The organism is Chlamydia psittaci 6BC, assembly GCF_000204255.1.
GTDB classification, from domain to species: domain Bacteria; phylum Chlamydiota; class Chlamydiia; order Chlamydiales; family Chlamydiaceae; genus Chlamydia; species Chlamydia psittaci.
In genome coordinates, this window is the sequence record NC_017287.1 from 115,344 (window position 1) to 172,281 (window position 56,938).

Consider the following 56,938-nt stretch of genomic DNA (forward strand, 5'->3'; position numbering starts at 1 on the left):
CAAACAGCTAGTTGGGGAATTCGCTGCTAATATCCGTGCTAAACGTAAACCTGAACCCTATAAAGGTAAGGGTATCCGCTATGAAAACGAGTATGTCCGTCGTAAGGCTGGAAAAGCGGCAAAAACAGGTAAAAAATAGTATAGCAAGGCAGAGTTAAGTTATGGAAAATTCGTTATTCAAGAAGTCTGAAAAAAAGATTCGTAGGGCTTTAAGAGTGCGTAAAGTCTTGAGAGGCTCTTCTTCGAAGCCTCGCTTGTCTGTTGTGAAAACTAACAAGCATATCTATGTACAATTAATTGATGACTCTATTGGCAAAACTTTGGCTTCTGTCTCAACTATAGCCAAATCAAGTAAGGCTTCCGGATTAGTTAAAAAGAATCAAGGCGTTGCTAAAGCGTTAGGAGTTCAAATTGCCGAGATGGGAAAAAGTCTTCAAGTAGATCGAGTTGTTTTCGATCGCGGCCCTTTCAAGTATCATGGAATTATTGCCATGGTTGCTGACGGTGCTAGGGAAGGCGGGTTACAGTTTTAATGAAGGTTTAAAGAGATGACGTTATCAAAGAATTCTCACAAAGAAGATCAGCTAGAGGAGAAAGTTCTTGTTGTCAATCGTTGTTCAAAAGTAGTCAAGGGCGGTCGTAAGTTTAGTTTTTCCGCGCTTATTTTGGTGGGTGACGGTAAAGGACGCTTGGGCTACGGTTTTGCCAAAGCTAATGAGTTAACAGATGCTATCCGTAAAGGCGGAGAAGCTGCTAGAAAAAATCTAATCACCATTGAATCTTTGGAAGGTGACTCTATTCCTCATGAAGTTCTAGTTGATCAGGACGGAGCTCAATTGCTTTTGAAGCCTGCTAAGCCAGGAACTGGAATTGTTGCAGGTTCTAGAATTCGTTTGATTTTGGAAATGGCTGGGGTTAAAAATATTGTTGCTAAAAGTTTGGGCTCAAATAACCCTATGAACCAAGTAAAGGCTGCTTTTAAAGCTCTCTTGAGTCTTTCTAGCAGGAAAGACGTTTTAACAAGGAGAAAAGTGACACATGATTAAATTAGAATCGTTACAAGATCCTTCACCGCGTAAGAGAAGAACAAAACTATTAGGTCGTGGGCCTAGTTCTGGTCATGGTAAGACAAGTTGCCGAGGCCATAAAGGTGACGGAAGCCGTTCTGGTTATAAACGTCGCTTTGGTTATGAAGGGGGCGGAGTTCCTCTTTATAGAAGAGTCCCTACGAGAGGATTTTCTCATGCACGTTTTGATAAATGTGTAGAAGAAATCACGACTCAACGTTTGAACGTTTTGTTCAACGAGGGAGAAGAAATTACCTTGGAAGCTTTGAAACAGAAAAAAGCCATAGATAAGCATGCGATTAGAGTAAAAGTGATCGTTAAAGGCGAATTAGAAAAAACGTTTATCTGGAAGGACGCTAACGTAGTATTGTCTCAAGGAGTACGAAACCTTATTGGTGTTGCTTAAAGATAAGAATTTTCAGGCCCGACTATGACAACTTTACGACAGATATTTTCCATTGCTGAGTTAAGGCAAAAGTTATTTTTTACATTTGCTTTGCTTGCGGCCTGCCGGATTGGCGTGTTCATTCCTGTTCCAGGAATTAACGGAGAACGCGCTGTAGCCTATTTCAAACAATTACTAGGCTCTAGCCAGAATTTATTTCAGTTAGCTGATATTTTTTCTGGAGGAGCCTTTGCTCAAATGACGGTTATTGCATTAGGTGTAGTCCCCTACATTTCAGCGTCTATTATAGTGCAACTTCTCTTAGTATTTATGCCATCTATACAGAGGGAAATGAGGGAAAGCCCTGATCAAGGCAAAAGAAAGATAGGTAGATTAACTCGTTTATTTACAGTTGGCTTAGCATTTATACAATCACTACTTTTCGCTAAGTTTGCTTTAAAAATGAACATGGCGATTCCTGGTATTGTTCTTCCAACTTTGTTGTCATCTAAGTTATTCGGAGCTCCTTGGATATTCTATTTGACAACAGTTATTGTTATGACAACAGGAACGTTGTTGCTCATGTGGATAGGCGAACAGATTTCTGATAAGGGTATTGGGAATGGTGTTAGCTTAATTATTAGCCTTGGAATTTTAGCTTCGTTTCCATCTGTTTTGGGATCGATAGTCAATAAGCTAAACCTTGGTTCGCAAGATCCTTCTCAATTAGGTTTATTCTCACTCTTGTTGCTGTGCTTGATTTTTGTATTTGTTCTTGTCACAACGATATTGATTATAGAAGGTGTGAGAAAAATTCCCGTGCAATACGCACGTAGAGTAATTGGTAGGAGAGAAATCCCTGGAGGAGGGTCCTATTTGCCGTTAAAGGTCAACTATGCAGGCGTTATACCTGTTATCTTTGCTTCGTCTTTGCTAATGTTTCCTGCGACTATAGGACAATTCATGTCTTCGGATTCTTCGTGGCTTAAGCGAGTCGCTATGATGTTATCCCCAGGTAGCTGGGTGTATTCTTCATGTTACGTTCTGCTTATAATATTCTTTACGTATTTTTGGACGGCAACACAGTTCCATCCAGAACAAATTGCTTCCGAAATGAAAAAGAATAATGCCTTTATTCCTGGAATTCGACAAGGGAAGCCTACACAAACGTATTTGGAATATACCATGAACCGCGTTACTTTATTAGGAGCGGTGTTCTTAGCTGTTATTGCCATTTTGCCATCTATTTTGGGACGCGTTCTTAATGTAGATGCTAATGTGAGTTATTTTTTGGGCGGTACAGCAATGTTGATCGTGGTTGGTGTGGTTTTGGATACGATGAAACAAGTGGATGCCTTTTTACTTATGCGTCGGTACGATAGTTTTTTGAAAAAAGATCGTTCCAAAGGAAGGCATTGAAAAATAACAATTTTTGACCTAAGATGCTTATACTACTTTAAGGGAGGCCCTGCGTATGCCACGCATCATTGGAATTGATATTCCTGCGAAGAAAAAACTAAAAATAAGTCTTACATATATTTATGGGATAGGGCCAGCTCTTTCTGAAGAGATTATTGCAAAGTTGCAATTAAATCCTGAAGCTAGGGCTGCTGAATTGACGGAGGAGGAAATAGGCCGCCTCAATTCTCTCCTGCAATCAGATTATGTAGTTGAAGGGGACTTGCGACGTCGTGTGCAGTCAGACATTAAAAGATTGATCTCTATTCACGCTTATCGTGGGCAAAGACATCGTCTTTCATTGCCTGTAAGAGGACAGAGAACGAAAACAAATTCTCGCACGCGTAAAGGTAAGCGTAAAACGGTCGCAGGTAAGAAGAAATAATTTTTTTAGGAGAACGTGTTTTGGTTAAACATCAAGCGCAGAAAAAAGGCGTAAAAAGAAAACAGTTAAAGAATATTCCTTCAGGCGTTGTTCATGTTAAGGCTACCTTCAACAATACGATTGTGTCTATAACAGATCCTGCAGGGAATACTATCTCTTGGGCTTCAGCTGGAAAAGTTGGATATTCCGGATCTCGTAAGTCGTCTGCTTTTGCTGCAACGGTGGCCGCACAAGACGCTGCAAAAATTGCTATGAATTCTGGCCTCAAGGAAGTCGAAGTGTGTTTAAAAGGCACCGGAGCTGGTAGAGAATCTGCAGTCCGCGCTCTCATAGCCGCTGGTTTAGTTGTTTCTGTCATCCGTGACGAAACTCCTGTTCCTCACAATGGTTGTCGGCCAAGAAAAAGGCGCAGAGTGTAGTTTTAGGGGAGGAGAAAGGGATGTCGGATTGTTCACAAAATTTACTTTACGATAAATTTGAATTGCCAGAGTCAGTCAAAATGATGGCTGTAGAAGGTAGCGGGGGATCGGTTGATAAGCAGGCGAGTTTTATAGCAGAGCCTTTAGAGAGAGGTATGGGTCATACTTTAGGTAATGCTTTGAGAAGAGCTTTGCTCATAGGCTTGGAAGCTCCTGCAATTATTTCTTTCTCTATGACTGGTGTGCTTCATGAGTACATGGCAATTAACGGAATTATAGAAGATGTAACAAATATCATCTTGAATTTGAAAGGAGCTTTATTAAAGAAATATCCTTTCCAAGACAGTGAAAATGGTCGTTGTACTCAATTATTAAAGTCTAAAGTTTCTATAGACGCCTCTGATTTGGCTGCCTGTGGTGGTCAAAAGGCTGTTACATTGGCTGATTTGTTGCAAGAAGGTGGGTTTGAATCCGTTAACCCCGATCACGTGATTTTCACTGTGACACAGCCTATGCAACTAGATATTACTTTAAGAGTTGCTTTTGGCAGAGGTTATACTACATCTGAAAGAATTGTTCTTGAAGATAAGGGTGTAAATGAAATTGTTTTAGATGCAGCTTTCTCACCCGTCGTCTTGGTTAATTACTTTGTAGAAGATACTCGTGTAGGTCAAGATACAGATTTCGATCGTTTGATTTTGCATGTAGAAACAGATGGTAGAGTATCTCCTAAAGAAGCTTTAGCCTTTTCTACACAAATTTTAACAAAACATTTCTCCATTTTTGAAAAAATGGATGAGAAGAAGATAGTCTTTGAAGAAGCCATTTCTATCGAAAAAGAAAACAAAGACGATATTCTTCATAAGTTAGTTTTAGGTATTAATGAGATCGAACTATCTGTAAGATCCACAAACTGTTTGTCTAATGCAAACATTGAAACCATAGGTGAGTTGGTTATTATGCCAGAACCTCGCTTGCTACAGTTCAGAAACTTTGGTAAAAAGTCTCTTTGTGAGATTAAGAACAAGTTAAAAGAAATGAAGTTAGAATTGGGAATGGATCTTAGCCAGTTCGGCGTTGGTTTAGACAACGTAAAAGAAAAAATGAAGTGGTATGCCGATAAGATTCGGTCTAAAAACGGTAAGGGATAATTAAGTATATGCAACACGCTAGAAAGAAATTTAGAGTTGGTCGTACTTCTGCGCATAATCGTTGTATGTTAGCTAACATGTTAAAATCTCTAATCCACCAAGAAAGAATAGAAACTACTTTGCCTAAAGCAAAAGAGTTACGTCGTCATGCGGATAAGATGATTACTTTGGCTAAGAAAAATACATTGGCTGCAAGACGTTTAGCTGTTGCTAGGCTAATGATTCGATACAATAAGTTGACAAGCAAAGAAGCTCGTCAAGCTAAAGGTGGTGACTTGTCGGTTTATAACGTAGACCGTAAGGTGATCAATAAGCTATTCGATGAATTAGGTTCTCGTTTTGTCTCTAGAAATGGTGGCTACACTCGTATTTTGAAAATGCAAAATAGAGTTGGTGATAATGCACGAAAGTGTATTATAGAATTTTTAGCTAATTAGACTGTTTTTTTTGTAATACTGACTACTGGGGAATAGCGATGAAGGTTGTAATTAACGGTTTTGGTCGGATAGGAAGATTGGTTTTAAGACAACTTTTGAAAAGAAATTCTTCTATCGAAGTTGTAGCTGTCAATGATCTTGTCCCGGGAGAGGCGTTAACATACCTATTTAAACACGATTCTACTCACGGCCGTTTCCCAGCAGAAGTATCTCATGAAAACGGCTGTCTTGTTGTCGATGGCCGTAAAATCCAATTGCTGGCTCAATCTGACGTTCAAAAGCTTCCTTGGAAGGATTTAGGTGTAGACGTTGTCATTGAAAGCACAGGTTTGTTCACTAAAAAAGAAGATGCAGAAAAGCATCTCGCTTCTGGTGCTAAACGTGTTTTGATTACAGCTCCTGCAAAAGGTGATGTCCCTACATTTGTAATGGGAGTAAATGAACATAAATTTGATCCTGAAAAAGATTTAGTTATTTCTAATGCTTCATGTACTACAAATTGTCTTGCTCCTTTAGCTAAGGTTTTATTGGATAGTTTTGGTATAGAAGAAGGGTTAATGACCACCGTGCACGCCGCTACAGCCACACAAAGCGTTGTAGACGGTCCTTCAAAAAAAGATTGGAGAGGCGGTAGAGGCGCTTTTCAAAATATCATTCCTGCTTCTACTGGAGCTGCGAAAGCTGTTGCTCTATGTTTGCCTGAACTCAAGAATAAATTAACTGGAATGGCGTTTCGAGTCCCTGTAGCTGATGTTTCTGTAGTTGACCTTACTGTAAGATTACAGAAATCAACCACATATGAAGAAATATGTAAGGTTGTTAAAGAAGCTTCAGAAACGCATTTAAGTGGGATTTTAGGTTATACAGATCAAGAAGTAGTTTCTTCTGATTTTATAGGATGTGAATATTCTTCTATATTTGATGCTGGCGCAGGAATAGCGTTAACTGATCGCTTTTTCAAACTAGTTGCTTGGTATGATAATGAGATAGGATATGCAACCCGCATAGTTGATTTATTAGAGTATGTAGCAAAGAACTCTAAATAAAAGGTTAAATTCGTGTATTTTACAAGAGATCCAGTTATTGAAACTGTCATTACTTCGAGGGAAGGATACAAACTGTCAATTCGCAACACTAAGCAGCTTTCTCAAGATCCTTTTGTTGTTGAAGCAGTTGAAGTGATCTCTTTAGGGAATACGTGTTTTTTCCGCAATTGTGATCACAGCAAACCTTTTATCGTTCCTGCTGGCGATTATGAAGTGATGGAAGTCCGAGATACTAAGATCAATCTTAAAGCTGTAGGTTTAGATCGTGGTATTAAAATTGCAGGGGGCCGAGAAGCTTTAATTAAATTACCTAAAGCAGCTCCTGTAGCAGTTGTGGAAGAAAACACTTCGGAAACCGTTGCAGTTGAAACTCCTCAAGAAACTCCTGCTGCACCTGCTCCTCATTCTACAACTAGAAAAGAGAAAAAGGAGCATAAAGGAGATAAATGGAAAGAGAAGAAAAAGCAAGGGCGTAAAAAAACTAATAAGGAAGTATCAGAAGTAGTAGGATCATCTCAAGAGATTATTGATACTGTTACGGAAGAACTTTGGGAAGAATCTCAGGAAAATAAATTGGGTGAGCAGAAGAAGTTTTCATTATTGCCTCCTCCAGCGAAATTAATTTCTGAGATCATTTCTCAAGCCGTCTCTGATCCTACAGCGACCTCAGCGGATTTGGATGAGTCTCTACAAGCATTAGTTACTGAAAGTTCCGACGTAATCAATGCTTTATTGTCAGGTGATCAGACAATTATTTTCCCTGAAGAAGAAATAGAGACAGCAAACGCTTGCGAACAGTCTTTGCCCTCTTCTTTCCCAACAGAAGATGAGTAACGATTCTTGAGAATATTTTTACTCGTCTTCTCTTTGTGAAAACCATTGATCTAGAAAGTAGTATTTGGTAAGATCCTGAGTTATATTTTTGGTTTTTTCTTTCAAGCGAAGGATTCCAGAAGTTACAATTCGAGTCTTTTCATTTATTTAGTGAATAATTGATGCGACTCTTCATTATTGCTCAGATGGTGGAATGGTAGACACTAGGGACTTAAAATCCCTTGGGCGCAAGCCCGTGCAAGTTCGAGTCTTGTTCTGAGCAACTTTTCTTTTTGTTTAGATCTTAACTCAAGTCTACGCGTTCATTTTTGCATATAAAGAAAGTGATCGGATTTTTTATCCTCACTGAATTTTTTATGACACTCTAAAGTTTTGTGTTCACACTAGGAAATATAAACTTAGATTTTTTGGATTTTTCTGATTTCTTTTTCTTGGCTGTGAAGTTGAGACAAGAACTCTATCCTGTGTTATAAGCCAGAAAAATCTAATTAATATCTTAGAGGTATCCTTTGCGGCGGCTCTTATTGGCAATTAAGCTGCATCTAACTTCTATGTGGTCTAGCAACTCCACCTGTTCTTCTTCAAATCATTACGACATATATTCGAGATCTATGCTTCTGTTGCTCTGTCGATGGAAAGATGCAGACATTATGGAATGGGAATACGCATGTACTGCTTTAGCAGACATTTGTAGCAAAATGAGTGAACAACTTCTGTCCAATAAATCAGAAGTTGAGCAAGCAGTCCTTCCTAATGAGCAAGATATGCATTCTGAATGGAAGTATCGATTTTCAGCTTTAGAGAAAGAATTTGCATCTCGAGATGAGATGAGAAGTTCTGAAATTGAGAAGTTGAAAAATGAAAACAATTGGTTACAACATCGCCTTTCTGAGAAGTTGCAACAAGTTCGTCACCAAAATGATATCATTGATGAGTTGAAACGAGATTTGGTAGAAAGTGTTCAACAAACAGAGATTAGTGAAGGACGGCGTCTCTGCTATGAACATAAAATTAAGATCCTCGAGGAACAGCTAGACAAAGTAACCTTATCTAAGATTCCTGAAACAGATATGTTTGAACAAAGGCATGCAGAATGTCCGTTACAAGAGGATCAAACTACAAAGTATCAAGAAGAAATCGCAAGGTTAAATCTCGAGCTGCAATACTACAGAAATTCTGATTCTACACATGTAGAAGCGCAAAGGGTCGTACAGATCCACGATGAATTAGTTCAGAAGAAGAAAGAGATCGCCCTGTTACAAGACCTTGTTGAAGAGCAACACTGCCATATACAGACTCTTAGTAAGCAGTTGGGGCTTGAGGATGTTTTGAATGTGTCTCATTTAAAACGGCTTCTAGGAAGAGATTTGGACTGTAATCAATGTATTCAAGAATCACAATGTGGTTCTTAGAAATCTTACGTAAGAATTTCTAGTTGTAATTATATATAACTCACATAGAATAAACTCTACACCTCCCATTAGGGGAACTTTTTAGAAGCCTGCACACGGACCTGTTTATGACGCAATTGATTATGGGGATAGATCCTGGAACCTTAGTTTCTGGGTATGCAATTATCCTTGTTGAGCAGCGTTACAAGATCCGAGCCCATAGTTATGGAGCTATTCGATTATCTTCCAAAGATTCATTAACACAACGTTATAAGCAGCTTTTCCAAACACTATCTGGAGTATTAGATAATGTCACTCCCGATGCCGTTGTACTTGAAACCCAATATGTTCATAAGAATCCTCAAAGTGCTATAAAGTTAGGCATGGGACGAGGAGTACTCGTTTTAGCTGCTGCTTTACGCGATATCCCCGTTTTTGAATATACGCCCAATGTGGCTAAGAGAGCTGTTGTAGGTAAGGGAAATGCAAGTAAACAGCAAGTGCAACTTATGGTTAGCAAGATTTTGAATATTCCTGATGTTTTAAATTCGAATTGTGAGGATATTGCAGATGCATTTGCATTAGCGATATGCCACGCGCATACTTCTGCGTATACTTGTTTGGGAGTTCGGTGATGTACGACTATATTCGTGGTGTGCTTACTTATATCAGTTCAGGAACTATGGTAGTTGAAAGTCAGGGACTGGGGTTTAGTATTTTTGCTCCTGATAGATGGCTTATGGAATTGTCAAGTCAACTACACCGCGAGCTTATAGTCTATACTTATACTGTTGTTCGTGAAACTGAGCATGTTCTCTATGGATTTAATACTCGTGGAGAACGCGAGTGTTTCCGTATGTTAATTTCATTTTCAGGAGTGGGACCTAAGACAGGTTTAGCGATTTTAAATACATTTTCTCTTAGCAAATTGTGTTCTATAGCTCGTGCTGAGGATATCAAAGCTATAGCTTCTGTTCCGGGTATAGGGAAGAAAACAGCTGAGAAACTTATGGTGGATTTGAAGCAAAAGCTTGCAGACTTACTCCCTTTAGATTCGCAAATCACCGCTTCTTGGGGACCAGCAAAACCTTCTTGTATGGAAGAGGGAATACAAGCTTTAGCAGCATTAGGCTATCCAAAATCCTCAGCAGAGAGAATGATCGCCGAAGCTATGAGCGAGCTCCCGGATCATGCGTCAATAGCAGAAATTCTTCCTATTGCTCTAAAGAAGAATTTACAAGGTTTGAACAAGAGCTAGACTTTCCTGGAGATAGTGGTATAATTTCCTCCACCATTTACTACATGTTGTTTAAGGAGATTATATATACATGGAACAAACGCTATCAATTATCAAACCTGATTCTGTTAGTAAGGCTCATATTGGTGAGATTATTGCTATCTTTGAAAAATCAGGATTTCGCATAGCTGCTATGAAAATGTTGCATTTATCAGTGAAAGAAGCAGAAGGCTTTTACGCTGTTCATAAATCGCGTCCATTTTTCCAAGAGTTAGTAGATTTTATGATTTCTGGTCCTGTAGTGGTTATGGTTCTTGAAGGTGATAATGCTGTAGCTCGTAATAGAGAAATTATGGGGGCGACAAATCCTCAAGAAGCCGCTCAAGGAACTATCCGCGCTCAATTTGGTGAGTCTATAGGAATTAATGCAGTTCATGGTTCTGATAGTTTGGAAAACGCTGCTATAGAAATTAACTATTTCTTCAGCAAAGTCGAAATAGTGAATTCTGCTGCTTAGTCAGAAATAATTTTACAGTAAGATTGTGGATTTCCTGTGTGGTTTTTCTAAGATTTCTTTCAGTTCATTTTCTGAAAGAGTTTCCCAGATAAAACGACTACTTGCAGAGGTTTTTAGTTTATTGAAAAAACTTTCTTTAGTAGGGAACCACGGACGAATAGTTGTCAGAAAATCTTGGTGTAGACGTTGTTTTCTGTATGCTGGTTGCTTTTGGGGTATTGGTAAATAACGTGAGAGTTTATTTATATCCATATCCCAGAGAAATGTCGTATGGTGGACCCAACGAGATTTCTGGATATATTGAGCATTACCTGCAATTTTTTTTTCTCCCAGGGTATAATCATTCTCATGTAAGGCAAATGTCTTTGGGAAAATAGGAGCATAGATACCGTAAGACCATTGCATTAGATCTTGAGAATGCACCATATGTTGGGAGGAATTCATAATCCAAGTTACGAATAAACTGTTGTTATCGATAAATACTGTGCCGCCACCGCTGTAGCGCTTAATTATAGGTATATTATCAGATCGTAATTCGGAGATATAAAGGTCTTCACTAGGCTGCCTGGAAATGCCGAGGACCACAGCTTCCGGCGTATTAAAATTAATAATACAAAAGTTTTCTTTGGAATTGCGAAGAAGGGCTTCTTCTATTTGCAGTTGCTCAAAGATAGTTTTCCCGGACAGATTTAAGAAAATACATTTATTGGTGAGCATGTTTTTTTACAGCAACCATCAACACTTGAATATCAGCACAGGCGATTCCTGATATTCTTGATGCAGACCCTATAGTTCTTGGGGTAAATTTCGCTAGCTTTTCTCTAGCTTCTAAACTTAAAGAAGAAATACTTTGGTAGTCTATATCTTCAGGAATAATCATATTCTCTGATTTTGATAGACTATGAATCAAAGCTTTCTGACGATCTATGTATCCTGCGTACTTAATTTCCATTTCTAATGAAGCGTTAAGCGTAGAACCGTAGTCCCGAACGTCTTCAGGGAATGCTTCTTTAAGCGCGTCGTAGGATACTTCTGGACGGCATAGAGCCTTCGCTAAGGAAACAACAGAATTCCCATACTTTTTAAATGTCTTGCTTAAACGGAGTTTCTCTTCTTCTATAATTTGTTTTTGATGTTCAAAAATCTCGTAACGCTCTTTGCTTAACAATCCTAAATCATGACCGTAGTGAGACAAACGTAAGCAGGCGTTATCTTGCCTTAGAAGAAGGCGATGTTCTGCTCTTCCTGTGAACATACGGTAAGGTTCGTCCAATATTTGAGTTGTCAGGTCATCTAACATAACTCCAATATAAGATTCTTGCCGCGAAGGAACAAACGCAGGTTTTTTTAGTACTTTGTTGACTGCGTTAATCCCAGCGATCAACCCTTGAGCCGCAGCCTCTTCATATCCTGTTGTTCCATTGATCTGTCCGCATAAAAATAAGCCTTCTATTAGCTTACTTTCTAGGGTAGGGTAAATAACATTTCCATGAACATAATCATATTCAATAGCATAAGCAGGACGAGTGATGATCGCGTTTTCTAACCCACGGACTGAACGGATCATGTCGTACTGTACATCAAAAGGCATAGATGTAGACAGACCGTTTACGTAGACTTCCTGAGTATGAATTCCTTCAGGTTCTATGAAGATATGATGACGCTCTTTATCAGCAAATTTTACAATTTTATCCTCAATCGATGGACAGTATCGTGGGCCTATGCCTTCAATGCGTCCTCCATAAAGAGCTGAGCGGTGAATGTTGGCCGCAATAATCTCCTTAGTTTTTTCTGTAGTGTGGGTAATGTAACACGATACTTGAGGTAAGGGAGGGACAAACGGCTCACTTCTATGTACAAAGCCTACGCCTGGATCTCCGGGTTGTTCTTCAGTTACAGAAAAATCTATAGAGGAAGCCAGCAAACGCGGAGGCGTGCCTGTCTTTAATCTGCTGATTGGGAAACCACGTTCTTTTAATGCTAGTGATAATCCTGTTGCTGCAGGATCTCCAAGACGTCCTCCAGGGAAATTAAGATCCCCAATATGAATTAAACCACGCATAAACGTCCCGGAAGACAGAATAACTGTTTTCCCCAGGTAAGCAATGCCTTCTTTTGTTGTGACGCCTTGAATAACGTTCTCATTGTCGAGCAAAGACTCAACTGTACCTTGCATGATATGTAGGCCAGGACAGCTCTCTAATAAGCGTTTCATATGAATATGATACATTTGCTTATCAACTTGAGCTCTTGGCGCACGGACAGCAGGACCTTTGGTCTGATTCAAGATACGAAATTGTATCCCAGACTGATCAGTAACCTCTGCCATGATACCGCCCAGAGCATCGATTTCTCGCACAATATGCCCCTTCCCGATACCACCAACAGCAGGGTTACAACTTAACTTAGCAATAGTATCTAAGTTTGAAGATAGAATGAGTACGGAGGCTCCCATTTTTGCAGAACAAAATGCAGCCTCGCAACCTGCGTGCCCAGCTCCAACTACAATGACATCGTAATTAATTGGGTGAGTCCACATAAACTAGCAATTATTTATTTTTATGACGGTCTCTTCGGCGTCTTTTATTACGCTTATGTTTAGCGATTTTAAGTCTTCGTTTTTTCTTAACAGATGACATAGTCTTTTTTTATTGTTAGCGTATGAATATGTGTGCGATAAGATTTTTTCTCAATTTAGGAAAAAATCGCTAGAATGGTTGGATTCAAACTACAACCATTCCTTGGATACCTAAAGTTAATTAAGCACACTGTGTTTCTCTGTTGTACTTATCCGCAATCTCAACACACTAAGCAAATCTTAGGTTTGCGGCATCTATTTTCCTCACAGGAAACAACAGGAAAAATGTTACTACAAAGATATTTTGTGGTCCACTAACGATTTTATCCTGGCTGGCCAAAGAAATAGAACAAGTTTATTTAATATTCCTAGATTGGAATTTTTATAAAATATACTAAGCTAAAATTATAAAAACTTTTGTTTTAACCGTTAAATTCAAAAGCCGCGTAGTTTCTAAATCTTGCAAGTTCTTTTTCGAAAACTAAAGGCACAGAACCTATGGAGCCATGACGATTTTTCGCCACTATCAGTTCAGCTGTTCCAGGTTTATCATTTGGATCATAGTATTCCCTACGCAATAAGAACATAACTAAGTCGGAATCTTGTTCGATACTTCCACTTTCCCTGAGGTCACTCATCATAGGTCTGTGGTTAGTTCTGTCTTCTACTTTTCTCGATAGCTGTGATAAACAGAGAATAGGGATATTTAACTCTCTTGCCAAAGTCTTTAGCATTCTTGAAATCTCAGAGATCTCAGTTTGACGACTTTCTACAGAACGTAAAGTCCCTGATCCGGAAAGAAGCTGTAGGTAGTCAATAATCAAGAATTGAATATCGTAACTTTCTTTCATTCTTCTAGCTCGAGCACGAAGATCCGTCACTTTTAATCCGGGTTGATCATCTATAAGTAAGGTGTGTTGTTGCATTTCGTTTACAACAGAAACAATACGTTGAAAATCTTGTCCGGATAAGTCACCAACATTGATTTTTCTAGATTCTACTTCAGATCGAGAGCATATGATTCTGTGAATTAGCTGATCTACAGTCATCTCTAGAGAAAAAATTCCTATGGGAAGCTGATTTTGAAAACACATGTTTTCTGCGATATTTAAAGCAAGAGCAGTTTTCCCCATAGCAGGTCGGGCTGCAAGAATCATTAAATTCGATGGAGAAAAACCATTAATCATTTTGTCGAGATCAATGAAATGTGTAGGAATACCAGAGATAGGTAAAGCATCGCCACTTTGAGCGTATTGTTGAAAAAACTCTTGCTTCTCTTGTAGTTGTATAAGGAAAGGTTTGTCTTGAGAAGAGGTCAAACCTTGTAGTTTATCAGCAACGAGAACGTATTGCGAGAGAGAGGTTGTTTGACTGATTTTAAATAAAGCATTTTGAGCCTCATCTAAAGCAACAGCAACGTCTTTTGGTTCCTCTATAGCTTTTTTCTCTATTTCCTTAGCCGTTTGGATCATTTTTCTTAAAATCGATTTAGAAAGAATGATCTGGATATATTCTTCAATATAGGCTGCTGTTCCTGCAAAATCTGCTAAGGTGATTAGGTAGCTAGGACCTCCGATTACCGCGAGTTGATTTTTTCTTTTAAGTTCTTCTCCAGCGAGATGCACATCTATGGGTTTATCATGTTTAAAGGCATCCTGAAGAACTCGGAAAATGATTTTGTGTTCAAGATAGTAAAAATCATCTTCATTAAGCTGGTTAGCTGCTAAGTTAAGGTAGTTAACTCCTGTTAACATGCAACCTAGGACAATCATTTCTGATTCTTTAGAATTAGGTGGGCTAGGTAGGGTGGGGGGAGGAGTCTTTTCTATTTGAGTTGACATGATTTTTTATGACATGATCTAAGTGCAGGCATTGTTAGAGATCAGGTTAGGATATCGAAAATATATGCTCAAGTTATAAAGGTTACGAAACCAATAAAGTTTCCGTTAAGTGTTTAGAGGAAGCGGAAAATACGCGATAGAAATTACTAGATCACTAATACTAGCTTACAATAGAATAAGCCTCTTCTTTTAGAACGGAGCTGGAGTTTATTCCGCTCTTTTCTATGAGATGTAAAAGATAAGCCAGAAACCCTGGCCTAAAAGTTAACTTGCTTTCATTAAAGATAGGAATTATTCTACTTTATTGAACAGGAGGACGGTAAGGTTTTTCACTAGGGAACTCTATATACTCCTTGATTTAAGGAAAGATGACTGAGTGGTCGAAAGTACGTCCCTGCTAAGGACGCGTACCCCTAAAGGGTACCGAGGGTTCGAATCCCTCTCTTTCCGTTTTTTTCAACAGAGTTTGTAATAAAATTGACTAGTTGCTCTTTTTCTTTAAAAATTTTCTAAAATATCAAATAGGTATCCATGTAAGGTAATCTAGCAGGTAGCCATTAAGGAAAAGAACTCTCTTCTTGCCTGTAGAGTTGGCTTATCCTATAATAAGCTCTTTTAGATTATTTATAAGATTCCTTAATAAAGATCGCGTTAGCCAAAATCATGAGACAATTTTGTAACTTACTTTCTCTATCACGTGTATGGCTAGCTCTATTCTTCTACCAAGAAAAGATTCATCTACGTCTATTAATCATTTTGGGGGCCATGGCCAGTGATGTGTTAGATGGTTATCTTGCTCGTCGCTACAAAGCTACTAGTCGCTTTGGTTCCATGTTGGATCCTCTTACTGATAAATTCTTTGTGTTTGTCTGTGTAGCTATCCTTTATTGGGAAAGATCTCTTTCTCCTGAGCACCTCCTCCTTATTTTTGCTAGAGATATATTTCTTGTCTTATTTGCAATTTACCTTTCTGTTGTTGGAGGATGGAGGGGATACGATTACCGAGCTCTCTTTTTTGGGAAGATTTTCACAGTAGTTCAATTTATTATTTTACTTGGGGTCACCGCAGGTGTGCAGATTCCTGTAATCGGGCTAGCGCCACTGATTGTCCTTGGGTTTCTGTACTTTCTAGAGAGAGTAATAGATTACCGAAAACAGTGTATTCACTAGGGGTCATGGTAATTCTTTTCTTTAAGCAAGGGAAAAAGAATCTCGAAGGAACAGCTTGTGTTTTAGGTTGTGTTTAGCTACAATGGTCCTTTACATTTTGTTGTAGTCTTTTAAATATGCCTTGCCGTTTGCTCAGCAACAAGTATTATAAGAACTGTATAGGTTCAAAGTCTTTTAGGCATGATTTACCATCTGTTTACAAATCTTTATGCTCTATAATTTTGGGAAGGAGTTTATGCAGTCATCAGAGATGAAACCCTTTTCAAGACTGCGGGCGTACTTCTGCCCCATATATCGATCAGAATTTCCAAAATTTATTCCTCTTTTCTGGCTAGCCTTTTTCGTAGGATTTAATTATTGCCTCCTGAAAAGTATGAAAGATACTTTAGTGGTGGTAGGGTCTGACGCGGGTGCGGAAGTTATACCGTTCTTGAAAGTTTGGGGGATAGTGCCCGGAGCCGTTATCGTTACTATGGTTTACGGTTGGTTAAGTAATCGGTGTCCAAGAGACACCGTTTTTTATTCCTTCATAGGCACTTTTCTAGGTTTCTTTTTCTTATTTGCCGTAGTTATTTATCCGATGGGGGATGCTATACACTTGCATTCTGTTGCGGATAGATTACAAGAATTACTGCCACAAGGACTTCGTGGGTTTATTGTCATGATTCGCTATTGGAGCTATAGCCTCTACTATGTCATGTCAGAACTGTGGAGTTCGGTAATTCTTTCAACCCTCTTTTGGGGGTTAGCTAATGAAGTAACTAGTATAAAGGAAGCAGGACGGTTTTACGCATTAATTAATACGGGGTTAAATCTATCTTCCGTATTTGCCGGAGAGATTTCCTATTGGATGGGAAAACACACGTTCTTTGTTTTTCCTTTCGTAAAGGATAAGTGGCACGAGGTTATGCTAAACCTCACCATGTTAATCGTTTTAGCTGGATTAAGTATGATCTGGCTGTATAGAAAAGTTCACCTTCTCACAAAACATACCTATAATTTCTCAGCTTATTCATCTTCAGAACCTGTAACAGAAGAACTGTCGCAAGTTGAAGAGAGTGTAGCGAGTGCAAAGGCTAAGAAAAAGACGAAAGCTAAAGCGAAGAATCTTTTCCTTTACCTTATTCGTTCTCGATACTTGTTAGGTCTTGCGATTATAGTTTTATCCTACAACCTTGTTATTCACCTATTCGAAGTTGTTTGGAAAGATCAAGTTAGCCAAATCTATAGTTCCCATGTTGAATTCAATAGCTATATGAGTAGGATTACTACTTTGATAGGGATTGTCTCCGTCTTGGCGGCTATTTTCCTTACTGGACAAAGTATCCGGAAGTGGGGTTGGACAGTAGGAGCATTGACTACACCAATAGTTATGTTGGTCACAGGCGTTTTGTTCTTTGGAGCTATATTTGCTGTGAAGAGAGATGTTATGATCTTTGGTGGTCTTTTCAATACGGCGCCTATGGTGATAGCTGCGTGGATAGGTGGTATGCAAAACGTATTTTCTCGTGCCGCTAAATTCACATTCTTTGATCAAACTAAGGAAATGGCTTTTGTTCCCTTGCCTAATGATCAGAAGAACTTTGGTAAGGCTGCTATTGACGGCGTTGTATCTCGGATAGGGAAATCAGGAGGCTCGTTGATTTATCAGGGGCTTTTGATTATCTTTTCATCTGTTGCAGCAAGTCTCAATGTGATTGCTGTAGTACTTCTTTTAATTATGATTGTTTGGATAGCTGTTGTTGCTTTCATAGGAAGAGAGTACAACATTAAAGAAGCTGCTGCTGTTGCTGCGAGTTTAGATGCAGATCCCATGGTATCAGATGTGGCTATCAGTAAGACTACTGGAGAAAATTCTAATCAAGAAGAAGTAGCTACGCTATAATTTAAAGGGCGTTTACGCCCTTTTTATTCATATTTTTTTTGATCTTTAAGACTTCCCTCACATACTTTATTATATTTGTTCTATAAATTTTTGACGTTACGGGTGTTTATGAAAACGTTTTGGCATTTTGTGTCTAAGGGCTTCCTATCAATCCTAGGTTTATCTCTAGGTGTAGTTCTTGCCATCTTTGTTACTTTAATGTTGGTTGTTTCTACCGCTGGAATGAATGACGCGCAATTTGTGAATATGCCTGACGCTAAGGGAGAGGTCAAAGATATAGGCAAAGATGCCCCGATTATTGCTGTATTGGAAATGAAGGATGTTATCGCTTCTAGCAAACATACAGCAAAAATCATTCAAGATGCGATTACAACATTAGATTCCGCACCATACAAAGACAGAGTGAAGGGGATAATCATTGATATGGACTGCCCTGGAGGCGAGGTATTCGAAATTTCTCGAGTATATTCAATAATCCAGTTTTGGAAGCAGCGTACTCAATGTCCTGTTTACGTTTTTGTAAACGGTCTTTGTGCTTCCGGTGGTTATTATGTTGCTTGTGCTGCGGATAAAATTTATTCTACATCGTCTTCTTTAATAGGGTCTGTAGGAGTGCTTTCAGGACCATATTTTAATGTAAAAGAAGGTTTATCTCGTTATGGTGTGCAAAGCGATTTGCTTATAGCTGGGAAAGATAAAGCTCCTATGAATCCTTATACAGAGTGGACAGCTAAAGATCGTGAAATTCGTCAAGAAATTATAGATTATCTTTATGGTCAATTTGTTGATGTTGTGGTAACCAATCGTCCACGATTAACTAAAGATAAGCTTGTGAGTGTGTTAGGCGCCCGTTTATATTCACCCGAAAAAGCTTTAGAAGAAGGTTACATTGATGTGGCGAATGTAACTAAACAACAAGTGTTACAAGATTTAGTAGCCGATTGCAAAATTGAAAATAACTACCGTGTGATCGGTTTAGGCAGTGATGGCTGGTTGAAGAAAGTTATGTCATCAATAACGAACAGCCCTGTAATCACAGGAAAGATTCAACATGAGTTACTCCCAAGTTTAGATAATTCCATAAGTACATTTTACTACTTAGATTCGTGATTCTGATTCATAGGGCGGAGAGAATTAGTGAGAAAGATCTTTATTTTAGATGCTTCAGGATTTGTTTTTAGAGCATATTTTGCTCTCCCTGATATGAAAAATTCTTCAGGAGAAGGAACTCAGGCTGTTTTTGGCTTTATTCGTTCTATTAATAAATTAATCAAAGAATTCTCTCCTAATCATATGGTTGCTGTGTTTGATGGTCCAAACAACAAACAAAGTCGTAGAGAAATTTATGCTGATTACAAAATTCATCGGGAGAAAAAAGATGAAAATCTCTACCAACAAATCCCTATAGTTAAAGAATATTGTAATTTACTCGGGTTACGTTATTTAGAAATAGAAGACGTCGAAGCTGATGATGTTATAGCGAGTATCACAAAGCGAGCAGTTGCAGAGGGATATGAAGTTTGCCTATGTACTGCAGATAAAGATCTGCTTCAACTTGTAGGTCCGAACGTTGTTGCTTTGAATCCTTGGAAAGATAAGCCTCCTATCGATGAAAATGGTGTTGTAGATATCTATGGCGTCCCCCCGAGTAGAATAGCCGATTATCTCGCTTTGGTGGGGGATACCTCGGATAATATTCCTGGAGTATCCGGTTGTGGACCTAAAAAAGCTACAGCTCTGTTACAAAAATATCATTCTGTTGAAGGTATTTTGGAACATCTTGATGAATTGACAGGTTCCACTCATAAAATGATCTCCGAGCAAAAAGATGTATTGTTATTAAGCAAAGACCTCGCTGTATTAAATAACAATATACCTCTTCCTATGAGTATAAGTGGATTTGAGTTTCCTCTACATCAGGTGCGTCAGGAAGAAATCAATACCTTTTACATGCGTCATGGGTTTAAAACCTTAGTGCAACCAGTCGAGGAAACCTCCAACATAGACGTGGAGATAATTAATAGTAGTCAGCCATTAGTGCGTGTTTTGTCTACTTTACAGGGAAAGAGTGTCGCTTTTTCTGTGGGGTATAAGGGGAATTTTCTTCCCTCTCTTACATTAATGGGAGTCGCTTTAGCCTGCGATGAACAAGTTTATTACGTTGATATAGAACATGCTCAAGACGATGTTATCACGCCATTGAAAGATTTCTTTAAAAGAAAAGATACTGAATTTTATGGTTATAATATCAAAAGAGATCATCACGCGTTGAAAAATGCTGGTATTCACATTGATAATATCACCCTGGATTTAGCCTTGGCGGAACATTTGATCAACGGTGGAGCTAAGATTTCTTACCAAACACTTCTTGTTGATCACGGGTTAATGGAGTCTGCAGGTAAGTATGGAAAGGAATGGGGACAGTTAAGTCTCCCTATATTGAAATCTCCTGCCAAACCTGCCGAATATTTTGGAGAGTTTGTTTCTCATCTGCCTAAAATAAAAAAATCACTGTTAGAAGAATTAAAAATAAAAGGAGTCGAAGATCTATTTTTCAACATGGAAATGCCCCTAGAAAACGTCCTATTTACTATTGAAAGAAATGGGATGCCACTCGATGTGGAGGATCTTCAAGAGCTTGAGAGAACTTTGTCAGAGGAATTAGCTATTCTTACTGATGATATCTACACATTAGCTGGAGCTTCTTTTAATATTAAATCTCCTAAGCAGTTGTCGGATGTTTTATATAATAAATTGGGCCTGACGCCTATAGATAAAGCCCGGTCTACTAAGGCAGAAGTTTTGGAAGCCTTATTAGGAGAACACGAAATTGTTGAAAAAATTTTAGCATTTAGAGCTATTGAGAAGTTACTCTCTACCTATGTTAAAGCTTTACCTAGGCAAATAGATCCTCATACTTCTAGGATACACCCAACATTTAATCAGATGGGAACAGTAACAGGTAGATTAGCTTGTCAGGATCCAAATTTACAGAATATTCCTATACGCTCTGAGCGAGGTAGATTGTTAAGAAAAGCGTTCCGTGATACGCGTCAGAATAATTATTTTTTATCTGCAGATTATTCTCAAATTGAGTTAAGATTCCTGGCGCATTTGAGTCAAGATGAGTCGTTGAAGTTAGCGTTCGAGTCGCGGGAAGATGTGCACACATTTACAGCTTCTCAGGTATTTCATGTGCCTTTAGAAGAAGTCACCAAGCAACAGCGCATGCAAGCAAAAACTGTAAATTTTGGTATTATCTATGGGCAACAAGCTTATGGACTTTCTAAGATTCTAAAAATCAGTGTTTCTGAAGCTCAGAAGTTAATAGATGCATACTTTGATCGTTATCCTGCAGTAGCTCGTTTTATTGATGAAACGATAAGTCAAGCTTGTGAAAATTTGCGTGTAAAGACGTTGCTGGGACGAGAAAGAATAATTGATAATTGGACAGAGTTTTCTAACTCTCGTGCTGCTTCTGGTCGTCTTGCCGTTAACACCCGCATCCAAGGTAGCGCAGCTGAATTGATAAAATTAGCTATGCTACAGCTTGCTGATGCGCTGGAAAAACGCAAATTAAGAAGCCGTATGCTGTTACAAATACATGATGAATTGATCTTTGAAGTCCCTGAGGAAGAAAAAGAAGAAGTGCAAACTTTAGTGCGAGATATAATGGAATCTGCAATGATTTTATCTGTCCCATTAGTTGTGAATATCTTAATTGGAAAAAATTGGGCAGAATGTTAGAATTGCTAAAAGTTTCTATTACAGGGGATCTCTCTTCGGGAAAGACTGAGGCGTGTAGGGTTTTTCAAGAGTTGGGAGCCTATGTAATTAGTGCTGATAAAGTTTCGCATAGTTTCCTTGTTCCTCACTCGCATATAGGTCGTCGCGTTATAGATCTCCTGGGGCCAGAAGTTGTTATTGACAATACATTTGATAGAAAAGTCATAGCAGACAAAGTTTTTGGTAATTTAGATCTGCTGCAAGCTTTAGAAGCTATTTTACATCCTGAAGTTTGTCGAATTATTGAAGAGCAGTATTGTCAAGTCGCTAAAGAGCGAAAGTACCCTCTGTTCATTGCTGAGGTGCCTTTGTTGTACGAAATACATTATGCGAGATGGTTTGATCGTGTAATTCTAATTACAGCTGATGAGAATATTCGTAGGGAAAGGTTTACCAAAAAAACTAATTGTTCTGATTTAAATTTTTATCAGAGATGTGCACGGTTTTCTTCTCATGAGGAAAAAATGATGCACGCCGATATTATTATAGAAAATAACGGCACTAAAGAAGAGTTACGTCATAAAGTTGAAGAATATTTTTACGCTTTAAAGGGAGCATTATGAAAGAAGAACGTTCTTCAGAAGTCTTGCCAAAGGTCAAAGAGAATAGAAAACATGCGTGTCCTGGGTTGCAAGAGAAGTCTTTTGCGGGAGAATGTGCAGTAGTTGCGGATGTAGTGAATGAAAATCAACCTGTAACTATTACAAAAATTGCCAAATTGCAAAGGATGGGAATTGAAGAGCTTAATGTATTGGCTCGTCAATATGGAGTGAAGAACATCGGGTCTCTCACTAAATCTCAAGTGGTATTTGAGATCGTTAAAGCAAAGTCTGAACGTTCAGATGAGCTTTTAATCGGGGAAGGGGTTTTGGAAGTTCTTCCTGATGGGTTTGGCTTTTTAAGATCACCTACTTATAACTATCTCCCTTCTGCTGAAGATATTTATGTTTCCCCAGCTCAGATTCGCAGATTTGATTTAAAGAAGGGAGACACAATTATAGGCACCATACGTTCTCCAAAAGAGAAGGAAAAGTATTTTGCCTTATTAAAGGTAGATAAGATTAATGGATCTACCCCAGACAAAGCTAAGGAACGAGTTTTATTCGAAAACTTGACCCCTCTATACCCCAATGAAAGAATTGTTATGGAAATGGGGAAGGAGCACCTCGCTGAACGGGTGTTAGATCTTACGGCGCCCATAGGGAAAGGGCAACGGGGACTTATTGTAGCTCCTCCACGTTCTGGAAAGACAGTAATTTTACAGAGCATAGCGCACGCTATTGCAGTAAATAATCCTGATATTGTTCTCATTGTTTTGTTAATTGACGAGCGCCCAGAAGAAGTTACCGATATGATTCGACAGGTGCGTGGTGAAGTTGTTGCTTCTACGTTTGATGAGCAGCCTGAAAGACATATTCAAGTTGCAGAAATGGTTATAGAAAAGGCTCGACGTCTAGTTGAACACGGAAAGGATGTAGTGATTCTCCTCGATTCTATTACACGTTTAGCGCGAGCTTACAATACCGTGCAACCACATTCTGGGAAGATCTTAACAGGAGGCGTAGACGCGAGTGCTCTACATAAACCTAAGAGATTTTTCGGAGCAGCAAGAAATATCGAAGGTGGCGGATCGTTAACCATTTTAGCTACAGCGTTGATAGATACTGGTTCTAGAATGGATGAAGTCATTTTCGAGGAGTTCAAAGGTACAGGAAATATGGAACTGGTACTAGATCGTCGCCTTTCTGATCGAAGAACTTACCCTGCTATTGATCTTATTAAGAGTGGTACAAGAAAAGAAGAATTACTCTATCACCCTAGTGAATTAGAAAAAGTTTACCTTTTCCGACAGGCAATTGCTGATCTTACTGCTATTGACGCTATGCATCTGTTGTTAGGTAGATTAAAAAAGACAAATAGTAACGCAGAGTTTTTACTTTCTCTAAAAGAATAGGCTGAAAGGTCACGCCGTCTCTATATTTTTAGAACCACCTACATGTTAGGTGAGAATCCTGAAGCCTACAGTCTTAGCTATAAGACTGTAGATCTTATTCTCCACATGCCCCTGCTCGAATCACATTGATGATTTGGCAGATCCTAAGGTGATTGATCTTTATCAATTAAATAGTTTCATGGTCTTTGTTCGTATCAAAGAGAATTGCTCTATTGGTGTGATCGGCAATAAAGTACGAACTGCGAAATAGTTTTTTAGATGAGACTTATTTGCCAATGAGAATATCAGGAAAAACTAGCAGGGGAGTCTCTTCCCCAGTGAGATATTTTTCTTGTAATACTCTTCCTAGAATTTCCTGAGCTTGTTGGTAATATGTATGGAGTTTTGCAACTGGTAGAGAAGCTTGCGCAGGACTATAGATTCCTAAGTATTCTTTTCTTTGAAAGATAGCCACAGTTAAGGGATACTCATGAATTTTCTCTAGTCTCTTAGATAGGGGAATACCAAAAAATAAACGAATAAGCATATCTTTGTGCTTATAATGAGAGTTTTTGTATTTTGTCAAAAAAACGAGAGGATACTGGGTAATGATGAGCTTTGAAGAAAAGCAACTTCGTGATCATGCTGTGATTAACCTATATCGTATAGGAGCAATACAATTCGGTGACTTCAATCTATCCGATGGTCAAAAAACTCCGATTTATGTCGATATGCGTCTAGTTATTTCTTGTCCCAGTGTTTTACAAACTATAGCTTCTTTGATTTGGCGCCTACGCCCTTCTTTTAATAGTAGCTTATTATGTGGTGTCCCTTACACTGCTCTTGCTTTAGCTACTTGCATATCTCTGAAATACAATATCTCTATGGTATTGAGGAGGAAAGAACTAAAACATCCGAACCAAACAGATAGAATAAAAGTTGAAGGACTGTTTTCTCCTGGACAAACATGCTTAGTAATTAACGATGTTGTCGCTTCAGGTCAGTCAATTTTAGAAACTGCTAAGGCCTTAGAAGATGAAGGTTTAAATATTCGAGAATCTTTGGTTTTTCTAGATCGACAGGTCGGGGGAGCTGATGCCTTAAAAGATGCAGGGATAAAATTACGATCAGTATTTACTCTTGGAGAATTAGTCCGGTCTTTACTTGACAAATGCGAATTGAAAGAAGCGGACGCAGCCATAGCTTCTGCACTTTTAGAAAGTTTATAATATTATGCGTTTTTATTCTGTTAAATAACAAAAGCTTGGTTTTGTTATTAATTTAATATAATTATATTCTAGTTAGTTTGTGTAGTCTTTTTATTTGATTCTAATTTAAAATTAGAATTACAGAAGGCAGGGCAAATGATAGAAAATGATTTTCAGGGCTATCCCTCAAGTTATCAAGTTTCTCATTTTTATCGAGATAAGGTTGGTGTTATTGTTTTATGTGGTGGAGAAGGAAGAAGACTATCTCCTCTCACATGTTGGCGTTGTAAACCAACTGTATCTTTTGGGGGCAGGTATAAATTAATCGATGTGCCTATTTCACACGCTATAGCTTCGGGATTTTCTAAGATTTTTGTGATAGGTCAGTATCTTACCTATACTTTACAACAGCACCTCATGAAGACCTATTTTTACCACGGTGTACTTCAAGATCAGATACATCTCCTTGCTCCTGAGGTCCGAGATGGGAGTCAAGTGTGGTATAAGGGGACTGCAGATGCTATCCGTCAAAATCTTCTCTATCTGGAAGATACAGAGATAGAGTATTTTCTAGTCTTGTCCGGAGATCAACTATACAATATGGATTTCCGTAGGATAGTAGATTACGCTTTGTATGCACAGTCAGACATGGTAATCGTTGCTCAGCCAATACAAGAAAAAGATGCCTCGAGAATGGGGGTTTTACAAATAGATAAAGATGGAAATCTTTTAGATTTCTATGAAAAACCTCAGGAAGAAGAGATCCTAAAGCGTTTCCGTCTCTCGCCAACAGATTGTCGTAGACATAAGCTAGATCCTCAACACGGCAATTTTTTAGGGAATATGGGCATCTACCTTTTTCGAAGAGAAAGTCTGTTCCAACTACTCCTAGAAGAGCAAGGTGATGACTTTGGTAAGCATCTTATTCAAGCACAAATAAAACGAGGAACTGTAAAAACCTTTCTTTATGATGGGTATTGGACGGATATCGGTACCATCGAATCTTATTACGAAGCAAATATCGCTTTAACTCAAAGGCCAAAACCTCAAGTTCGTGGATTGAACTGTTACGACGATAGAGGAATGATCTATAGTAAAAATCATCACCTCCCTGGGACTATAGTTTCTGATTCTATGATTTCGAATTCTTTGCTTTGTGAAGGTGCAGTTATCGATTCTAGTAAGGTATCTCATAGTGTTGTGGGAATTCGTGGCGTGATAGGAAAAAATTCTGTTATCGACCATTCTGTTGTTATGGGGAATGACCGCTATGGGAACACGTTGCAGACTCCTTTAGGTATAGGCGATAATTGTGAGATTTATAAAACAATTATTGATGAGAACTGTAGGATCGGCAACGGAGTGAAATTGACGAATATTAAAGGATATAAAGATTATGATTCTCCAGATGGGAAGCTAGTTGTTAGGGACGGTATTATTATCATTCCTCGGGGAACGAGAATTCCTAATAATTATATCTTTTGATGGAAGATCTTTATAATTAGTAAACGACTTCCCCTATTTTTCTCTATCGAGATTTTAGCACGATATCCAGTAGAATATCCCCCTTATATTGATAGTGCACGGATTGCCTTGATTTATGCAGATATATGCTATAGCGGATTTACATTTGGCTATCGGAGTCCCAGAAAAGACCATGGAAGTTTTTGGTCAGCCTTGGGTTTCCTATCACGAAAAAATCCGTGAAAGATGGCAAAAGACAGTCGCACCCGAGGACATAGTTTTGCTTCCGGGAGACATTTCTTGGGCAATGCATCTTGAAGAAGCGAAAGAAGACTTCTCCTTTCTAGGATCTCTTCCAGGAACTAAGTACATGATTCGTGGGAATCATGATTATTGGAGTTCTGCATCAGGAACTAAAATAGCGCAAGCACTTCCTGAAAATTTATACTATCTAGCTCAAGGTTTTTCCATCATACAACCGAACATGGCTGTTGTAGGTGTAAGACTTTGGGATAGCCCCACTATAAGAATAGCTTCACAATGTTTCCAATCTCCACTTCCTGAACAAGCTCGGGAATATAGCGAGAAAGACGAGAAAATTTTCTTAAGAGAACTGGGAAGATTGCAAAGAGCTTTAGACGCTGTCCCTAAGGATATCGAGCAAATTATTGTTATGACACATTATCCACCCATCAGTAGTGATGGATCTGCAGGACCTGTCTCACAGATGCTAGAAGCTGATGGAAGAGTTTCTCATTGTCTGTTTGGTCATATGCATAAAGTACGTACCCCCTTAGAGGGATTTGGAAACATTCGTACTATAGAATATAAACTCGTGGCTGCTGATTATATAGATTTTATTCCTCAGGTTATAATTTGAAAATTCTTGCTGGTAAATACAAAGGAAAGTCTTTAAAAACTTTCTCTAATCCTTCAGTGCGTCCTACTTGTGGCGTGGTAAAAGAAGCCGTGTTTAACATTTGTTCTGCCTATGTTGAGGACGCTATATTTCTCGACCTTTTTGCTGGAGTCGGATCTGTCGGGTTTGAAGCCTTAAGTCGCGGGGCTTCTTCGGTAACTTTTGTAGATTCTTCTGCACAATCTGTCCGATTAATTCGCGCAAATAGCCAACTTTTGAATCCTAATTTGCCGATTACAATTATAAAACAAGAGGCAAGATCAGCAATTCAACGGTTAGCCAAAAAGCACATGTCTTTTGACCTCATTTACATAGATCCTCCCTATAATCTTGAAGATAGCTATATTGCTGCAGTATTGCGCGATATTGTTGTAGGTGGGATTTTAGATAAACACGGGTACGTATTTTTAGAAAATGCTTCTGTGGAACCTATTCTTGTTGAAGGCCTAACGCTAAAACGTAGTAGGAAACTGGGGGGAACATATTTATCAGAATATTTTCTCGAAGATAGTTCTAATTAGCATTATGAAAAATTTCTCTATAAAATGCTTAACATTAAACAGCTAGTATGTTTTCTGTTTTGATAAACAGATTTTTTAGCCTTTAAGCCGTTCTTTCGAAAAGTTTTATTCAAAATTTATCTTGGAGAGCATGCTGGATAAAATTTCTTGTGTAGAATATGATGCGAAAAATAAGTCTGGAATCCGAGGCGTGAGTTAGCGTGAAAATCAAGAATTCCTTAAAACTGTATTTCCTAGCTCTTGTGTGTTTCCTTCCTTTGGTTTTCTTAGGTTGTTCTAGAGAAAAGAAAGAATTATTAGTAGGAAGAGATACTACTTGGTTCCCCAAACAATTTGGAATTTACACAGCAAATATCAACGCTTTCTTGAATGATCTTGTATCCGAGATCAATTACCGTGAGAACCTGAATATTAATGTTATAAATCAAGATTGGATTCATCTTTTTGAAAATCTTGATGACGAAAAGACTGCCGGAGCTTTCACATCGATACTACCGACAGCAGAGATGCTGGATCATTATCAGTTTTCTGAACCGATACTGCTAACAGGTCCGGTACTTGTTGTTGCTGAAGGATCTCCCTACAAATCTATCCAGGACTTGCGTGGTAAACTTATTGGGGTATATAAATTTGATGCCTCTATACTTGTCGGCCAAGATATCCCTGATGCAGTTTTGACACCTTATCAACACGTCCCCATAGCTTTAGAAGCTTTATCTTCCGGATGTTATGATGCTTTGCTAGCTCCTATTATAGAAGTTACAGCATTGATAGACACTGCATATAAAGGACGCTTAAAAATTATTTCCCAGCCTTTGAATCAAGACGGCCTAAGATTAGTAGTTCTTCGTGGTGAGAAGAATAACTTGTTGGAAGGTTTCAATATGGGATTAGTAAAAAGCATTCGGTCAGGCAAGTACCAAACCATCAAACAGCAATACCGTCTTCCTTAGGACATCACGACTTTATTAAGCTGTTTTTCTCTACATGCCGAGTACTTTGAATAATTGTTGCTAATGATTGGACCCATTGAGGAGATTGGTAAATCGCAGGGATCCGTAGAGCTTGGTATTTTCTATCTATAAGAATGGAAATGTATTCTTTTTCTATTTCGTACAGAGTTTCTATATGATCTGATGTAAATCCAAAAGGCACAATAAGAACGTGTTTTTTATTCGTCTTGAGTGTTTTGCATACCTCTTTTGTTGATGGTGTTAACCACTTGCCAGGACCGAATTTAGATTGATAACACAGAACGGTTTCTATATCGGGTAATCTTTCAGAAATGGCTGCGAAGGATTTCTCACATTGTACGTTGTACGGGTCACCTTGATTCACATATCTCATAGGAAGCCCATGGGCAGAAAATAATAGACAGCAGTCATTAGTAGGAATGTCGTGAGATTGTAAAAATTCCAGAATATGATCAATCATACACGAAATAAACTGAGGGTGACTCCCAAAATGCGCTACCCAAGAGATATTCAGTGAAGGTAGATGCTTGTGGATAAATCGCACAATACTTCCTGTAACAGCATACGTGAAATGTGGAAATAAAGGAACGCCAACAACAGGACGATCCCCTAGAGTTTTTAACTGTTGTATTGTCTGTTGATGGGTGTCTGGTAAATAGCGGTGAAAGGTAATTACAGGAGCGTCTAAATGTGAAGATAGAGTTTTGGCAAGAGCCTCTGTATCTTCATATATGGGAGAAAATCCACCGATACAATTGTATTGAGGGAGAACCTTAGGTGTACGTTTTTTAGCAATAAAGGAAAATAATCGTTTGTGAATGAAGGAAGGAAGGAATCCTCCGGTAACATCACGATCAGTAAGTAATGAAGTTAAAAAAACTTCAATATCGTTAGAATGACGCGGACCGCCAAAATTTGCGAGTAGATAAGTTGAAACCATAACAAGCTTTATTATTTAATAATATTGGAGCTATTGCATTAAAACAATTAGTTGCATACTTTCCCATAAAATTAAGATGAGTTTGTAAAATACATGAAGTTAAATAATGCTCTCCCAACTCTAGAAGCTTTATGTAAAAAAACACACCAAAAATTACGCCAATATCTTATTCGACACAGCTTATTGTTATTTGGATGTTTATTATTAATGGGTGTGGAGTTGGGAGTCTTCCTCTATTTTTTTCTGTTTTCTGGGAAAACTATTGTTCCAGCATTTTGCTTGGCGTGTTTTTTTCTTACCTTATTTGTCTGTCTTGTTGTTCGTTTGTACATACTGTCCGGGAAACCAGATTTTTTTGAAAATCTAGCAACTGACTATTTAAGAAATGCTCAGACTTTATTTAAGGGGAAGCATAACATTGTTGAAGAGCAAACACATTTAGCTTCCTCAGCAACCAAACTCGCTATAGATTTACAAAATCAAGAGTACACACTCTTATCTAGTGTGCTAAGTTTTCTTCCTAAGCATGACTTCATGAGAAAATTCAGCTGTTTTTGTTTTTGGAAAGACTACTTTTTGTTCAGAGAATGCTTATTACAAAAATCCATAGAGGCCTACATTAAAGTCGTACAATCTATTCCTGTAGATTTAGGAGCTCATGTATCCTTAGCAGATGCTTATGTGGCTCTCTCTGGATTGTACGCAGATCCTAGAAAATATCCCGAATTTGATGTGAGTTACTGGGTTCCTCCGGGAAGATATGGAGAAGATGTTCAGGAAAAATTTTTTGCAACGGCTCAGCGTGCTATAGAAGAATTTAAAATTTTAAATGAGTATGCCCCAGGAAATGCCTGGGTCCACACCCAATTAGCTTATAGTTATCATGACTTGCAAATGCCCTTGGAAGAGATTCAAGAATATGAGATGATTCTCAAGCTAAAACCTGCAGACGTAGAGACGATGACTAAGCTCGGGATCCTTTATTTTCAACAGGGGATGAACGCAAAAGGCCTACGTATATATGAGGAATTAAAGAAAAGAGATTACAAGAAGTCAAGAAAACTAATCAAATTCTATGGTATAGAATATAATAGTTATTGATTTTTGTTCTTGTTATTTATAATAGTTCTACTTGTTTATAGAGCATCTTATTTATGAAAAGTATTGATGTAAGTAATAATACAATGATACGCAGTGGTCTTTGTGATAGGATGAGTGTCTCTTGGCGGGCACGCTTTTCTGTTCGCACACGTTATGAAATAGCCAGTGCTGTGGCTATTTTTGGTCTGATATTGGCATTATGCGGATCCGGAGCTGTTTATCTTGCCTTCACCTCCTGTGCAATTTCTGAGCTATTTATTCAAGGATGTGTATCATTAGGATTGATGCCCATTCCTGTGGCGATACTTTCTTTACTTTTAGGTATGCTGATACTTCTTTACGGTATCTACCTATTGCCACAACAAAAAGAAGAATAGAGATACTCTTTTTGCTTAAATCCTGTGAAAGCTATTTGATTATGTTCCACTTGCTGTAAAATAGAGTACACTTACAATCAACCTAACTTAAAATAAAGAGAATACCATGAAAAAATTCATGTTGGCCCTACTTTTACTCACTTCTTGTGCGACATCACGCGTATTGAGTTTTGAAGTATCTATGGATAAAATTGCTTGTGCAGACGAAGAAGAGGGCGGTTGTACAGGTGGTTCTTGCTCTAGAGTCGAGTGTTGGGAAGAATAGAAAGTCTTTCTGAGATTACACTCTGCACGTGTTTAGAGTAAAACACAGCCATAAGGATCTTCTTAGCTAAATGTCACTTGCTAAGAAGATCCTTTTTTATTGCCACAAATATAGACTCATCTATCCATGTCACTCAGACTTCTCATCACATCCCCTGGAGATTGTGAAGATGCGCTATGATTTTTGAGTTTATGAATTTTCAGATCCGATAGGCATAGGCTTCCAAAGATGGAAAACAATAAAAACGTTTCGAGGCATATAGGGATAAAAATAGACCTCAAAGGGGGAAGAAGGATACCTAAATACACAGCAAACTTTTCAAGATAACGAAACATCTATTTTCTACTGCTGCAGTGAGAAGCCTAGAGTTTTTTAATTTGTTCGTTATACGTCTTCTTCGTAAAATACTTAGCGATTTTTATATCACACTTGCTCTCCTCCCGCTGTTTTTAGTTGCTCTAGATAGGGTGAGGAGATGTTTTTTCTGGCATATATAACAAGGAAAAGAGAAATGAAAAAATTAATCTTCAGTCTTTTGTTGGCCTCTGGATGTACTTGCGGGACCACGATTTTCTCTGATGAGATGCAAATTAATGAGAACGCTCCTTCCACAACGGAATCTGTAGAACAAGAGATTGTCTATGTGAATGGTCATGGGTACTACAGACATAAACCGCTTCCTTATAGTGGATAACGAGATTTTATTTACGGTTGCACAAACACCTTGGGAACAGTCCCTGAAAGCTGTTCTTAAGAATAAATAAATCCTAAAAGTAGTAAAATCTTATGGTTGCATTTATAAGATAATGTGAGATTTATTTATTTGTACAATAGTGAGAAGTACATAAATTAACATCGAAGCGTTAAGGTTTTTTAATTGCGCATTATTCTTGTTTTTTCATAGAATCTCTAGAAACCTTTATGCCAGTGTCGATTTTCCCCATATTTTTAGTTTTTCTAGATATGGTGAGGGGATATTTTTTTCTGGCATATACAACAAGGAGAATAAAAATGAAAAAATTAATCTTAGCGCTTCTTTTAGCTTCTTCATGTGCTTGTGGAACTGCTACTTTCGCTGATGAAAACGATGAAGTAAAAGTAAGCGAGAGTGGTCAAGATACTGATTCTGAAAACAAAGAAGGTGAGACCACTACCGAGCATCATCATTAAGAGTTCTACTTGTGTTGATGAAACAGGGGGGCCCCCCTGTTTCTTGCTGTAAACATCATTTCAAACGACTTCGCCTAAAGTCTCTTTCACTTGCTCATATTCAATTTAAGATAACTTAATCCGTTCTTGAGCGTTCCGTTTCCGTTTGATAAGTACCAAATTGCCTGGTGTAGATTTGCAAGACTGTTTTTTACAGGTTTGTAGCCCTTGATAGGGATCTCGACCCTATTTTAGCTATACGACTCTTCTACTGCTATTAGGTCATGAAAAATAGAATAAATTCACATCCGTGATCTGTTTTATTTTAAATTTTTTAAAAGAGGAATAGGACCTCATAGTCTATTTCAGATCCGGTTTCCCTATGTATTAAATTATTGCATTAATAAAGAAGATTATTTAAAACCTTTTCAAAAAGATCGTTCATTTTGTTTAAGATCAGATAAAGTAATATGCTTAGGTTTTTTATTTGATTCATGTTTAATATCACGTAAAACCTAATTGGGAATGTATTTTAAACTTTGAAGAAGGAAAGATAAAAAGTCAGTAAACGGTAACGTATTTTGTCCCTAATGTGTATTGCACCACACTTTTTCCTCATCCTGATGGCAATGTGATGCATAGATTATAAGAAAAATTTTACTAGATTTTTGCGGTTAGACAGTATCCAAGGCAACAAAGTAGAATGTGTCTAGAAACAGAAAGAGTTTTTATAAGTAAGTCTAGGGTACTTTTACGTTTTTAAAGAAAGTAAATAATTTTTTTGTTGTTTTGATAGAACTTTGTTATCTCAAAAATTTTAGCTGATTTTGTTGGAGTTTGCTATAATAGCCAGGTGATAGAGTCTTGAAAAGCTTAAAGGCTGAAAGACGTGTTTTTCAGGAACTGTCAGAGTGCTGTAGTCTTTGGCAGAGGATCTGTTTTATATGAATAAACGGTGTGTAATAGACAAAATTTTAAAGTGTGTAGTCGTTGCCTCTTTGGTTTTGTTATACTGGTCGTCTGATTTGCTTGAAAAAGACATCAAGTTAATCAAAATGAATGTTCGAGATGTACAAGAAGACATCCAAGAATTACTAAGCATCGTGAAGCAAAATAATGCTGCGCGATCTCTACATCCATCATGTTCTTCTTCCTTATCAGCAACTACGTGTTCTGCTTCTGTAGAAGTTGGAGATCCTCGTTATCCTAATCTACTTTCCCCAGACCCTTACATGGAAAAAACTTTAACGGAACTTATCGGAAACGATTTTGTTCCTAAAGGTGTTTTACGTACCGCTCATGTGGGAAAACCAGATAATTTGAGCCCTTTTAACGGTTATGATTATGTCGTAAAATTGTATGACTTATGCGTCCCTGGGTTGGCAAATTCTCATGTGGGGAAGCACGAAAAATTTGCCCCCGCTCTGGCTTTAAAAATAGAAGAACGCATTGCTTCAGACGACTCTGGAGATCATGAATTTCATATTTATTTACGTCCCAATGTATTTTGGGCCCCTATTGATCCTTTGCGTTTCCCTAAACACGTACAGTTGGCTGATCATTTTATGCAGCCACATCCTGTCACGGCTTATGATTTCAAATTCTATTATGATGCTGTGATGAATCCTTATATCGCAGAGATGCGCGCCGTAGCTTTGCGTTCATACTTTGAAGATATCGTCTCTTTCAAAGTAGAAAATGATTTAAAATTTATAGTGCGCTGGAAAGCTCATACTCTTGTAAATGAAGAGGGCAATGAGGAGAAGAAAGTACTCTACTCAGCTTTCTTTAATACTTTGTGTCTAAAACCTCTTCCACGTTTCGTTTATCAGTATTTTGCTAATGGAGAGAAGATCATTAAAAATGACTCTGATCCTGATGCCTATCGTAAAGATTCGGTGTGGGCTCAAAACTTCTCCTCACACTGGTCTATGAACTATATTGTGAGCTGTGGCGCATTTTATTTTTCTGGAATGGATGATGAAAAACTGACCTTCACGAGAAATCCCAACCACTATAACCCTAAAGAAGCTCTAATTGAGAAGCGTTGTGTTTATATTAAAGATAACTCAGACTCATTATTTCAGGACTTCAAATCGGGGAAACTAGACTTGGCTTATTTACCACCAAATCACGTGGATAATCTTGCGAGTTTTATGAAAACCCCAGCCTATAAAAATCAAGTTTCCAAAGGTGAAGCGATTCGTGAGATGGTTTACCCAGACCGCTCTTACGCGTACATTGGTTGGAATTGTTACTCATTATTTTTTGAGAACCGTCAAGTGCGACGCGCTATGAATATGCTCATAGATCGTAACAGGATTATAGAAGAGTGTTTAGACGGTCGTGCTCATATCATTAGTGGGCCTTTTTCACCTTTTTCTCCTGCCTATAATCAAAAGATCGAAGGTTGGCATTATTCTCCAGAAGAGGCTGCGCGTATTTTAGAAGAAGAGGGCTGGATAGATGCTGACGGCGATGGTATCCGAGAAAAAGTTATAGATGGGGTTGTGATTCCTTTTCGTTTCCGTCTTTGTTACTATGTCAAAAGTATAACCGGCCGTACTATTGCAGAATACGTAGCTACTGTTTGTAAAGAGATAGGTATTGAGTGTAGTTTATTAGGATTAGATACCGCTGACCTATCCCAAGCATTTGAAGAAAAGAATTTCGATGCCTTGCTTACAGGCTGGTGTCTTGGATCTCCTCCAGAAGATCCTCGAGCTCTTTGGCATTCTGAGGGTGCAATGGAAAAAGGCTCGGCCAATGTCGTTGGTTTCCATAACCCCGAAGCTGATAAAATTATAGATCAACTTAGCTATGAATATGACGCCAGTAAACGTATGGATCTATACCATCGTTTTCACGAAGTTATTCATGAAGAATCTCCTTATGCATTCCTATTCTCTCGTACTTTTTCTTTGCTCTATAAAGATTACGTGAAAAACGTCTTTGTCCCTAAACATAGAACAGATTTAATCCCTGACGCTCAAGACGAAATGGTTAATCTTCATACGGTTTGGTTAGACAGGAAGGAGGAAGAGTGCTTAAGTATATCTTAAAACGTCTGATATTGATTCCTCTGACGCTTTTTGCAATTATTTCAATTAATTTTATAATATTGAATGCAGCTCCAGGAGATGTTATCGAAGATCAGTCTGTGGATTCCTTTGGAGATGCAGGGAAGTCTGATAAGATTCGTACATACAAAGGCCCTGATCGCTATTTGCAGTTTCGCGAGCATTATGGCTTGACTCTACCCATTTTCTTTAATACACGTCCTGCCATTTCACACGCTCAGGTAAAGAGCGGGATAGAAAAAATCGTCGATAGCGTCACAAATAAGCAATCTATTTCTAAATTAAAGATTTACTGGGGTGATCGAGCAAAATTTATTCTGCCCGCATTATTATTTGAAGCTAACGACAATACAAAAACATCTGTCTATCGTCATGTTGCCGCAGACTTATTTATTCGTGGAGCTATCCGTCAGGGAATAGTTGGACCAGGCTTATCGCCAGAACAATACGCTTATAATGAAAGAGTTTCCAAAAGCAATGCCTCGCTTGTTAAGCTTCTTTCTGAAGAAGATATTGGGATTAAGGTAGATTGTTTAAAGGAATGGTTCCGTAAGGAAGGAGGTTTGGATGCCTTTCCTTATAAGCGCTTTTCTTGGAAGACCTTTTTTTTAGAAACACGTTTTTCTCGCTATATGTCGCGTGTTTTACGTTTGGATTTTGGAACCTTACGTAATGATCCACATAAAACGGTAGTTTCTGAAGTGGTTAAACGTTTACGTTCTTCGTTAACGTTGTCAGTTTTTCCTATGATCCTGGTGTTTATCTTATGTCAAGTATTCGGAATGATTATGGCGTTAAATAGAAACCGTTGGATTGATCATACGCTGAATTTTATCTTCCTGTTTCTATTCTCTGTTCCTGTCTTTGTGTCTGTTCCTTGGATTATTGATAATTTCGTTATTAATAAGACCATACCATTTACCTCGATTCCTATGCCATACAGTGGCTTACAATCCCCTCCGGAAATTTTCAATCAGTTGAGTTCTTTGGGTAAGATTTTAGATACTTTAGCTCATAGCTTTCTTCCTTTTTGTGCTGTAAGTTATGGGGCATTTGCTTCTCAGTCACGGTTAAGTAGGTCGGTCTTTTTAGAAATCCTAGGGGAAGACTATATTTGTGCAGCACGAGCGCGTGGTGTGTCTCGTTATGATATTCTTGTGAAGCACGTAGGGAAGAATGCAGCTTCTTCCTTGATTACTTCATTGGCTTCATCTTTAGGAGCTATATTAGGAGGGGCTTTAGTTGTAGAAACTCTGTTTGATATCGATGGGTTTGGGAAATTTTTCTATCAGGCCATTTTAAATCGTGATCATAATGTCGTATTGTTTTCTGTCCTTGTTGGATCCGCTCTATCTCTATTAGGTTATTTAATAGGAGATATTTGCTACGTGCTATTAGATCCAAGGGTGCAGCTAGGAGGTAAGAGGGTTTAGAAAATGGAATCCCCGACTTCTTTTTATCGCAGATTCTTTCAGGCATACCATAAGAACTTCCTTGCCTCACTGTCATGGAAGTTTGTTATCGCATTAGCACTTGTAGGTGTATATGCACCTCTATTTGCGAGTAGTAAACCTATTTTAGTTAAATGGGAAGGATCTCTGTTTTTCCCTTTATTTAGATATTTATGGTTCCCAGGTTTTTATACTAAGGGCATAGATCTTTTTTTTAATGTTTTGATGGCAACTCTGCCATTGTTCTTTATAGCATGCAAGCTCTTTAAGGGAAGAACACGCAGGGCTATTATTGGAATTTTAACTATTACTCAAGTACTAGGATTTATCTTTGTATATCAGGGGAATATTCAAGACCCCGCTGGGGACACGAATCTTAAAAAATTACGGGCAGAGAAAATCTTTTCACAGCTTGCTAATAGCAGAACAGAAAATATCGTTTTACTTCCTAAAGATGTGCGTACTTGGGAATTAGAAAAGACCTACATGAGTAAGTACGAGCAGTTGGGGATTTTGATAAAGTCCAAATACCGTAAATTACAGCACGAGAAATTACAGCGGTATTGTGTGGCGTATGAGGGGTACAAAGGTTCACAAATGCCAACGCTGTACTACTCACAGATGAGAAACGAGCAGGTATGTTTGGAGCGTTTACAACAAAGACTACAAAAGTTGCATGCTTCTTATGAATCTGCATTACAAACTTGGTATAAGGCCATAGATGAGTACCGTCCTTTTCTTATGGCGCTCACTCGAGTTGAGCATGATTTGAACCTTGCTTTGTATAATAAAGATCATAATGAGAGATTACGTTTAGAGTATTCTTCAATAGAAGAAGAAGCAGAACCTTTCCGTAAGCATCTGTTAAGTACACGTCGAGTTCTTGAGGAATATAATAAAATTCATAGCGCGATTAACTTTATTCAAGATAAACGTACGTGGATTAATGAAGAATCTGAAAAACTCCGTATTCTTATCAGCCCATTGCTGAGTTCATTTCATTGGGAAGATGATGCGGGAGGCTCTCATGAGATGAATAAGCATGTACGTTGGTGGCAGCTCACACGAATAAATCGCAAAGATCTTGTAGCCTCTTTAATTTTCGGGATTCGTATTGCTTTGGTTGTTGGAGGGGTCTCTGTGGCCATTGCTTTATTTATTGGTACGGTTATAGGTTTAGTTTCTGGGTATTTTGGCGGAACTACGGATATGGTTCTTTCTAGATTTACTGAGATTTGGGAAACCATGCCTATGTTGTTTATTTTGATGTTAGTTGTTTCTATAACTCAGCAAAAATCCTTATTTTTAGATACGATCTTGTTTGGATGTTTCGGTTGGACAGGATTTAGCAGGTACATCAGAATAGAAACCTTAAAACAACGCAATATGCCCTATGTGTTAGCGGCTACAAATATGTGTTACAGTCACTATCACATTATGGTACATCAGATACTTCCTAATGCGATTGTCCCTATCATTTCCCTAGTGCCATTTTTTATGATGGCGGTGATTAGCTGCGAAACAGGGTTGACATTTTTAGGTCTCGGAGAGGAATGCTCCGCGTCTTGGGGGAATCTTATGAAAGAAGGAGTTACAGCTTTTCCTTCGGAAAGCCGTATTCTTTGGCCTCCTGCCATTATGCTTACCGCTTTGCTTATTGCTATAGCATTGATAGGCGATGGTATTCGAGACGCTCTAGATCCTAAATTACAAGATTAGCTTATAGATCCTTCAAAATTGAGAAGGATATCTTGGATCTGTTCTCCTGCGCAGTAATGGCGTTCGCCATGACTTCCGATCACTCTGTGGCAGGGGAAAAACAAAAGGAAAGGATTCTGCTTACACGCTGCTCCTACTGTACGAGGATGAGTGTCTGTTGCTTTAGCAATATCTCCATAGGTGCGCGTTTGCCCGAAAGGAATCGTAGCAATACAGTTGAGTATCACTTCTTGTTGTTTCTTTAGAATGGATGTATTGATGTAAGAAGAACGTGGTATGTTGATTTTCTGAGAGTATTTCGCACATAGTAAAACTATTTCCTCCATAGCTTTATGAGAGCCAGGACCTAAAAATAAACAAGAAAATACTGGAGATACCGATAACTGAGTTTTTACTACAGCATTGTTTTGGAAATGAACGATGACTTGTAGAGGAGGATATTTTGCTATCTGCAAGCCTTGAGAACAGGCTTGCGATAGAGAGAATTTAGAATCGTCAGAAACTAAGTAAAGATTCTCGGACATGGAAAACTACATTATCCCGCATTGTTGAGTCTCTCGAATTTTGTTTTTGAGACTAGGCGTCCACGGTGATACCATTCACATTTATACACGCCGGCAGCGTAGATTTTCCTCATACCATGAGGTAAGTTATTTCTCCAAGATACTTCTTCTGCGATTACTTCTTCTTCGTTATAGCGTAATTCACATCCTTCCTTGGATCCTTTTACAAAAGGAATCTCTGCAGCTTTACAACCATTTTTAAACACGGTTGTTGTTCCGTCTTGGTATCCATAACGCCACTCTTCAATAGTGTTAGGGATCCCCCCAGGAAGATAAGTTAAACGTAAACCATGAGGCTGACCATTCACATAATGGGTAATCGTTTCTGGATCTCTGGTAGCATAGAAGGTAGTTCTTTTTACCATAACCCCATCGCTGAATGTTTCTTCGTAAAGCAGAACATTATTTGGAGAGAAGCTAGAACGCACACCTTCTCCATTCCGGATAGTTGAGGTGTATTTCCCGTTAAAGGAAGAATAGCTGCCTTCAATTACTCGTCCTTGATAGGTAGTTTCAATAAAATAGGGTTCTGTGATGGTGTCGTTGTTTTTATTATCCGGCCAGCGAGTCACTGTTAGAGATCCATCTTCTTGGAAGACTTCTTCTTGAGAGGGGAGACCATTAGAAAAGAATGTTTTATGAGAAATGAGTCTTCCTTGGTCATAGGTCTTTATTACGGATAACGTTGTAGAATGAGGGAAGGTGAGTGTTATCTCGCCATGAAGAAGACCTTGAACGTAAGTTTCATAAAGAGTCGATCCATCTTTTAAAACTTTAGTGATTGTTCCATCACAGCCCCGCTTTACCCAATCTCTTCCTGATACGATAATTCCGTAATTATTTCGGAAAGTCTCCTTCATAACTGAAGGATCTTGTTTTAGAGTAGACCCATAGGTAAAGCATGAGAAAGAGAGTGCGCAAATGCAAAAAAGCAGCTGTTTCATGAATCGATCGTTCCTTTTGTATCGTCTAGTTGCTCGTTAAGCATAGCAAGTAAACGCTCATGTTCTTCTTCTATTTCTTGGTTAGATAATGTTCTTTCCTTGTCTTGGAATACAAGACGTAGGGAAACATTTTTATTTTGCACGGTAGGGTTCTTATTTTGGTATATACTGATAATGGAAACACTTTCAAGCCATTTAGAATGGAAACTTAAAAGTTTCTTCCGTAACGAATCTGCTGGGATAGACTCATCAACGGTCAGTGTTATATCCCTGAATGAAGAGGGGTAAATAGGATAGGGCTGGTATCGAGGTATGGCTTTCTTTTGTGTATGTAAAAGAGAGTCCACCGAGAGCTCAGCAAAGAATACGGAGTGTTTGATTTGAGCTTTTTTACATAGCTGAGGATGTAATGTCCCAAATCGTCCTAACAGATGCTTGTGAAGATAGATCTCCGCTTGCTGATAAGGATGGAAATTAGGGTGTTCACTAGGACGAATTGTGTAAGCTGTCGAAGAAATATGGAAATGGCGGAATAATCTCTCTACCCATCCTTTGATTGAATAGAAAGATAAAGCACGCTCATGACATACCCAAGAGAGTTCTTCTGCAGCCCCCGATAGGATAATTCCTAAACTTTGTGTTTCTTGATATTGGGAACCTTTCTTAGTGTACACAGTTCCTAACTCAAAAGCGTGTACGTAGGGAGCTTGTCTATTTAAATTTGTTGCCGTGCTTTTTAATAGTCCAGGCAGCAAAGAATCTCGTAGTACAGTAGCGTGTTTGGAGCCTTGCAGCGCAATATAATCAGTTTCTTGCCTATGTAATGCTGCAGTCTCTATATCTAAAAGGTCGCAGGTGAAAAATTGTTGCAGTCCAGATTGTGCTAAGAAGTCTACAATTTCTCGTTTAAAAGCATATAGAGGGGTATACGTGGCAGGAGTTTTGTTCTTCTCTATTTTCCATGGTTGTGTTCTGCAAATCTCTTCAACAAGATCGATTTCTTCACGGATGTCATGACGATACGAAGGCACATGCACAGAGAGAATCCCTTGGTCTTGAGACGTCACAGTAAAGCCTAAAGAAACAAGTTCTTCATGTACTTGAGACTGGCTAAGAGTGGCTCCAAGCACGCGTTCTATCATTTCGGTGCGTAATGTTAGAGTAGGAGATTGTGGTACAGAACCTACAACATGGATAGGAGAAACCTTAGCATTTGGGAAAAGCTTTTGTATGTAGTGGATGGCCGCATAGAGAGAAGGGAGAACATTATCCGGATTGCTACCTCGTGTAAAGCGGTATGCAGCTTCCGAATGCAGGGGAATATGTGTTTGAGAGGCGCGTATAGCCTTGGGAAGAAAATATGCGGCTTCTAAAATAATGTCTGTAGTTGTTTCATTGAAGGAAGAATCCAAACTTCCCATGACACCTGCTAAACCTACAGTATGGTTTTTATCACAGATAATAGCCGTTCCTTGTGGGACCAGAACCTCTTCATTATTTAAGAGTTTTAGATAGTGCTTTTCCTTTGCTTTTTCAGCTCGTAAGGAATCGATATCTACAGTTTTTGCGTCATAGACGTGGAGAGGTTGACCCAAAGCCAACATGATGTAATTCGTGATATCTACAATGGTATTGATAGATTTTTGTTTGAGTTGACTGAGAGCCTGTTGTAGCTCTTGAGGAGAAGTTTCTGAAGATACTCCAGAAATTTTTACACAGCAGAAAATGGGGCAAATACTTTGGTCATGAGAGGCGTGTTCTTTGGGAATGGTTTCTAAAGGAGCAAATGAAAACTCTTCAGGTAGAATGAGGTCGACATTTGCCACATGCGCAATTTCTCTAGCAAGACCTAAAAGAGAGGCACAATGGCCTAGATTAGGAGTTAAGCAGAATTCGATCGATGTATCAGCAAGTAAGGCACATGCACTTTCTCCTAAGGGGGTGCCTTCAGGAAACTCAAATAATCCTCTTTCTGTTTTTTGGAGATGAGAGAATCCTAATTCATCAGTGCCACAGCACATACCTTGGGATTCTACGCCACGCAATTTAGATTTTTTTATTGTATAAGGGTTTCCTTCGTGATCGTGGAGTTTTGCTCCTGGAAGAGCTAAAGGAACTATGATATCAGGACGACAATTAGGAGCTCCACAGACGACTTGATGTTCTTGCTTTCCGTCAAAAAGGGTAGCAACCACGAGTCTATCCGCATTGGGATGGGGGAGAGTTTTTATGATCTTTGCTGTGATAATTGAAGAGAATGAGCAACTGAGAAGTGTTTCTATTTCAGTTTCGATGCCTATATGATCACAAGCTTCTATAATTTGTTTGATAGATAGGGGAGAAGAAAAAAATCTTTGTAATGAGGATAAAGAAACGCGCATGAATAGTAAAGGTGAGACATTTTTGTGACAGATTTTACGAGGAGGAGTGTATAGTGGCAAGTATTTTAATGCTTAGAGAGGGACTCGGCTTTTGGGGGTAATCTTTAATGACTTGGCGAAAAACGATTCGATGGCTGAAGCAAGCATTAGTTTTAAGCGCAGTATTAAATATTGTTTTTTTACTTTTGTTTTATTCAACCGTTTTCAGAAAGGACATTTATAAACTACGGTTATTTTCAGGTCCTTTAGTAGCTAAGAACTGCCGAGTGCAAAAAATCCCTGAAGATTTTTTGGAAAGGTTATCTGAAGCTTCTCTGGAAGAATTGTATCGTTTGTTGGATGAAGATCATTTGCTTTATGGGAGACCCTTAAAGCTGTGGGCGTTGAGTGTCGCTATTCATACTTATCACGTAGATGTGGAAGGAGCTCTTTCTCATCCTTTGACATTCACCCAGTTGCGTAGTAAGGGGAAAACATGGTTGCTGCCGAATATTGATGAGAAAGAGTACGGTTTAGTACGACGTTATTTATCTCGCGAGCGCTATCCTTTCACTACACGAGGGTTGTTCATTGCTATTTCTAAAAATTTAGAGCAGGGTATTGTTGACGAAGATTGTTTGTACCATTTTTGTCACACTCCAGAATTTCTTTATTTCCGAACATTACTATGTGGTGCTGAAGAGCGTGTATCTTCCGTGGCTTCTTTAGCAAGCATGGTCATACGTAATGGGGAAGAGATTTTTTTTTCTTTGTGTAACGAGAAGAATCGAGCAACAGCCATTTCCCCTCAACAACGACAAAAAGTTTTATTTACCTATACAAGTTTAGGCGAGCCTTTAGCTGCGTTATTGCTTCTGGTTCATGATGAAGATTGGGTGTTGCATAAATTTACAGATGAGGATTTAAAAACATTTGTTCATCTTCTCCCTGAGGAATCTCCTTATACTCAGAATTTTATCCATCGGATTGTTGAGACACCGCGTTCTTGTATTGTTGAAGCTAAGCAGACTGCGGAGTGCTTGACAGAGGAAAAAACTGTTTACGAAGACTATGTGATACAAGAGGGGGATTCTTTATGGTTAATCGCACGCCGTTTTGGCGTAACTATTGAAGAAATCATGCGTGTGAATCACCTAAGTCATCATCGTTTGTTACCTGGGAAACACCTAAAGCTTCCTCCAAAGTCGTCATAGGGACGAGATCGATTCCTCCTGGATGCCAAGGCCCACATTTTCCTATTCTTTTTATTATCAACCAGAGCCCTTTCATACACTTATGATGTTTTAAAGCTTGTAAAGCGTACTCAGAACAGGTGGGGAAAAACCTACAAGGGCTTCCTAATAGAGGAGAAATTGTCCATCTATAAAGATGGATGAGACTACAACATAGGCGTGTAGGTAGGTTTTGTATCAGTTGTTTAAATGACATTGAATACATCTTTAAGTAAAGCTACAGAAACTTCTAGCATAATTAGCCAAATGATTGTCCACTCTAGTGATGAGGAATGTTGGTGATTGAGTTGGTCATTTAAGATTTCTAGTACGTCTCCAAGAATGGTCAATCTATGATTGAGAACATTGATTCTTGCGTTAATATCTAAGCAGTTAAGAACATCAATATAGATGGGTTGTGTTTCTGGATGCTCCCAGAAAAAGTCGGGTTCATCGAGAATATCAGAGTGGAGATTTACAGAGGCTTTGTCTAAAAAAAGTTTACCAATTTTTTTAGCAATAGCCTTCCTTGGCATAGAAATTTTCCCTTTTGTTGCTAGATCTTGGGGAAGGCGTTTAGAATCTTCTATAGTTTTATAGATGGTAGCTTCAAATATCGTGAGCTTTACTGACTGAGCAAGACCAAAAGATATGGCTAATTTTGTATTGAGTTGCGAATCTGCTAGGATGAGCCTATCTCTACGTATTTGTAATTTGTCCCCATAATGAAAGTTGTAGCAGTCTATCTCCGGTTGGGGGAGGATTTCGGGAGAAGCTGTAACAATAGATTGAAGAACTTTAATTTCTTCAAATTCTTCCCAACCCCAGAAAACAGCGACGCCAAAGGGGAAAAATACAGCAATTTTGTCACATTCCTCAGGATTTTCCGAAGATACTAAAACATACTCCCTAGATAAAACCGTAGGAAAGCGAGTTTTAAGCAAATGAAAGAGCACGTGTAAATTATAAGACGAAGCTGTGCAATGGGCAGTACAACGCATGATTCCTAAAAGTTGTTGTTCAAGCTTCCTCTAATGTACTTCATTTTTACTCAGTCGGAAACATTTTTTTTCTTGAGGTAAAGGGGATCCCCTCGTTAAGCTATCTTTTTTGCGGAAGTGGCGGAATTGGTATACGCGCTATCTTGAGGTGGTAGTGGAGCTTTCCTTAGGGGTTCGAGTCCCCTCTTTCGCAATGGAAGTTGCGAATAGAGCTCTTCTCCTTGATTTCTTTATCTTGAATTTTCATAGTGAGTATAGTTTCGAGTTTGGGGTATAAACCTTGCGGTTTCTTTCTATTTTTCTATTTGTATTTTCGTTTATAACCTCATTCAGTCTTCCGGTTTATTCTGAGCATTATATCTCCGAAGATGAAAAATTTCATATAGATCGGTTCAATTTTTCTGGAGAGTTTCCAGATATGGAAACTATGGAAATTCACGCTCAACGTAAGAAGCGTGTGCATTTTGATGTGTCTGGAGATTTCCCAAAATTAGAATCTATTGTTTATAACGGGTCTTTTGGATTTTTAAGAGCCAAGTTAACGGGGAGATATCCGGAGTTGACTTCTTTAGTGATCTCTTGCTCCTCATGTAAAATGGATTTGGATTTTCGTGGTAAATGGGAGAGAAACGCGACGATCTCCTTGAGTAACGAAGCCGAACCTCTCACATTAACTTTACCGAAGAATGTTGGCGTGATTGTTCACACCAAAGTTTCTACAAAAGGTAAGGTGATGTTGGAAGGGGATTTCGAGAAACGCGGTCGAGGAATTTGGAGAAAAACCTATCATAATTCTTTAGTGGGGATAGCTCCTGTTACCCTAGTCTTTGAAGTGCAGAGTGGTTCAGGCGGAACCATTACTTTGCGGTAGCTTCTTATGCTTATCTTCATGAAACACACTGTCAAACATAAGAGTAATCTTTTCTGAAAATTCCAAATGAAAATTTGACAGATTGAGTAGATCTTGAAATCTCTTTGCGTGTACGAGTGCGTGAAGGATTTTCTCTTCTTCACTTTCTATAATCACAGCAGATTCTGGGCTGTGTTCTATGCAGAATTTCCTACCTTTATGGCGATAAAAAGATGAAGATAGAATAGTTTTTTTACATGATGCGCATGTTGTTGAGAGATCTAGGATTCCTTCATATTGTAAAAGTTTGAGTAGGAAAGTCGCTGCAAACATTTCGGGATTTTTACTTTCCGGTAAGCGGTGGAGAAAATTTAAAAAAAGAGAAAAAAGTTCTTGAGAGGGTTTTTCTTGCCATTGTGATCCTAAAATGCTTTGTGTCATTTTCCCTGCAGCTTGTAGTAGGGGAAGATCGGATTTTATTTCTGAAAAGGTATTTTTCACTTCTGCAAAGAGTAGTTTGCGCATTCTTGGAGGAGAATGATCAAGACTGTAGACCCCTAAGGAAAGCGGAATTAGAGCGTCGCGAAAATCATAGTATAAAGACTGCCCTTGCTTTGCAAAAAATGTAAGAAGTCCTAGAGGGGAGAATATTGTAGTTATGCAATGATGTTTCCCTTGGGGAAGATTTTTGAGAGTAATTGCAGGCGTAAGGGTATGCATATCTTTAGTTGCTAGGTTGTACAGAGTTTAGCATGAGATAATAGGAGATCAGTTGAGAATAGCAAGGTAATCCAGGATAAAAATCTAACGTTTTTGTTTTGGGATTGAGGAATCCTGTTTGTTGTTTTTTATAGCAAACAACAGAGACACATGGAGAGCCGATAATATAGTTGTAGCTTAATAATTGGTTGAGTGTTTGTTGGTTAATTACTCGTGCTTTGCATTCAATCAACAGCAGGGGGCGGGGCTCTCCTAAGTGATAAGTTTTCCCTTCTGCATCTGTATATGTTGCGGGTGTGATCACTAAGAGGTCGGGACGACGTCGAGGCAGGCGTATCTCCTTACGAGAAAGAAGAGGAAATAAAGTCTTAAGACCTTTTTCTACAATAATTAGGGACGGAGGGTAGTGCAATTCCTCAACGAGACAAGTAATGAGCTCTTGACGAACCTTTTCTTCAGGTGTGGATGCCAAGATTTTATACCGTATCGGGTCAAAGATGGTCAAAGAATCTGGGTTCGTCGTAACCTGATCATTAAAAGATGTGGAATCCTGGTGCGATAATCGGTTCGATGAGGACATAATTGTCATCGTTTTGTTTGTGGATTAACTGAATCTTATGCTCTTTTTCGTTTAGGAAGACTAGCACTTTATTTTGGGAAGATTCGAATTTCTTAATTGCCTCATCTTCAGAAAGAACGGGGAGATTGATTTTCTTTCTAGAGAGAACTTTTTTTGCCGATCCGGGAATATAACCATAATATTTTAGAGAGTCCCAGGCATCCATAGTTTCTAAAGGTAATATATCATCGTAGAGATGAATATCCTCTTCAAGCTCAAGGATTTGCTCTTCTTTTTTAGATAGGCCTATATCGTGTTTTTTCTTGTTTTGGCGTATTTTCTGATGTTTATTTGCTAAAGTACGGATTTTTTTGAAAGCCGCAATTACTGCGCTATAGGGATTGGTATGTTGTGTTTTTACCTGGAATGTCTCTTTTCCTCTCATAGCGGTAAGATGTACTTCCGTCCCTTGTTTCTCTTTATGTGAGGTCAACACTATGTGAATGGCGTCTAGTGGAGGGAGCTGATTGCTCTTTTCCATGATGAGTTGGCGTAGTGGTTGAGATACGTGAAAGGACTTGCCTGTAATTTCTAGGTTGGCAACCTCATGTTTTGGAGCTTTTTTTTGTTTAGTTGCTCGACGCTGAGGGGTGTGCATGCCGTCTCCTTATGGTGAAAAGATTTGATACAACATATGGAGATGAAAAATCAGAAAAAGAAAAAGAGTTTCTCCTATCTGTTATTATAAGAGGGGAAACCTTTATTCTAAAAACTTTTAACGCACCGAAGAGGGCTCGAACCTCTAACCACCTGGTCCGAAGCCAGGTACTCTATCCAATTGAGCTATCGGTGCCTAAGACTCCCTTACGTAAGAGATCTGAGACCTTGGAGACTGGAGAGCTTAGCAGAAGTTCCTCAGAAACTCAAGAAAAACTCCCTGGGACAGCATTCCCTATTTTTAGGATAGAGCGAGCATAGCATCGGTCAGGTGGGTGGGACTTTCTAGGATGACCGCCCTCTCTAATACATTGGAGAGTTCGCGGATATTCCCAGGCCAAGGATAGTCAAGAAGAGCAGATTTAGCGCTTTCCGACAGTGTTTTCATTGGTTTATTATTTAATCTACAGAATTTCTCTAGAAAGTACTGTGATAAAGGGAGAATATCATCTTTTCTTTCTCTTAAGGGAGGGAGGTACAAGGGAATAACGTTAAGGCGATAAAACAAATCTTGTCGGAAAATTTTTTGATCTACAGCTTCTTTAAGGTTGCGATTGGATGTGGCGAGGATACGAACGTCTACCGATAAGGTTTTCGTCCCTCCAAGGTGTTCAAATTCTTTCTCCTGAATCGCTCTGAGTAGTTTGGCTTGAAGATTTATAGGAACTTCCGTGATCTCATCGAGTAAAAGAGTTCCGGTGTGTGCGAGCTCAAAACGCCCAGCCTTTTTCCCTGTTGCTCCTGTGAAAGCGCCTTTTTCATGGCCAAAAAACTCGGATTCTAACAACGTTTCCGGAATAGCAGCGCAATTCACCTTTATATAGGGGCGTGCAGCTCTAGGGGAATTTCTATGAATAAAAAACGAAAGGACTTCTTTCCCGCAACCAGATTCGCCATGAATAAAGATGTTAGCAGAGCTATCTGCTGCTTTTCTTGCTTTAGACAACAAATCCTTCATTGCAGGGCTTTCGGCGATTAGAGGGTGAGATTCTGAGGAAATTTGCGATTTTAGCAAAAGATTCTCATTTACAAGGTTTTGTAATTCCTCGGCCTTTGCTATGAAAGCAAACAGAGCTTCCGATGAGAAGGGTTTTGTGAGGTAGTTAAATGCCCCATGATACATTGCTTTTACAGCATTTTCGATTGTTCCGTATGCCGTGATCACGAGAACCGGTGTATGAGGTGCACATTCTTTAGCGGTTTTGATGATGTCGATTCCTGTCCCATCAGGCATATTCATGTCTGAAATAATCAGGTCGTACTTCTCTGTTTTGATCTTATGACAGCCTTGTTTCACGTTATCAGCAGTAAACGGAGAGAGTCCTCTGGTTAGAAGAAGCTCAGAAAGAAAATCTCTTAATAAGGGCTCGTCATCTACTATCAATACTTTTTCTATAGTCATCAGGCATTTATTAGTTTCTAAGTTAAGAATTCTTATTACTAAATTAAATAAATCTTCGTAAAGGAATATTTAATTAGTTTCGTTTTCTATCTGTTTTTTTAAAAATAAATCTTTTTGTATTGATTTATAGTTATTTAAGGTTGTAAAATTTTTCCACTTACTTTTATTTAGGGCGTTTGTAGCATGGCTTCTTCAATACCAAACACCACAGTTTCTTCGTTGCAACCAGAAACTTTAGGTTCTCGTTTATCTTTATTTTCAGACTTAACTCCTCTAGAGAGAGGCGAGGTATCATCCTCCTGGAAAGAAAAATGTCAGAGAGCCTCTTGTATCGGATTATTGTGTTTATCTCTGCTTACCATCTGTGCTGGAATTTTAGTACTGACTTTACTTCCAACTGCCCCTGCACTTTTTGGTATACTATTTATCGCTATTGGTGGTGTTTTACTCGTTACGAGTTTGTTACAGCACTTGTCAATGCGGCCAAGTAAAAAAACACTGGCACAACAAGTGAACATTCGGGATTTGCAAACACAGCTTCAAGGGGTGTTGGCGACTACCGATGCGCGTAGTTTAGCCATAAACGGTTTTGGCCCTAATGGCAATCCAGAATTAATAATTCAAGAAAGAGAGGCCCTTTTAGCACAATTTGATAGAGATTTGCGTAGTAAGGAAGTTGCTTTATACCGTCTCTTAGCTTCTAACACAGAAGACAGGTATCCTGTTGTATCTGATTTATCAGCATTCCGTGAAATGCAAGAGCGTATCAGTGATGAGCTTGAGCTTTTATATCGTTCTTACAATCATTACATACAAGGAACGGTTGAGGCGAACCCTGATGAACGCTTACTGGCCTTACATCAAGAAAGGAATTTATTAATTCAACAGCTTGCTGACACTGGAATTGAAAAGTCCAATCAAACAGAGGCACTTTTAGATTTACAATCTACTTTAGGTGTTCTTAATCAAAACATTAGATTATTAGAAGATCAAATTGCAGAGAACTCGAGTAGTGGTCAACAACATACAGGGTTGGTCGATGGTCTTCATCCTTTGTTACAGGAGCGCAACGCTTTATTAGTCCGGCTTTCTCTAATTTATGAGTCATTAATCTCTTTAGCTAAGCAAGAAGAAGCATTGACAGGCAGACGTATTGATTTAGATAAGGAAATCGAGGCGGTTGTCGAATCTGGAGCCGAGCGGATTACATTCAACAGAGAATACAGAGAAAGGTTCCTACGTTCTTCAGGAAACATAAATCAGCTAACGAATAGTTTACGTGAGAAAGAAGCGGCTCTTTTAGCGCTTACTCAGCAAGTAGAAGCCCTGCATGAGGAAGTGGAAAGATTACGAGATCGTCCTCTTGGTGGAGAATATACCCAACAGGATATCGAACGGTACCACAGTGCTTTATTGGTTAAAGAACAAATTGCCCAGGATCTGGAAGATCAGGTTATCAGATATCGGGGGCTCCTTGACGAAGCTACTGAGGTGAATAACCGTATCACTTTGGGAATGCAAGAAAATGAAAGACGTTCCTTAGAGTTTTCGGCGTTAGAACAAAGAGAGAGGGTGTTAAATCACCAGATACGGGTTTTAACAGATGATCTTAAAAGACACGAAGAAGAACAACAACGTCTACGCGAGGAAAATGATGAGTTACGCGAGCTTGCGTTAACAACCGAGAGTAATCCTGGTTCTGATGTGCAGATAGAGGCTCTTCAAAAGGAAATCCGAAGATTAACAGTAGATTTAGAGGCTGTTGTCAACGAGCGAGCGAACATGTCCGAAGAACTTGCTATGGCACGTGCAGAGTTAACGAATCTGGAACTACGCTACTTGGCAATTAAAGACGAGATGATTTCCAGAGATGAGGAAAATGCCGCTCTTAAAATAGAGGTGGGCGAATTGCGTGGTGTCGTTCTTGAGAATGAGGAGAATCTCGAAAATTTACAGCATGCTTTAACAAATGAAATGAATTTAAAACGTGCTGTGGATGCCTTACGACCCGAGATTGATCGATTAGAACAAGAAAAGCTGAATCTCAATACACGTATGTTAGAAGCTGTTGAGCAAAATCGTATCAATATAGGTCTGCTACAGCAAAACGAACAAGAAAAAGAGAAGCTTCTTCAAGAGCTGCAAGGTTTACGTGCTCTTCATGCTCAAGAGAAAGAGAGATTGGAAGAGGAGATTGCTCAATTACAAAAGGAGATGCAGGAGCGTCATTTACAGCACCTGGAAGAAACCACGCGCTTGAGATCAGAAAATAATCAATTAGAAAATCTTCTTAGAGATGCTAAGAGAATAGGTGAGCACAGTCATGAGGGAGCTTTACGGATGTTAGGTTCTCAGTTGATTGCCTTATCTTCCAATATTAAGCAGCGAAGTAAAGCCGAAATACAACGTGCAGGAGACGTGATGGAAATGCTGGCTTTCACAGCTCCAAGATTCTTTGGAAACTTGGGGGGAGGAATCTCGTGTAGAAGCCTACGTCCTGGAGTGTATTTAGAAGCAGAACTTCCTACTGATGCCAGTGATGAGCAAAAACGTACTGTTATCGAACAACGTTGCTTGCGTGAGTGGTTCTTCGCTCTGTTAGGATACTTTACTGTAGAGCAAATAGAGACGATCTCACAAAGAGCTCGGGATTTGGTTCAAGAATCTGATGGGAAAACGAGTTTAAATGAACTATTCGATCAGTTAGCAGTCGAATTCTCGGAAATTCGCGATTCATCTTCAGAACTTTCTCAATGGTTATCTACTTGCTATAGTTATGTGACCGATCTCCAGATGTTTAACGACTACACACGTTGGTCGGGTTTCCTCTTCTCTCTATTGCAGAAAATGCACAGGGACTCTGGAGGATTATTGCATAACTTGTCTGAGGAAGAAGACCAGTTCTTCAAGGTTGTGTCTAACTTCTCCGGTAGGATTCCTTTAGTTTTAGGAAGTATCGGCCACAGTGAAGGAACCACACCGGGAGCAGCAAATCCTTTAGGGGATCTCAATTTCGAAAGTGTTGGGAATGTGACTTGGAGTCGGTTTATCAGAATCGTCGAAGGGTTACTAGAAGCAAGAAGTGGTCTTAATGGTCCGTTGATTTTAGATGTGAGCGATATCAGTGAGAGCGTGTTACGCACAGTCTCTTCTAACGTTTACAGTGGCATGCTCAGCGAAAGACATCAACCAACCACATGGGCGCCTCCGATTGATCTATAAGTATCTATTTTGGGGTTAGGGAAGTTTTAAAGTAAACGTTACCTGCGCGTTAGCATTTTCTACGTGAATATCGCCACCGTGCAAACGCATGATCTTTAAGGCTTCTGCTAGCCCTAAACCATTCCCCTGAGCTTTTGTTGTGAAAAAAGGAATAAAGAGCTTATCAAAAACCTCTTGAGGGAGCTGTCCCGGGTTGGTCACTGAAATATCTCCGGACGTGTGTAATGTCAACATTATAGGAGATTCCGTTGCTTCTGCAGCATTTTTTACCAGATTCCATACTACGCTATTCATTCTATCAGGATCTATAGAACGGACTATAGAGGCCGAGGTTTCACGTTCGAATTTACAAAAGGGGAATGTGATCGATAATAGAGGGATGAGTGAAGAAAAAAAATCTTGCAGGTCTATAGCCTTGAGATTTAGCGGCTGTGATTTCGTGTATTCTAGCATGGATGAAACTAGTGTATTCAGAGAACGAGTTCCATCAATGATAGAGGATAACATGCGTTGATGACGTGGGGAGGGGAGTTCTTCTTTTAATAGGGAGGCAAATCCAGCAATACCACTCAGAGGATTGCGAATTTCATGCGCTAAGGTTGCCGTCATTTTCCCTAACTCTGCAATATTTTTATATCTTTCGATAACATTTTCTAATTGTTTATATTCAGAACGATCTCGAATTAATAAGAAGAGGAAACCATTTAAAGAATTTTTTCTTACGAATATCTCTACATCGCGATCCTGATCGTTTTTTGATAAGGTGAGGCGTAGAGTTTTTGGTGAAGGAAGAGATAGGAGAGCCTCGTTTAGGGAAAATCCAAAGAAAGTTTCTGGGAAAAAATCTGTGAAGGGTTTATGGAGTATTTCCAGTTCATCGGGAATACCGAGAATTTCTCGAGCTTGTGAATTGCAAATGAGGATATTGCCTACTTCTGAGATGAGGATAATTCCATCGGGAATTGCTGTGAGAATTGTGTCTGCCTCTTTATACGATTGTGTGATGCGAGATTTGATCTCCATCAGCTCCTGCGTTGAAGAACATGACTTACAATCGTTGTTGCTCATAAATCCCTAACTCTTTTTTTCTCTGTAGATAATTGAGTTTATCCGTATCGAGGATTCTCGTGATGATTCCTCGAATCTCGGAGAGCTCATCTTGAATATCTTGGGGAAGTACGGAAGTGAAACTATGCCGAAATTCCTTAATTTCGTTATCGACCTTGTCTATACAAGATAGAAGAGTTTTTTTCTGCTGCAATACTTTTTCAAGTTCTATAGGAGTGAGCGAAGTCTCGGTTTCTGTAAGATCAAGAATAGCTAAGAAAAAGCCTTTCTTTTTTTTTAGGAGAAGTAGGAGAGCTTGTTCTTTCATAGGAAGCAACCGGTTCGGCACGTAGCTTTTCTTAAAAAAAACTACTCACGAATTTATTAGCAACCTGAAAAAACTAAGAAAAAACTTATGCCGGCGATTGGACTCGAACCAACACCTTATTGCTAAGAGTAGATTTTGAGTCTACCGCGTCTACCATTCCGCCACGCCGGCACAAAGTGAGCCTACACTGTACGTTTTCTTTTCTAATAAGCGCAAGGGAAATCTCTTAAGTTAGGGAAGATGGAGGGACTTCTATAGGCCTTGTTGTTTCTAGATCATACAACATTTCTATGGATAAGTAGTTCCCTGTATCCTTTGGTATTAGGGTAATGAGGAATTCCTCATTCCCGACAGTGGTCTTCGTAGTAGTGAAATCTATAGAGCAGGGATAGATGGATTTTTTTTTATAAAGAGGGCTTAAGATCGAGCTGAGTGTCTCCAGATGGATATCTTTCTCTGTAAACAAAAGAGCGGCATTCCCAGAGAGATGCTTGGTAGATAGCGATTTCCCGGAAGCTGTTAAAAAACGGAAATGTTTATGACAACAGAATCCTTCCACTATAGATAATGGGTACTGTTTGTGTAATAGACGTGTAATGTCGATGATTCTTGGATGTATAGAAAATTTTTTGCATAAACTATGATTTAATCCATCGCAGTCATAGAGAGTTTCCTGTTCTGTTTCCTTAGCACCTAAGGAGCCGTGGCAATGAAATGAGTAAGCAGTAATTACCGCTTGTTGTGGAGTCGGCCAGTGGTATTTCGGTAAGGGGGAGTCTTGTATTTCTGGGTACATAATGACAGAGTGCCCCTGTTGTGATGTAATTCGTCCTGCGCGTATGTGCCTATGTGATGTTTTTGTGGCAGGAGAACACGCACAGATTAGAGGAAATAATAATAATCCAAAACTTATCTTAATAAGAATCCTAAGCATGGGGTAGAATTCCACGTAGTTGTTTTAAGAAAGTATAGCCTAACTTCTCAACTTATTTAACTATGTTTTAGATTTGTTATATGTAGTTAGTGAAAAATACAAGGTGATATGAGTTAAGGTAACCATGAATATCCATGATTATCAGGTGTTCTTTTTTGATTTTGATGGTTTGGTCCTTGATACCGAACCTTTATACTACAAAGCATTTTTAACAGCGTGTAGAGAACGCGGACTCGATACCGCTATGGATTTCTCTACATATTATTTATTTTCAATGTTAGGAAGAGAAGTGTTCAAACAGAAGTTTTTGGAGCTTTTCCCTAATACTGAGTCTTTTTTCCCACAGTGTTTTTATGATCGCGAACGTATCTATAAAGAGTTAATACAAACTGAAGTTCCTTCCCTACTTCCCGGTGTAGAAGATTTTTTACGGTTCCTATTAGCTGAGAACAAAACTATTGGAGTAGTGACAAATTCGTCACATGTGCTGACCCAGCGTTTTTGTGAGGTCATACCCATTCTGAATCAGTTTCAATTTTGGGTTACACGAGAAGACTATGACCGGCCTAAGCCGTATCCTGACAGCTATCAATATGCCTATCAGGCTTTTGCTAAAGAAGGAGAAAAGGTGGTGGGTTTTGAAGATAGTGTGAAAGGCTTACGCGCCCTTTCAGGCATACCAGCAACGCTGATCGCTGTGAATGCTATTATGCCATTGTCTCGAGACAGTCACAAAGATTTCTGTGATAAAGATTTTTATTATTTTTCTTCTTTTAAAGAGTTGATGTTGCACTCTGGAGTACAAAACCAATGATAAGGTTTAGGGTAACATACGTGGTATAAAGATAGGGCATAGCTGGGAGCTGCTGGCGGCCCTTTTCTACGATTTTTCTGTATTAATATCTCTTGAATGTATTCAGGAGGATATTTTCCTCTACTAATATCTAATAGAGATCCCACAATATTCCTTACCATTTTATACAAAAATCCATTGCCTTTACAGATGATGGTTACTGTCTCTCCATTATCTACAATGTCTAAGTTGAATAACGTGCGTATAGTTGACGTATAGTCACGTCCATGATTTGCAAAAGAAGCGAAATCATGAGTTCCTATGAGGTACTTAGCCCCTTCTTGCATAAGATCTGTTCTTAGATGATGTCGTGGATAATAGGAAAAATAACGTTCCCAGGGAAGGGGCTTAGGAGATCTTGTTAGTAAATAACGGTATTCTTTAGCGATAGCTGAAAATCGTGAGTGGAATGTATCGTCTCCAAGAACAACGTCGCGAATCACTATATCTTTGGGCAAAAGAGCATTAAGCATTTTTTTTATGCCTGAAGCTTGTGAAAATCGTGGATGGTCAGGTTGGGGAAAATGAGCAACTTGACCAAAGGCATGGACTCCTGCGTCGGTACGACCAGAAGAGGTCACATGAATACGCTTCCCCACAACCTTTGTTAAGGAATTTTCTATAACTTCTTGGACGGAGAGATCATTAGGTTGTCTTTGCCATCCAGCATAGGCAGTTCCCTGGTAGGCTAAGAGTAGAACGACTTGTGTCATAACAAAGCATGAGCTAAGGTTAGGTCTTCTGGATAAGTAACTTTTATCTGGGGATGTTTATTGAATACTAAAGCAACAGGTACGTTGAGAAGTTCTGCAGCTTGGGTATCATCAACAAGAGTAATTCTCTCTTTATTGGCCAGTTCAAGGCCTTCTAAGAGTATTTGTGTCTTGATGCATTGAGGCGTATGGACAAGAGATAACGCATCTCGGTCTAAAGTTTTTACAGGATTACGTTGTTTGATAGTGTAGGGAACGCTAGAGACTAACGTTGCGGCTCCTGTTTGATATGCTGTTGTGATCAGTTCTCTGACTTCATCGGGATAGATAAAAGGCCGGACACCATCGTGGACTAAAACCCAAGGATGCGAAACTTGTTGTAGTCCGGAAAATACCGAATCTTGACGACGTGTCCCTGGTCTTGCGAATTTTACGGGATAACCTTCAAAAATACTTTCGTAGTTTACATCGCAAACAACAATAATTTCTGAGATTTCGGGGATGCGCAGAGCCATTTTTAATGCATGGAGGACGAGAGGTTCCCCTTGAAAAGGCAGGTATTGCTTAGGTTGATTTGCTCCAAACCGTTCTCCTTTACCCCCACTAAGTAAAATCAAAGAACACTTAGGATCCATATACGCACCGTATACAACAAATTTCAGGAGGAGAGCAAAAGCGTAACCTTTTAAACCCTCCAAGCCCACGATTTACATATAATTGCTTTTTCCCTTCTGAAAAGAAGAAGTGCCCTCGCGCAAGATCAGGATTTTCTAATCCCGAAGTTTTATTCATAATCCTATTAGCG

General features: G+C 38.9%; 59 protein-coding genes and 5 tRNA genes (2 of these 64 only partly in view). 41 read left to right on the forward strand and 23 right to left on the reverse strand.

The window, feature by feature from the left end; genetic code table 11:
- The 16 genes from rplF to ndk form a co-directional block, all read left to right on the forward strand.
- A protein-coding gene (gene rplF / locus G5O_RS05700) for a 50S ribosomal protein L6 (protein ID WP_006342782.1) crosses the window boundary here: on the forward strand, positions 1-139 show its 3' end. 413 nt of this gene lie to the left of the window's left edge; the window shows 139 of its 552 coding nt (coding positions 414-552); its start codon lies off the left edge, out of view; its stop codon occupies positions 137-139.
- 22 nt (positions 140-161) lie between these two features.
- Complete coding sequence (rplR, locus tag G5O_RS05705; RefSeq protein ID WP_006342783.1) at positions 162-533, forward strand: 50S ribosomal protein L18; 372 nt, start codon at positions 162-164, stop codon at positions 531-533.
- Positions 534-548: 15 nt separating this feature from the next.
- Positions 549-1,046, forward strand: coding sequence for a 30S ribosomal protein S5 (gene rpsE, locus G5O_RS05710; protein ID WP_006342784.1), 498 nt, complete (start codon positions 549-551; stop codon positions 1,044-1,046).
- Positions 1,039-1,473: a 50S ribosomal protein L15 gene (rplO, locus tag G5O_RS05715; protein ID WP_006342785.1), complete on the forward strand. Its 435-nt coding sequence runs from the start codon at positions 1,039-1,041 to the stop codon at positions 1,471-1,473. The genes rpsE and rplO overlap by 8 nt, the downstream gene beginning before the upstream one ends.
- A 24-nt stretch (positions 1,474-1,497) precedes the next feature.
- On the forward strand, positions 1,498-2,871 hold the full coding sequence (gene secY, locus G5O_RS05720; protein ID WP_006342786.1) for a preprotein translocase subunit SecY: 1,374 nt from the start codon (positions 1,498-1,500) through the stop codon (positions 2,869-2,871).
- A gap of 55 nt (positions 2,872-2,926) precedes the next feature.
- Entirely contained in the window at positions 2,927-3,295 is a 369-nt protein-coding gene (gene rpsM, locus G5O_RS05725; protein ID WP_006342787.1) for a 30S ribosomal protein S13, read from the forward strand.
- Between the two features lie 20 nt (positions 3,296-3,315).
- Complete coding sequence (gene rpsK / locus G5O_RS05730) at positions 3,316-3,714, forward strand: 30S ribosomal protein S11 (protein ID WP_006342788.1); 399 nt, start codon at positions 3,316-3,318, stop codon at positions 3,712-3,714.
- 20 nt (positions 3,715-3,734) lie between these two features.
- On the forward strand, positions 3,735-4,865 hold the full coding sequence (locus tag G5O_RS05735) for a DNA-directed RNA polymerase subunit alpha (RefSeq protein WP_013462588.1): 1,131 nt from the start codon (positions 3,735-3,737) through the stop codon (positions 4,863-4,865).
- 8 nt (positions 4,866-4,873) lie between these two features.
- A complete protein-coding gene (gene rplQ, locus G5O_RS05740; protein ID WP_006342790.1) occupies positions 4,874-5,302 on the forward strand; it encodes a 50S ribosomal protein L17 in 429 nt (142 codons plus the stop codon).
- Between the two features lie 38 nt (positions 5,303-5,340).
- A complete protein-coding gene (gap, locus tag G5O_RS05745; protein WP_006342791.1) occupies positions 5,341-6,348 on the forward strand; it encodes a type I glyceraldehyde-3-phosphate dehydrogenase in 1,008 nt (335 codons plus the stop codon).
- 12 nt (positions 6,349-6,360) lie between these two features.
- Entirely contained in the window at positions 6,361-7,182 is an 822-nt protein-coding gene (grgA, locus tag G5O_RS05750; RefSeq protein WP_006342792.1) for a GrgA family transcription factor, read from the forward strand.
- A 179-nt stretch (positions 7,183-7,361) separates the two neighbouring features.
- Positions 7,362-7,444: transfer RNA gene (locus tag G5O_RS05755), tRNA-Leu, on the forward strand.
- A gap of 388 nt (positions 7,445-7,832) precedes the next feature.
- Positions 7,833-8,594, forward strand: coding sequence for a hypothetical protein (locus G5O_RS05760; RefSeq protein ID WP_006342793.1), 762 nt, complete (start codon positions 7,833-7,835; stop codon positions 8,592-8,594).
- 107 nt (positions 8,595-8,701) lie between these two features.
- Positions 8,702-9,208, forward strand: coding sequence for a crossover junction endodeoxyribonuclease RuvC (ruvC, locus tag G5O_RS05765; protein ID WP_006342794.1), 507 nt, complete (start codon positions 8,702-8,704; stop codon positions 9,206-9,208).
- A complete protein-coding gene (ruvA, locus tag G5O_RS05770; RefSeq protein ID WP_006342795.1) occupies positions 9,208-9,831 on the forward strand; it encodes a Holliday junction branch migration protein RuvA in 624 nt (207 codons plus the stop codon). Before ruvC ends, ruvA begins: the two co-directional genes overlap by 1 nt.
- 70 nt (positions 9,832-9,901) lie before the next feature.
- Positions 9,902-10,327: a nucleoside-diphosphate kinase gene (ndk, locus tag G5O_RS05775; RefSeq protein WP_006342796.1), complete on the forward strand. Its 426-nt coding sequence runs from the start codon at positions 9,902-9,904 to the stop codon at positions 10,325-10,327.
- A 12-nt stretch (positions 10,328-10,339) separates the two neighbouring features.
- Here ndk and G5O_RS05780 read toward each other — a convergent pair whose 3' ends face one another.
- The 4 genes from G5O_RS05780 to dnaB all read right to left on the reverse strand — a co-directional run bounded on the left by G5O_RS05780 (position 10,340) and on the right by dnaB (position 14,746).
- Positions 10,340-11,044: a lipoate--protein ligase family protein gene (locus tag G5O_RS05780; RefSeq protein ID WP_006342797.1), complete on the reverse strand. Its 705-nt coding sequence runs from the start codon at positions 11,042-11,044 to the stop codon at positions 10,340-10,342.
- Positions 11,031-12,866 (reverse strand): tRNA uridine-5-carboxymethylaminomethyl(34) synthesis enzyme MnmG, encoded by a 1,836-nt coding sequence (gene mnmG / locus G5O_RS05785; RefSeq protein ID WP_006342798.1) that lies wholly within the window; start codon positions 12,864-12,866, stop codon positions 11,031-11,033. Before mnmG ends, G5O_RS05780 begins: the two co-directional genes overlap by 14 nt.
- A 10-nt stretch (positions 12,867-12,876) precedes the next feature.
- Positions 12,877-12,966 (reverse strand): AURKAIP1/COX24 domain-containing protein, encoded by a 90-nt coding sequence (locus G5O_RS10535; protein WP_072667724.1) that lies wholly within the window; start codon positions 12,964-12,966, stop codon positions 12,877-12,879.
- Between the two features lie 361 nt (positions 12,967-13,327).
- Positions 13,328-14,746 (reverse strand): replicative DNA helicase, encoded by a 1,419-nt coding sequence (gene dnaB / locus G5O_RS05790; protein ID WP_006342799.1) that lies wholly within the window; start codon positions 14,744-14,746, stop codon positions 13,328-13,330.
- A gap of 362 nt (positions 14,747-15,108) precedes the next feature.
- Here dnaB and G5O_RS05795 point away from each other — a divergent pair.
- The 7 genes from G5O_RS05795 to rho all read left to right on the forward strand — a co-directional run bounded on the left by G5O_RS05795 (position 15,109) and on the right by rho (position 23,541).
- A tRNA-Ser gene (locus tag G5O_RS05795) sits at positions 15,109-15,196 on the forward strand.
- Between the two features lie 213 nt (positions 15,197-15,409).
- Positions 15,410-15,916: a CDP-alcohol phosphatidyltransferase family protein gene (locus G5O_RS05800; protein WP_006342800.1), complete on the forward strand. Its 507-nt coding sequence runs from the start codon at positions 15,410-15,412 to the stop codon at positions 15,914-15,916.
- 235 nt (positions 15,917-16,151) lie between these two features.
- Positions 16,152-17,801, forward strand: a complete 1,650-nt coding sequence (gene npt2 / locus G5O_RS05805; protein WP_006342801.1) for an NTP/H+ exchange transporter Npt2 — start codon at positions 16,152-16,154, stop codon at positions 17,799-17,801.
- Between the two features lie 108 nt (positions 17,802-17,909).
- Positions 17,910-18,911 carry a S49 family peptidase gene (locus G5O_RS05810; protein WP_006342802.1) on the forward strand — a complete coding sequence of 334 codons (1,002 nt, stop codon included), beginning with the start codon at positions 17,910-17,912 and terminating at the stop codon, positions 18,909-18,911.
- A gap of 27 nt (positions 18,912-18,938) precedes the next feature.
- A complete protein-coding gene (polA, locus tag G5O_RS05815; RefSeq protein ID WP_006342803.1) occupies positions 18,939-21,548 on the forward strand; it encodes a DNA polymerase I in 2,610 nt (869 codons plus the stop codon).
- A complete protein-coding gene (coaE, locus tag G5O_RS05820; RefSeq protein WP_006342804.1) occupies positions 21,542-22,150 on the forward strand; it encodes a dephospho-CoA kinase in 609 nt (202 codons plus the stop codon). The genes polA and coaE overlap by 7 nt, the downstream gene beginning before the upstream one ends.
- Positions 22,147-23,541 (forward strand): transcription termination factor Rho, encoded by a 1,395-nt coding sequence (gene rho, locus G5O_RS05825; protein WP_006342805.1) that lies wholly within the window; start codon positions 22,147-22,149, stop codon positions 23,539-23,541. Before coaE ends, rho begins: the two co-directional genes overlap by 4 nt.
- Before the next feature lie 265 nt (positions 23,542-23,806).
- Here the strand turns inward: rho and G5O_RS05830 are convergent, their stop codons facing one another.
- Positions 23,807-24,067, reverse strand: coding sequence for a hypothetical protein (locus G5O_RS05830; protein ID WP_006342807.1), 261 nt, complete (start codon positions 24,065-24,067; stop codon positions 23,807-23,809).
- 61 nt (positions 24,068-24,128) lie between these two features.
- Between G5O_RS05830 and G5O_RS05835 the strand changes: the two genes are divergently transcribed.
- The 5 genes from G5O_RS05835 (at position 24,129) to G5O_RS05855 (ending at position 28,585) form a co-directional block, all read left to right on the forward strand.
- Positions 24,129-24,749, forward strand: coding sequence for an orotate phosphoribosyltransferase (locus G5O_RS05835; RefSeq protein WP_013747321.1), 621 nt, complete (start codon positions 24,129-24,131; stop codon positions 24,747-24,749).
- Between the two features lie 135 nt (positions 24,750-24,884).
- Entirely contained in the window at positions 24,885-26,213 is a 1,329-nt protein-coding gene (gene glgC / locus G5O_RS05840) for a glucose-1-phosphate adenylyltransferase (protein ID WP_006342809.1), read from the forward strand.
- 115 nt (positions 26,214-26,328) lie between these two features.
- On the forward strand, positions 26,329-27,072 hold the full coding sequence (locus G5O_RS05845) for a metallophosphoesterase (protein ID WP_006342810.1): 744 nt from the start codon (positions 26,329-26,331) through the stop codon (positions 27,070-27,072).
- Positions 27,069-27,632 (forward strand): 16S rRNA (guanine(966)-N(2))-methyltransferase RsmD, encoded by a 564-nt coding sequence (gene rsmD / locus G5O_RS05850; RefSeq protein WP_006342811.1) that lies wholly within the window; start codon positions 27,069-27,071, stop codon positions 27,630-27,632. The genes G5O_RS05845 and rsmD overlap by 4 nt, the downstream gene beginning before the upstream one ends.
- A gap of 200 nt (positions 27,633-27,832) precedes the next feature.
- Positions 27,833-28,585: a transporter substrate-binding domain-containing protein gene (locus G5O_RS05855; protein WP_006342812.1), complete on the forward strand. Its 753-nt coding sequence runs from the start codon at positions 27,833-27,835 to the stop codon at positions 28,583-28,585.
- Between the two features lie 4 nt (positions 28,586-28,589).
- On the opposite strand, the gene hemH is transcribed toward G5O_RS05855, so the two are convergent.
- Entirely contained in the window at positions 28,590-29,546 is a 957-nt protein-coding gene (hemH, locus tag G5O_RS05860) for a ferrochelatase (protein ID WP_006342813.1), read from the reverse strand.
- 93 nt (positions 29,547-29,639) lie between these two features.
- On the opposite strand from hemH, the gene G5O_RS05865 reads away from it, so the two are divergent.
- The 8 genes from G5O_RS05865 to G5O_RS05900 all read left to right on the forward strand — a co-directional run bounded on the left by G5O_RS05865 (position 29,640) and on the right by G5O_RS05900 (position 38,688).
- Positions 29,640-30,647 carry a tetratricopeptide repeat protein gene (locus tag G5O_RS05865; RefSeq protein WP_006342814.1) on the forward strand — a complete coding sequence of 336 codons (1,008 nt, stop codon included), beginning with the start codon at positions 29,640-29,642 and terminating at the stop codon, positions 30,645-30,647.
- A 53-nt stretch (positions 30,648-30,700) separates the two neighbouring features.
- A complete protein-coding gene (locus G5O_RS05870) occupies positions 30,701-31,024 on the forward strand; it encodes a hypothetical protein (RefSeq protein WP_006342815.1) in 324 nt (107 codons plus the stop codon).
- A gap of 106 nt (positions 31,025-31,130) precedes the next feature.
- Positions 31,131-31,289 (forward strand): hypothetical protein, encoded by a 159-nt coding sequence (locus tag G5O_RS10425; RefSeq protein ID WP_006342816.1) that lies wholly within the window; start codon positions 31,131-31,133, stop codon positions 31,287-31,289.
- A gap of 511 nt (positions 31,290-31,800) precedes the next feature.
- Entirely contained in the window at positions 31,801-31,983 is a 183-nt protein-coding gene (locus tag G5O_RS05880; protein WP_014943322.1) for a hypothetical protein, read from the forward strand.
- A gap of 317 nt (positions 31,984-32,300) precedes the next feature.
- Positions 32,301-32,459 carry a hypothetical protein gene (locus G5O_RS10430; RefSeq protein WP_006342819.1) on the forward strand — a complete coding sequence of 53 codons (159 nt, stop codon included), beginning with the start codon at positions 32,301-32,303 and terminating at the stop codon, positions 32,457-32,459.
- Between the two features lie 923 nt (positions 32,460-33,382).
- Positions 33,383-35,500: an ABC transporter substrate-binding protein gene (locus G5O_RS05890; RefSeq protein ID WP_006342820.1), complete on the forward strand. Its 2,118-nt coding sequence runs from the start codon at positions 33,383-33,385 to the stop codon at positions 35,498-35,500.
- On the forward strand, positions 35,482-36,951 hold the full coding sequence (locus tag G5O_RS05895) for an ABC transporter permease (protein WP_006342821.1): 1,470 nt from the start codon (positions 35,482-35,484) through the stop codon (positions 36,949-36,951). The genes G5O_RS05890 and G5O_RS05895 overlap by 19 nt, the downstream gene beginning before the upstream one ends.
- Before the next feature lie 3 nt (positions 36,952-36,954).
- Positions 36,955-38,688, forward strand: coding sequence for an ABC transporter permease (locus G5O_RS05900; protein ID WP_006342822.1), 1,734 nt, complete (start codon positions 36,955-36,957; stop codon positions 38,686-38,688).
- On the opposite strand, the gene G5O_RS05905 is transcribed toward G5O_RS05900, so the two are convergent.
- Genes G5O_RS05905 through pheT form a run of 3 tightly spaced genes read right to left on the reverse strand, consistent with a single transcriptional unit; the run spans position 38,685 to position 42,576 of the window.
- Complete coding sequence (locus G5O_RS05905; RefSeq protein ID WP_006342823.1) at positions 38,685-39,212, reverse strand: MGMT family protein; 528 nt, start codon at positions 39,210-39,212, stop codon at positions 38,685-38,687. The two genes, G5O_RS05900 and G5O_RS05905, sit on opposite strands and share 4 nt — an antisense overlap.
- 11 nt (positions 39,213-39,223) lie before the next feature.
- Positions 39,224-40,195, reverse strand: a complete 972-nt coding sequence (locus G5O_RS05910; RefSeq protein WP_006342824.1) for a toxin-antitoxin system YwqK family antitoxin — start codon at positions 40,193-40,195, stop codon at positions 39,224-39,226.
- Positions 40,192-42,576 carry a phenylalanine--tRNA ligase subunit beta gene (gene pheT / locus G5O_RS05915; protein WP_006342825.1) on the reverse strand — a complete coding sequence of 795 codons (2,385 nt, stop codon included), beginning with the start codon at positions 42,574-42,576 and terminating at the stop codon, positions 40,192-40,194. Before pheT ends, G5O_RS05910 begins: the two co-directional genes overlap by 4 nt.
- A 107-nt stretch (positions 42,577-42,683) precedes the next feature.
- Between pheT and G5O_RS05920 the strand changes: the two genes are divergently transcribed.
- Positions 42,684-43,769: a LysM peptidoglycan-binding domain-containing protein gene (locus G5O_RS05920; protein WP_006342826.1), complete on the forward strand. Its 1,086-nt coding sequence runs from the start codon at positions 42,684-42,686 to the stop codon at positions 43,767-43,769.
- On the opposite strand, the gene yidD is transcribed toward G5O_RS05920, so the two are convergent.
- Positions 43,693-44,004, reverse strand: a complete 312-nt coding sequence (yidD, locus tag G5O_RS10290; protein WP_013462594.1) for a membrane protein insertion efficiency factor YidD — start codon at positions 44,002-44,004, stop codon at positions 43,693-43,695. The two genes, G5O_RS05920 and yidD, sit on opposite strands and share 77 nt — an antisense overlap.
- A complete protein-coding gene (locus G5O_RS05925; protein ID WP_006342827.1) occupies positions 43,994-44,788 on the reverse strand; it encodes an RMD1 family protein in 795 nt (264 codons plus the stop codon). Before G5O_RS05925 ends, yidD begins: the two co-directional genes overlap by 11 nt.
- 111 nt (positions 44,789-44,899) lie before the next feature.
- On the opposite strand from G5O_RS05925, the gene G5O_RS05930 reads away from it, so the two are divergent.
- Positions 44,900-44,981 (forward strand) — tRNA-Leu (locus G5O_RS05930).
- Positions 44,982-45,068: 87 nt separating this feature from the next.
- The gene (locus tag G5O_RS05935) at positions 45,069-45,659 is read left to right on the forward strand and encodes a hypothetical protein (protein WP_006342828.1); all 591 of its coding nucleotides are present in this window, start codon (positions 45,069-45,071) and stop codon (positions 45,657-45,659) included.
- On the opposite strand, the gene recO is transcribed toward G5O_RS05935, so the two are convergent.
- The 5 genes from recO to G5O_RS05960 form a co-directional block, all read right to left on the reverse strand.
- Entirely contained in the window at positions 45,633-46,358 is a 726-nt protein-coding gene (gene recO, locus G5O_RS05940; RefSeq protein WP_006342829.1) for a DNA repair protein RecO, read from the reverse strand. The two genes, G5O_RS05935 and recO, sit on opposite strands and share 27 nt — an antisense overlap.
- A gap of 4 nt (positions 46,359-46,362) precedes the next feature.
- Positions 46,363-46,938 carry a type I restriction enzyme HsdR N-terminal domain-containing protein gene (locus tag G5O_RS05945; protein ID WP_006342830.1) on the reverse strand — a complete coding sequence of 192 codons (576 nt, stop codon included), beginning with the start codon at positions 46,936-46,938 and terminating at the stop codon, positions 46,363-46,365.
- On the reverse strand, positions 46,892-47,575 hold the full coding sequence (locus G5O_RS05950) for an HPF/RaiA family ribosome-associated protein (RefSeq protein WP_006342831.1): 684 nt from the start codon (positions 47,573-47,575) through the stop codon (positions 46,892-46,894). The genes G5O_RS05945 and G5O_RS05950 overlap by 47 nt, the downstream gene beginning before the upstream one ends.
- A gap of 121 nt (positions 47,576-47,696) precedes the next feature.
- Positions 47,697-47,770, reverse strand: a tRNA-Arg gene (locus G5O_RS05955).
- Positions 47,771-47,875: 105 nt separating this feature from the next.
- Entirely contained in the window at positions 47,876-49,036 is a 1,161-nt protein-coding gene (locus tag G5O_RS05960) for a sigma-54-dependent transcriptional regulator (protein WP_006342832.1), read from the reverse strand.
- A gap of 183 nt (positions 49,037-49,219) precedes the next feature.
- On the opposite strand from G5O_RS05960, the gene G5O_RS05965 reads away from it, so the two are divergent.
- Positions 49,220-52,258, forward strand: coding sequence for a coiled-coil domain-containing protein (locus G5O_RS05965; RefSeq protein WP_006342833.1), 3,039 nt, complete (start codon positions 49,220-49,222; stop codon positions 52,256-52,258).
- A 15-nt stretch (positions 52,259-52,273) separates the two neighbouring features.
- On the opposite strand, the gene G5O_RS05970 is transcribed toward G5O_RS05965, so the two are convergent.
- The 4 genes from G5O_RS05970 to G5O_RS05985 form a co-directional block, all read right to left on the reverse strand.
- Positions 52,274-53,281 carry a two-component system sensor histidine kinase NtrB gene (locus G5O_RS05970; RefSeq protein WP_006342834.1) on the reverse strand — a complete coding sequence of 336 codons (1,008 nt, stop codon included), beginning with the start codon at positions 53,279-53,281 and terminating at the stop codon, positions 52,274-52,276.
- A 25-nt stretch (positions 53,282-53,306) separates the two neighbouring features.
- The gene (locus G5O_RS05975) at positions 53,307-53,633 is read right to left on the reverse strand and encodes a hypothetical protein (RefSeq protein WP_013747324.1); all 327 of its coding nucleotides are present in this window, start codon (positions 53,631-53,633) and stop codon (positions 53,307-53,309) included.
- Between the two features lie 88 nt (positions 53,634-53,721).
- Positions 53,722-53,804: transfer RNA gene (locus tag G5O_RS05980), tRNA-Leu, on the reverse strand.
- A 55-nt stretch (positions 53,805-53,859) separates the two neighbouring features.
- On the reverse strand, positions 53,860-54,567 hold the full coding sequence (locus G5O_RS05985; protein ID WP_013462598.1) for a hypothetical protein: 708 nt from the start codon (positions 54,565-54,567) through the stop codon (positions 53,860-53,862).
- Between the two features lie 124 nt (positions 54,568-54,691).
- Between G5O_RS05985 and G5O_RS05990 the strand changes: the two genes are divergently transcribed.
- Entirely contained in the window at positions 54,692-55,381 is a 690-nt protein-coding gene (locus tag G5O_RS05990) for an HAD family hydrolase (protein ID WP_013462599.1), read from the forward strand.
- Here the strand turns inward: G5O_RS05990 and truA are convergent.
- The 3 genes in view from truA to lpxG are tightly spaced (each overlapping or abutting the next) and all read right to left on the reverse strand, a layout consistent with a single transcriptional unit that may run on beyond the window.
- Positions 55,327-56,133 (reverse strand): tRNA pseudouridine(38-40) synthase TruA, encoded by an 807-nt coding sequence (gene truA / locus G5O_RS05995; RefSeq protein WP_006342837.1) that lies wholly within the window; start codon positions 56,131-56,133, stop codon positions 55,327-55,329. The genes G5O_RS05990 and truA overlap by 55 nt on opposite strands.
- Entirely contained in the window at positions 56,130-56,768 is a 639-nt protein-coding gene (gene ispD / locus G5O_RS06000; RefSeq protein ID WP_006342838.1) for a 2-C-methyl-D-erythritol 4-phosphate cytidylyltransferase, read from the reverse strand. Before ispD ends, truA begins: the two co-directional genes overlap by 4 nt.
- Positions 56,758-56,938: the end of a UDP-2,3-diacylglucosamine diphosphatase LpxG gene (lpxG, locus tag G5O_RS06005; RefSeq protein ID WP_006342839.1), read on the reverse strand. The gene runs 794 nt beyond the window's last position; only the last 181 of its 975 coding nucleotides appear in the window; the start codon falls outside the window, past its right edge — the gene reads right to left on this strand; the stop codon is at positions 56,758-56,760. The genes ispD and lpxG overlap by 11 nt, the downstream gene beginning before the upstream one ends.

Excerpts from the sequence above, each read along its gene's own strand:
- rplR (WP_006342783.1), top strand. The coding sequence starts at position 162 with ATGGAAAATTCGTTATTCAAGAAGTCTGAAAAAAAGATTCGTAGGGCT.
- rpsE (WP_006342784.1), top strand. The coding sequence starts at position 549 with ATGACGTTATCAAAGAATTCTCACAAAGAAGATCAGCTAGAGGAGAAA.
- rplO (WP_006342785.1), top strand. The coding sequence starts at position 1,039 with ATGATTAAATTAGAATCGTTACAAGATCCTTCACCGCGTAAGAGAAGA.
- secY (WP_006342786.1), top strand. The coding sequence starts at position 1,498 with ATGACAACTTTACGACAGATATTTTCCATTGCTGAGTTAAGGCAAAAG.
- rpsM (WP_006342787.1), top strand. The coding sequence starts at position 2,927 with ATGCCACGCATCATTGGAATTGATATTCCTGCGAAGAAAAAACTAAAA.
- G5O_RS05735 (WP_013462588.1), top strand. The coding sequence starts at position 3,735 with ATGTCGGATTGTTCACAAAATTTACTTTACGATAAATTTGAATTGCCA.
- rplQ (WP_006342790.1), top strand. The coding sequence starts at position 4,874 with ATGCAACACGCTAGAAAGAAATTTAGAGTTGGTCGTACTTCTGCGCAT.
- gap (WP_006342791.1), top strand. The coding sequence starts at position 5,341 with ATGAAGGTTGTAATTAACGGTTTTGGTCGGATAGGAAGATTGGTTTTA.
- G5O_RS05760 (WP_006342793.1), top strand. The coding sequence starts at position 7,833 with ATGGAATGGGAATACGCATGTACTGCTTTAGCAGACATTTGTAGCAAA.
- ruvC (WP_006342794.1), top strand. The coding sequence starts at position 8,702 with ATGACGCAATTGATTATGGGGATAGATCCTGGAACCTTAGTTTCTGGG.
- ruvA (WP_006342795.1), top strand. The coding sequence starts at position 9,208 with ATGTACGACTATATTCGTGGTGTGCTTACTTATATCAGTTCAGGAACT.
- ndk (WP_006342796.1), top strand. The coding sequence starts at position 9,902 with ATGGAACAAACGCTATCAATTATCAAACCTGATTCTGTTAGTAAGGCT.
- G5O_RS05780 (WP_006342797.1), bottom strand. The coding sequence starts at position 11,044 with ATGCTCACCAATAAATGTATTTTCTTAAATCTGTCCGGGAAAACTATC.
- mnmG (WP_006342798.1), bottom strand. The coding sequence starts at position 12,866 with ATGTGGACTCACCCAATTAATTACGATGTCATTGTAGTTGGAGCTGGG.
- G5O_RS10535 (WP_072667724.1), bottom strand. The coding sequence starts at position 12,966 with ATGTCATCTGTTAAGAAAAAACGAAGACTTAAAATCGCTAAACATAAG.
- dnaB (WP_006342799.1), bottom strand. The coding sequence starts at position 14,746 with ATGTCAACTCAAATAGAAAAGACTCCTCCCCCCACCCTACCTAGCCCA.
- G5O_RS05800 (WP_006342800.1), top strand. The coding sequence starts at position 15,410 with ATGAGACAATTTTGTAACTTACTTTCTCTATCACGTGTATGGCTAGCT.
- npt2 (WP_006342801.1), top strand. The coding sequence starts at position 16,152 with ATGCAGTCATCAGAGATGAAACCCTTTTCAAGACTGCGGGCGTACTTC.
- G5O_RS05810 (WP_006342802.1), top strand. The coding sequence starts at position 17,910 with ATGAAAACGTTTTGGCATTTTGTGTCTAAGGGCTTCCTATCAATCCTA.
- coaE (WP_006342804.1), top strand. The coding sequence starts at position 21,542 with ATGTTAGAATTGCTAAAAGTTTCTATTACAGGGGATCTCTCTTCGGGA.
- rho (WP_006342805.1), top strand. The coding sequence starts at position 22,147 with ATGAAAGAAGAACGTTCTTCAGAAGTCTTGCCAAAGGTCAAAGAGAAT.
- G5O_RS05830 (WP_006342807.1), bottom strand. The coding sequence starts at position 24,067 with ATGCTTATTCGTTTATTTTTTGGTATTCCCCTATCTAAGAGACTAGAG.
- G5O_RS05835 (WP_013747321.1), top strand. The coding sequence starts at position 24,129 with ATGATGAGCTTTGAAGAAAAGCAACTTCGTGATCATGCTGTGATTAAC.
- glgC (WP_006342809.1), top strand. The coding sequence starts at position 24,885 with ATGATAGAAAATGATTTTCAGGGCTATCCCTCAAGTTATCAAGTTTCT.
- G5O_RS05845 (WP_006342810.1), top strand. The coding sequence starts at position 26,329 with ATGCAGATATATGCTATAGCGGATTTACATTTGGCTATCGGAGTCCCA.
- hemH (WP_006342813.1), bottom strand. The coding sequence starts at position 29,546 with ATGGTTTCAACTTATCTACTCGCAAATTTTGGCGGTCCGCGTCATTCT.
- G5O_RS05865 (WP_006342814.1), top strand. The coding sequence starts at position 29,640 with ATGAAGTTAAATAATGCTCTCCCAACTCTAGAAGCTTTATGTAAAAAA.
- G5O_RS05870 (WP_006342815.1), top strand. The coding sequence starts at position 30,701 with ATGAAAAGTATTGATGTAAGTAATAATACAATGATACGCAGTGGTCTT.
- G5O_RS10425 (WP_006342816.1), top strand. The coding sequence starts at position 31,131 with ATGAAAAAATTCATGTTGGCCCTACTTTTACTCACTTCTTGTGCGACA.
- G5O_RS05880 (WP_014943322.1), top strand. The coding sequence starts at position 31,801 with ATGAAAAAATTAATCTTCAGTCTTTTGTTGGCCTCTGGATGTACTTGC.
- G5O_RS10430 (WP_006342819.1), top strand. The coding sequence starts at position 32,301 with ATGAAAAAATTAATCTTAGCGCTTCTTTTAGCTTCTTCATGTGCTTGT.
- G5O_RS05890 (WP_006342820.1), top strand. The coding sequence starts at position 33,383 with ATGAATAAACGGTGTGTAATAGACAAAATTTTAAAGTGTGTAGTCGTT.
- G5O_RS05900 (WP_006342822.1), top strand. The coding sequence starts at position 36,955 with ATGGAATCCCCGACTTCTTTTTATCGCAGATTCTTTCAGGCATACCAT.
- G5O_RS05905 (WP_006342823.1), bottom strand. The coding sequence starts at position 39,212 with ATGTCCGAGAATCTTTACTTAGTTTCTGACGATTCTAAATTCTCTCTA.
- G5O_RS05910 (WP_006342824.1), bottom strand. The coding sequence starts at position 40,195 with ATGAAACAGCTGCTTTTTTGCATTTGCGCACTCTCTTTCTCATGCTTT.
- pheT (WP_006342825.1), bottom strand. The coding sequence starts at position 42,576 with ATGCGCGTTTCTTTATCCTCATTACAAAGATTTTTTTCTTCTCCCCTA.
- G5O_RS05920 (WP_006342826.1), top strand. The coding sequence starts at position 42,684 with ATGACTTGGCGAAAAACGATTCGATGGCTGAAGCAAGCATTAGTTTTA.
- yidD (WP_013462594.1), bottom strand. The coding sequence starts at position 44,004 with ATGTCATTTAAACAACTGATACAAAACCTACCTACACGCCTATGTTGT.
- G5O_RS05925 (WP_006342827.1), bottom strand. The coding sequence starts at position 44,788 with ATGCGTTGTACTGCCCATTGCACAGCTTCGTCTTATAATTTACACGTG.
- recO (WP_006342829.1), bottom strand. The coding sequence starts at position 46,358 with ATGCATACCCTTACGCCTGCAATTACTCTCAAAAATCTTCCCCAAGGG.
- G5O_RS05945 (WP_006342830.1), bottom strand. The coding sequence starts at position 46,938 with ATGTCCTCATCGAACCGATTATCGCACCAGGATTCCACATCTTTTAAT.
- G5O_RS05950 (WP_006342831.1), bottom strand. The coding sequence starts at position 47,575 with ATGCACACCCCTCAGCGTCGAGCAACTAAACAAAAAAAAGCTCCAAAA.
- G5O_RS05960 (WP_006342832.1), bottom strand. The coding sequence starts at position 49,036 with ATGACTATAGAAAAAGTATTGATAGTAGATGACGAGCCCTTATTAAGA.
- G5O_RS05965 (WP_006342833.1), top strand. The coding sequence starts at position 49,220 with ATGGCTTCTTCAATACCAAACACCACAGTTTCTTCGTTGCAACCAGAA.
- G5O_RS05970 (WP_006342834.1), bottom strand. The coding sequence starts at position 53,281 with ATGGAGATCAAATCTCGCATCACACAATCGTATAAAGAGGCAGACACA.
- G5O_RS05975 (WP_013747324.1), bottom strand. The coding sequence starts at position 53,633 with ATGAAAGAACAAGCTCTCCTACTTCTCCTAAAAAAAAAGAAAGGCTTT.
- G5O_RS05985 (WP_013462598.1), bottom strand. The coding sequence starts at position 54,567 with ATGCTTAGGATTCTTATTAAGATAAGTTTTGGATTATTATTATTTCCT.
- G5O_RS05990 (WP_013462599.1), top strand. The coding sequence starts at position 54,692 with ATGAATATCCATGATTATCAGGTGTTCTTTTTTGATTTTGATGGTTTG.
- truA (WP_006342837.1), bottom strand. The coding sequence starts at position 56,133 with ATGACACAAGTCGTTCTACTCTTAGCCTACCAGGGAACTGCCTATGCT.
- ispD (WP_006342838.1), bottom strand. The coding sequence starts at position 56,768 with ATGGATCCTAAGTGTTCTTTGATTTTACTTAGTGGGGGTAAAGGAGAA.